At 41.8% G+C, this 46265-nt stretch carries 34 protein-coding genes and 1 pseudogene; 26 read left to right on the forward strand and 9 right to left on the reverse strand.

Features of this window, described 5'->3' with window-relative positions; all coding sequences use genetic code 11:
* Nucleotides 1–552: 552 nt before the first annotated feature.
* The 9 genes from RMX69_RS25430 (at nucleotide 553) to RMX69_RS25470 (ending at nucleotide 10112) form a co-directional block, all read left to right on the forward strand.
* Complete coding sequence (locus RMX69_RS25430; RefSeq protein WP_322639097.1) at nucleotides 553–1566, forward strand: PstS family phosphate ABC transporter substrate-binding protein; 1014 nt, start codon at nucleotides 553–555, stop codon at nucleotides 1564–1566.
* Nucleotides 1567–1677: 111 nt separating this feature from the next.
* The gene (gene pstC / locus RMX69_RS25435; protein WP_322639118.1) at nucleotides 1678–2592 is read left to right on the forward strand and encodes a phosphate ABC transporter permease subunit PstC; all 915 of its coding nucleotides are present in this window, start codon (nucleotides 1678–1680) and stop codon (nucleotides 2590–2592) included.
* 1 nt (nucleotide 2593) lies between these two features.
* Entirely contained in the window at nucleotides 2594–3517 is a 924-nt protein-coding gene (gene pstA / locus RMX69_RS25440) for a phosphate ABC transporter permease PstA (RefSeq protein WP_322639098.1), read from the forward strand.
* Entirely contained in the window at nucleotides 3511–4305 is a 795-nt protein-coding gene (pstB, locus tag RMX69_RS25445; protein ID WP_322639099.1) for a phosphate ABC transporter ATP-binding protein PstB, read from the forward strand. The genes pstA and pstB overlap by 7 nt, the downstream gene beginning before the upstream one ends.
* An 820-nt stretch (nucleotides 4306–5125) precedes the next feature.
* Complete coding sequence (locus RMX69_RS25450) at nucleotides 5126–5905, forward strand: phosphate ABC transporter ATP-binding protein (protein WP_289798775.1); 780 nt, start codon at nucleotides 5126–5128, stop codon at nucleotides 5903–5905.
* A 186-nt stretch (nucleotides 5906–6091) separates the two neighbouring features.
* Nucleotides 6092–7366, forward strand: a complete 1275-nt coding sequence (locus RMX69_RS25455) for a transposase-like zinc-binding domain-containing protein (protein WP_322639100.1) — start codon at nucleotides 6092–6094, stop codon at nucleotides 7364–7366.
* Between the two features lie 81 nt (nucleotides 7367–7447).
* The gene (locus RMX69_RS25460; RefSeq protein ID WP_289798777.1) at nucleotides 7448–8152 is read left to right on the forward strand and encodes an SDR family oxidoreductase; all 705 of its coding nucleotides are present in this window, start codon (nucleotides 7448–7450) and stop codon (nucleotides 8150–8152) included.
* A 106-nt stretch (nucleotides 8153–8258) separates the two neighbouring features.
* Entirely contained in the window at nucleotides 8259–9317 is a 1059-nt protein-coding gene (hppD, locus tag RMX69_RS25465; RefSeq protein WP_322639101.1) for a 4-hydroxyphenylpyruvate dioxygenase, read from the forward strand.
* A gap of 102 nt (nucleotides 9318–9419) precedes the next feature.
* Entirely contained in the window at nucleotides 9420–10112 is a 693-nt protein-coding gene (locus RMX69_RS25470; RefSeq protein ID WP_322639102.1) for an HAD family hydrolase, read from the forward strand.
* 296 nt (nucleotides 10113–10408) lie between these two features.
* On the opposite strand, the gene RMX69_RS25475 is transcribed toward RMX69_RS25470, so the two are convergent.
* A complete protein-coding gene (locus RMX69_RS25475; RefSeq protein ID WP_289798780.1) occupies nucleotides 10409–11035 on the reverse strand; it encodes a CPP1-like family protein in 627 nt (208 codons plus the stop codon).
* Nucleotides 11036–11682: 647 nt separating this feature from the next.
* On the opposite strand from RMX69_RS25475, the gene RMX69_RS25480 reads away from it, so the two are divergent.
* The gene (locus RMX69_RS25480; protein WP_094348795.1) at nucleotides 11683–12402 is read left to right on the forward strand and encodes a response regulator transcription factor; all 720 of its coding nucleotides are present in this window, start codon (nucleotides 11683–11685) and stop codon (nucleotides 12400–12402) included.
* Between the two features lie 668 nt (nucleotides 12403–13070).
* Here the strand turns inward: RMX69_RS25480 and RMX69_RS25485 are convergent.
* Nucleotides 13071–13262, reverse strand: a pseudogene (locus RMX69_RS25485) (DUF2811 domain-containing protein); the annotation flags it as partial.
* Between the two features lie 486 nt (nucleotides 13263–13748).
* Between RMX69_RS25485 and RMX69_RS25490 the strand changes: the two are divergent.
* A complete protein-coding gene (locus RMX69_RS25490; protein ID WP_322639103.1) occupies nucleotides 13749–15008 on the forward strand; it encodes an MFS transporter in 1260 nt (419 codons plus the stop codon).
* A 161-nt stretch (nucleotides 15009–15169) separates the two neighbouring features.
* The gene (locus RMX69_RS25495; RefSeq protein WP_322639104.1) at nucleotides 15170–16063 is read left to right on the forward strand and encodes a phosphotransferase family protein; all 894 of its coding nucleotides are present in this window, start codon (nucleotides 15170–15172) and stop codon (nucleotides 16061–16063) included.
* A 116-nt stretch (nucleotides 16064–16179) separates the two neighbouring features.
* Here the strand turns inward: RMX69_RS25495 and hisIE are convergent, their stop codons facing one another.
* Complete coding sequence (hisIE, locus tag RMX69_RS25500; RefSeq protein ID WP_289798783.1) at nucleotides 16180–16830, reverse strand: bifunctional phosphoribosyl-AMP cyclohydrolase/phosphoribosyl-ATP diphosphatase HisIE; 651 nt, start codon at nucleotides 16828–16830, stop codon at nucleotides 16180–16182.
* 230 nt (nucleotides 16831–17060) lie between these two features.
* On the opposite strand from hisIE, the gene hemL reads away from it, so the two are divergent.
* Entirely contained in the window at nucleotides 17061–18359 is a 1299-nt protein-coding gene (gene hemL, locus RMX69_RS25505; RefSeq protein WP_289798784.1) for a glutamate-1-semialdehyde 2,1-aminomutase, read from the forward strand.
* A gap of 582 nt (nucleotides 18360–18941) precedes the next feature.
* Nucleotides 18942–19862 carry a polysaccharide deacetylase family protein gene (locus RMX69_RS25510; RefSeq protein ID WP_289798785.1) on the forward strand — a complete coding sequence of 307 codons (921 nt, stop codon included), beginning with the start codon at nucleotides 18942–18944 and terminating at the stop codon, nucleotides 19860–19862.
* 76 nt (nucleotides 19863–19938) lie between these two features.
* Here RMX69_RS25510 and RMX69_RS25515 read toward each other — a convergent pair whose 3' ends face one another.
* Nucleotides 19939–20763: a fasciclin domain-containing protein gene (locus tag RMX69_RS25515; protein ID WP_322639105.1), complete on the reverse strand. Its 825-nt coding sequence runs from the start codon at nucleotides 20761–20763 to the stop codon at nucleotides 19939–19941.
* A 738-nt stretch (nucleotides 20764–21501) separates the two neighbouring features.
* Here RMX69_RS25515 and RMX69_RS25520 point away from each other — a divergent pair.
* The 5 genes from RMX69_RS25520 to RMX69_RS25540 all read left to right on the forward strand — a co-directional run bounded on the left by RMX69_RS25520 (nucleotide 21502) and on the right by RMX69_RS25540 (nucleotide 27377).
* Nucleotides 21502–22296 (forward strand): glutathione S-transferase family protein, encoded by a 795-nt coding sequence (locus RMX69_RS25520; RefSeq protein ID WP_322639106.1) that lies wholly within the window; start codon nucleotides 21502–21504, stop codon nucleotides 22294–22296.
* Nucleotides 22297–22510: 214 nt separating this feature from the next.
* Nucleotides 22511–24241, forward strand: a complete 1731-nt coding sequence (locus tag RMX69_RS25525) for an ATP-binding protein (RefSeq protein ID WP_322639119.1) — start codon at nucleotides 22511–22513, stop codon at nucleotides 24239–24241.
* Between the two features lie 28 nt (nucleotides 24242–24269).
* Nucleotides 24270–24494, forward strand: a complete 225-nt coding sequence (locus RMX69_RS25530; RefSeq protein ID WP_289798788.1) for a hypothetical protein — start codon at nucleotides 24270–24272, stop codon at nucleotides 24492–24494.
* 553 nt (nucleotides 24495–25047) lie between these two features.
* Complete coding sequence (locus RMX69_RS25535; RefSeq protein WP_322639107.1) at nucleotides 25048–26031, forward strand: RNA polymerase sigma factor, RpoD/SigA family; 984 nt, start codon at nucleotides 25048–25050, stop codon at nucleotides 26029–26031.
* A gap of 599 nt (nucleotides 26032–26630) precedes the next feature.
* A complete protein-coding gene (locus tag RMX69_RS25540; RefSeq protein ID WP_289798789.1) occupies nucleotides 26631–27377 on the forward strand; it encodes a hypothetical protein in 747 nt (248 codons plus the stop codon).
* A gap of 116 nt (nucleotides 27378–27493) precedes the next feature.
* On the opposite strand, the gene RMX69_RS25545 is transcribed toward RMX69_RS25540, so the two are convergent.
* Both RMX69_RS25545 and RMX69_RS25550 read right to left on the reverse strand, forming a co-directional pair.
* Entirely contained in the window at nucleotides 27494–29692 is a 2199-nt protein-coding gene (locus RMX69_RS25545) for a CHASE2 domain-containing serine/threonine-protein kinase (protein ID WP_322639108.1), read from the reverse strand.
* A gap of 191 nt (nucleotides 29693–29883) precedes the next feature.
* Nucleotides 29884–30168 (reverse strand): hypothetical protein, encoded by a 285-nt coding sequence (locus RMX69_RS25550; protein WP_322639109.1) that lies wholly within the window; start codon nucleotides 30166–30168, stop codon nucleotides 29884–29886.
* A 292-nt stretch (nucleotides 30169–30460) separates the two neighbouring features.
* Here RMX69_RS25550 and RMX69_RS25555 point away from each other — a divergent pair, with 292 nt between their 5' ends.
* From RMX69_RS25555 to RMX69_RS25575, 5 genes are all read left to right on the forward strand, one after another.
* Nucleotides 30461–33493 (forward strand): PAS domain S-box protein, encoded by a 3033-nt coding sequence (locus tag RMX69_RS25555; RefSeq protein ID WP_322639110.1) that lies wholly within the window; start codon nucleotides 30461–30463, stop codon nucleotides 33491–33493.
* A gap of 379 nt (nucleotides 33494–33872) precedes the next feature.
* Entirely contained in the window at nucleotides 33873–35189 is a 1317-nt protein-coding gene (locus RMX69_RS25560; RefSeq protein ID WP_322639111.1) for an amino acid permease, read from the forward strand.
* Between the two features lie 68 nt (nucleotides 35190–35257).
* Nucleotides 35258–35803, forward strand: coding sequence for an RNA 2'-phosphotransferase (locus tag RMX69_RS25565; RefSeq protein WP_322639112.1), 546 nt, complete (start codon nucleotides 35258–35260; stop codon nucleotides 35801–35803).
* 632 nt (nucleotides 35804–36435) lie between these two features.
* Nucleotides 36436–37653 carry a lipid-A-disaccharide synthase-related protein gene (locus RMX69_RS25570; protein WP_289798794.1) on the forward strand — a complete coding sequence of 406 codons (1218 nt, stop codon included), beginning with the start codon at nucleotides 36436–36438 and terminating at the stop codon, nucleotides 37651–37653.
* Nucleotides 37654–38028: 375 nt separating this feature from the next.
* Nucleotides 38029–39765 carry an ABC transporter ATP-binding protein gene (locus RMX69_RS25575; RefSeq protein WP_322639113.1) on the forward strand — a complete coding sequence of 579 codons (1737 nt, stop codon included), beginning with the start codon at nucleotides 38029–38031 and terminating at the stop codon, nucleotides 39763–39765.
* A gap of 105 nt (nucleotides 39766–39870) precedes the next feature.
* Here RMX69_RS25575 and RMX69_RS25580 read toward each other — a convergent pair whose 3' ends face one another.
* Nucleotides 39871–41079 (reverse strand): NupC/NupG family nucleoside CNT transporter, encoded by a 1209-nt coding sequence (locus RMX69_RS25580; RefSeq protein WP_289798795.1) that lies wholly within the window; start codon nucleotides 41077–41079, stop codon nucleotides 39871–39873.
* Nucleotides 41080–41383: 304 nt separating this feature from the next.
* A complete protein-coding gene (locus RMX69_RS25585) occupies nucleotides 41384–41518 on the reverse strand; it encodes a hypothetical protein (protein ID WP_289798796.1) in 135 nt (44 codons plus the stop codon).
* 211 nt (nucleotides 41519–41729) lie between these two features.
* Between RMX69_RS25585 and RMX69_RS25590 the strand changes: the two genes are divergently transcribed.
* Complete coding sequence (locus tag RMX69_RS25590) at nucleotides 41730–42509, forward strand: cysteine hydrolase family protein (RefSeq protein ID WP_289798797.1); 780 nt, start codon at nucleotides 41730–41732, stop codon at nucleotides 42507–42509.
* Between the two features lie 232 nt (nucleotides 42510–42741).
* Complete coding sequence (locus RMX69_RS25595) at nucleotides 42742–43197, forward strand: cupin domain-containing protein (protein ID WP_194042486.1); 456 nt, start codon at nucleotides 42742–42744, stop codon at nucleotides 43195–43197.
* Nucleotides 43198–44118: 921 nt separating this feature from the next.
* Here RMX69_RS25595 and RMX69_RS25600 read toward each other — a convergent pair.
* Nucleotides 44119–46265, reverse strand: a 2147-nt coding sequence (locus RMX69_RS25600) for a HEAT repeat domain-containing protein (protein ID WP_322639114.1), incomplete at its 5' end; no start/stop codon positions are given.

The raw sequence follows: 46265 nt of genomic DNA on the forward strand, positions 1-46265 counted from the left end.
ATGAGTAATAAGTAATGAGTAATAAGTAATGAGTAATAAGTAATGAGTAATAAGTAATGAGTAATAAGTAATGAGTAATAAGTAATGAGTAATAAGTAATGAGTAATAAGTAATGAGTAATAAGTAATGAGTAATAAGTAATGAGTAAATACCTATTTCTCATCCACTCATTACTCATGTAAAACACTACACTCAATCCCAACTTGAGTAGTCAACAATGAAATGGCGCTTCTGTAGCTTGCTGACCGCAGGGGTATCCCCGATTCATTGATTCTGACTCCTGAATTCTGAATTCTTCTTCAAATATTTGATCTTACTAATGTACTGGTATTTGCTGCTTACATAGCTCAGTGCGGCTATATTTTTGCTGAAGAATATATCAATTCTGATTAATCTTTAATTAACTAAAATTTAACTCATGCATTAACTACTCATGTCATCTTATTGACTATGGACATTCCGTTTATTCACTAAAGTTTTAACTTGAAAAAGTAGTTATGTCTTGAGGCGAATTAGCGGAAATTCAATGTCCAACAAACTAGGAATTTTGTTATGAAAAAGATGAACTTTAAGCTTAATAGCCTGACAGTATTAGGTATAGTCTCATTAGTGACCGCCACCTTTGGTCTATCAATATCTGCCGTTCATTCCCAAAGCGTCAGCACAGTTACGGTTGATGGTTCTAGTACCGTTTTCCCAATTACGGAAGCAGCAGCAGAAGACTTCCAAAAGGCACAAAGCGGTAGAGTGAGAGTTACAGTAGGCGTTTCTGGTACTGGCGGCGGCTTCAAAAAGTTCTGTCGTGGCGAGACAGACATCTCCGGTGCATCTCGCCCCATCTTACAAAAAGAAATCGATGCTTGCAAAGCTGCGGGTATTCGTTATGTTGAGCTACCAGTAGCTTATGATGCTTTGACAGTGGTAGTTCACCCTCAAAATTCCTGGGCAAAAAATCTCACAGTCGCTGAATTGAAGAAAATTTGGGAGCCTGGGGCACAGGGAAAGGTCAAAAGTTGGAATCAGGTTCGTAATGGATTCCCCAATGCACCTCTGAAGTTGTTTGGCCCTGGTGCAAACTCTGGAACCTTCGACTACTTTACTGAGGCTGTTGTTGGCAAATCGAAGTCTAGTCGGGGTGACTTTACTGCTAGCGAAGATGACAACGTACTTGTACAAGGTGTTAGCCGTGATAAGAACGCCCTTGGTTACTTCGGTTATGCCTATTACGCAGAAAACAAAAATAAACTGAAGGCAGTGCCAATCAACGGTGTATCGCCCTCAGAAACAACAGTTAAAAATGGCACTTACAGTCCGCTATCTCGCCCCATTTTTATCTATGTTAGTTCCAAGTCTATTGACAAGCCAGAAGTAAAGCAGTTTGTGCAATTTTACTTGCAAAATGCAGCTAAGTTTTCTCAAGAAGTAAAATACGTTCCCCTGCCAGTGTCAGCATACACTACCGCCCAGAATCACTTCAATAAGAAGAGATATGGCACGATTTTTGGTGGTCAAGAATCAGTTGGGCTAAAAATTGAAGAATTATTAAGCCGTGAAGCCAGAGAATAAGCCTAATTTTGATTTTTGAATTAGTTCAAAATCTGCAATTTATCAAAGGGAGGTGTAGTACCTCTCTTTGTGTATTTAAATTCATCATCCAAAGAGCGATCGCATTCCAGCATGAGTAGTGTAAAACAAACTCAACTCTCTCGAAAGCTAGTGCGTGATTTGCAAGAACGGGCAATAGAGTCTGTCTTGTTTCTAGCGGCACTTTCTTCTGTGGCAACTACAGTAGCAATTCTTGGTATCTTATTTTACGAGTCAATTCTATTTTTTCAACAAGTATCTTTATGGGAATTCCTTACAGATACTCAATGGACACCATTATTTGATGATAAGCACTACGGTATTTTACCTCTGGTGACAGGAACATTAGTCACTACATTTGTTGCTTTATTAGTGGCAGTACCGCTAGGTACAATTATTGCTATTTACTTGAGTGAATTTGCTTCACCCATCGTTCGGGAAATTGTCAAGCCAGCTTTAGAATTGTTGGCGGGTATTCCTACAGTAGTTTACGGTTATTTTGCGCTCTTATTTCTCACACCATTGTTACAGGTAATTTTGCCAGATTTACCTGGTTTTAGTATGTTAAGTGCGGGACTCGTCATCGGTATTATGATTATTCCTTATGTCAGTTCCCTGAGTGAAGATGCCATGCGTACAGTACCCGCACATATACGCGAGGCTTCTTATGCAATGGGGGCTACCCGTTTCCAGACAGCTTTGCGAGTCGTATTACCGGCTTCTATTTCTGGGATCTCTGCGGCTTACATTTTGGGGATTTCTCGTGCGATCGGTGAAACGATGATAGTGGCTATTGCTGCGGGTGGACAACCCAACTTGACCCTTAACCCGATGGAACCAGCCGCTACCATGACAGCCTACATTGTATCGGTGAGTCTCGGCGACCTACCTCATGGCAGCCTGGAATATCAGACTATCTTTGCAGTTGGACTGACGTTAGTGTTAATGACTTTAGTCTTCAACATCATTGGTCATTTTCTCACCAAGCGCTATCGAGAAATTTATTGATATGACAACTCTTAATATTCAAGAAGTCCGTAAGACTATTAGCCGGAATAAGCGATCGCAATATATTTTCAACATTATTGGCATATTGTCGATGCTGTTTGGTATTGTCACATTACTGGCACTATTATTTGATTTAATCACCGATGGTTTCCCACGTCTTTCATCGCAATTTTTAACTTCGTTTCCTAGTCGCAGGGCGGAAGAAGCAGGTATTCTCTCAGCTTGGGTGGGAACATTATTAGTAATGTTTGTAACGTCTTTAGTAGCCATACCCATCGGCATAGCATCAGGTATTTACTTAGAAGAGTATGCCCGAAAAAATTGGTTGTCTGATGTAATTGAAATTAATGTCACCAACTTAGCTGGTGTTCCGTCGATTATTTACGGACTTTTGGCTTTGGGTGTATTTGTTTATGGGTTCAATTTCGGTCGAAGTATTATTACCGCTGGGTTTACATTGGCGTTATTGGTTTTACCAGTGGTGATAGTTTCTACCCGTGAAGCTCTGCGTGCTATACCAAATAGTATCCGTGAAGCTGCCTATGCAACAGGGGCTTCTAAGTGGCAAATGATTTGGGATCATATTTTGCCTTACTCAACAGGCACAATTCTCACTGGGATTATTGTTGCCTTAGCACGAGCTATTGGTGAAACTGCGCCCCTAATTACCATTGGTGCGCTGACATTTATAGCCTTCTTACCAGAACCACCAATTACTGAGCAGTTTCCCTACATCTCATTCTCTTGGTTACTCGCTCCGTTTACAGTTATGCCCATTCAAATGTTCGATTGGGTATCTCGTCCTCAAGCTGAGTTTCAGGTGAATGCAGCAGCAGCAGGTATTGTTCTAATTGCCATTACTTTGGCTATGAACGCTGTAGCAATTTATATCCGCTATCGTTTACGCAAAAAAATCAAATGGTAGAAATTGCATCATCAACCCCAGAAAAATCCATCAAAGCTTCGGTCAATTATCTGAATTTCTACTACGGTGGAACAGTCCACGCTCTCAAAGACATTAATATGTCAGTGGGTGAAAAACAAGTAACGGCACTGATTGGGCCTTCTGGATGTGGTAAAACCACCCTGTTACGTTGTTTTAATCGAATGCACGACCTTTACCCTGGAAATAGCTATAAGGGGGAAATCACTCTTGAGCCAGATGGGATTAACCTGCTCAGTAATAAAGTTGACCCAATTGAGGTACGGATGCGGATTAGTATGGTGTTTCAAAGACCTAATCCCTTTCCTAAGTCCATTTATGAAAATGTAGCTTACGGTTTGAAGGTGCGGGGTGAATCGAAACGTGCAATCCTTGATGAAAAAGTAGAGAAAGCTTTGCATGAAGCAGCTTTGTGGAATGAAGTCAAGGATCGTCTAAATGATTTAGCTTTTAACCTTTCTGGTGGTCAACAGCAGCGGTTGTGTATCGCCCGCGCTTTGGCGACCGATCCTGAGATTGTTCTATTTGATGAGCCGACATCAGCCTTAGACCCCATAGCTACCGCCAGTATTGAAGAGTTGATCGATCAATTGAAAGAAACGGTGACGATTTTGATTGTCACTCACAATATGCAGCAGGCCGCTCGTGTTTCTGATTACACTGCGTTTATGTATTTAGGTGAGTTGGTGGAATTTGATCGCACAGAAAAGATTTTTAATCACCCCTTGAAGCAACAAACGGCAGACTATGTGAATGGTCGTTTTGGATAAGAATATTTTATAGAAAACTCAAAGCTTGCTATATCTGGTTTCTCGCCCCTTCAAGCGATGCCTAGGTTGGACAGAGCGATCGCACTTTGCGAAAATAGAACCAGTTCAGCTAAGAATGATAATCACTTAAAAATTGCGAAAAAGCGCCTGCGATCGACAGGCGCTTTATTTTTTCCGTAGGAAATTTAATGATGATTAGAGTTTTGGCTCTTCAGTACTTTTTATGGAAAACTAGGTTCAAAATCCTTGAAAGCCTTATTCCGTAGACATTTCTCTCACAATCATGGCATAATTCTTTGTAACCTTTATAAAAAATTTTCAACTAGAACTATAACAACAGAAAAACATAATTTAAAATATCATCATTGTTGAGGCATTTTTTAGCAACTAATCTTTTTAATGAGGATGTACTAATCCAATGATTCAATTAAGTAGAATTACAAAGCGCAAAAATTATAAAAATGAGATACAATTTTAATTTTTAAAATACCCTTTGCTTTTTACTGATAATATTTTTATCAATTTGTCAGAAAGGTTAAGTCATGAAAATATGACGAGTCAGGGCAAGCAATCTTTCTACTTCCCTCCTTAACCAAGAGGTATTAGTCAATGTGGAGAAGGTGCTAGAAAAACGTCTGTAAAAAATAAATTTTGGAACACAGCATTATATAAATATCTACTAACCACTTATCTGCTGCACGACTACTGTATAACTACGTAATTTCTATGAATATCTCATTTTAGCAGTAACATAGTGAAACAGCATTGCTAATTTGTACTGTTTTACTTGATCAAGTTTTATTTCACACGTTTTGGGAATATGAGTAAACTAATTCCAGCCATCAGAGTCAAAAACTTCAGCTTCTCTTACGACACTCAAAAGATAGTTGAAGGCGTGTCAATGGATATTTACCAAAACCAAGTCACGGCAATTATTGGTTCTAGTGGTTGTGGGAAGTCTACTTTTCTTAAATCGTTAAATCGCATGAGTGAATTAGAAGCAGAAATAAAAGTTGAAGGAAGAGTAGAATTTTTTGGGCAGAGTATTTATGAGCGTCGTGTCAACATCAATCGCTTACGTCGCCAAGTTAGTATGGTTTTTCCCAAACCAAATCTTTTTCCCATGAGCGTTTACGATAATGTTGCTTATGGGGTGAAGTTAGTTGGATGGCATCCGAAAGTAGAATTAGATGGAATTGTTGAATCTGCCATCAAAGCTGCCGAACTTTGGGATGAAGTGAAAAATAAGCTGCACAAATCTGCTTTAGAGCTTTCTGGTGGTCAACAGCAAAGATTATGTATTGCTCGTGCTTTAGCAGTCAAGCCGAATGTTCTTTTGATGGATGAGCCTTGTTCAGGTCTCGATCCTATGGGTAGTATGAAAATCGAGAATTTGATCCATAATTTGCGTTCTGAGTTGACAATTGTGATTGTTACTCACAATATGCAGCAAGTTACTCGCCTATCTGATTTTACGGCTTTCTTTTATAGTAATGAAAATCGGATTACTCAAATGGTTGAATTTGGTACTACCAATAAAATCTTTACTAACCCTGTGGATGCTCGCACCCGCGATTATGTTTTTGCTCGCGTCGGTTGAAGTGCTTCTTAAATTCTAGCTATTCAGAGGATTAATACATAGTGCAAGCGGAAATGAAGAATTAAATTGAATTTCCGCTTGTTTTCAGTTGTTATGGTGTTAGGCAATGCAATCTGATATTGACAGTATTTTTTTATACTATATATTTAAAGACAAGTATTTGCTCTAGACCACCTGAATCATAAAATGAAATGTCCCCGGTGCGAATCTACTTCATATCGTAAAAATGGTCGTCGGAATGACAAGCAGAATTACCTCTGCAAAAATTGTGGTAAACAATTCCTAGAACCTGCATTCTCTCGTTCCTTAGAAACTGACTTGCTTGCTAACAGCAACGGACACACTAAAGTATCTAAGGCTGAAACGACGGAACTTTCTTTAGCAAAAAACCTGCCAGAAGAAAAAATCACAGAGAAAAGCCTTGACTCTTTGAGTTTGACATTAGCTGAACAACTGCTGCAAACGATATTATCGCCTGATTGGTTAGAATCTGCTGCTTTCAGCCAATTTATCCAAAAAATTCAACAAAAACCGGAAATAAACTATCAACTAGAAACAGGGATATCACTTCTACTTTTGGATGCAGAAAACTTAAAACTAGATATTAATTCAGAATTGTTTTTAGCTAGTGTCTGCAAATATCCCCTCCAATTTAAAATGGCATTTGCTAACTGGAAAAATCCCAGTATTGGAAAGCAAGACATTGAACTATATAACCGTGGCTATCAACTTGTCCATGTCCCAGAGGGTAAGAATAGTGCTGATGCAAAAATGATCGCTTTCGGTGCTTGTATTGTACGTTCTTATCCAACAGTTAAAGAAATATTAGTCTGTTCTAGCGATGGAATTTTAATTCACCTTTGCAACGAACTCCAAAACCAAGGATTAGTTGTCTATTGGATACGTAGACAAGGGCAAACTTTACATATAGAAAACCGGAATACTGGCAAATTAACTCATTATTCCTTAACAATGTCAACAGAAGTTCCATCCTTGGAAAAGGTGGTTGAGCAAATTCAAGATTTAATTAAAAATGAACAAGATTCAATCAATACTCGATTACACAGGTTAACAACTATTACGAGTTTATTTCAAGAAAGATCCAATATTACTAATAAATCTAATCATAAGCAACCAGAAAGTGAGGAAATTATCCCTATTATAGATAATTTATCTGTACAATTAGTTCAAGAAGATACTGCGGAAATCCCTAATGAAAAAACATTAGATAAATTATTATTAAAAATTATTCAAGATATACAAATAAAGTCTCCCCAAACTAAATTATCTGTGTCCAAACTAGGTTCAGAGTTACAGAAAATAACTGGAGAATCTCCTAATTCAATTATTAAAAAATTAAAGTTAGGTTCCAATTTTACCAAATATTTAAAATCATCTCCCACATTTACATTAAAGGCGAGTGGCAAGGAATATGAAGTAATGCCGCTACTTTCCGAATAGATACTTTCTGGATGTTTACGTACAACCTGAGTCTGTAATTCTGTATTATGTAAAAAGATGTAAATAAATGTAAATAATACAATGCAGGATAAAGTTGTTGTTATCGTCGGTGCTACTGGTGGTATTGGTTCAGCTTTAACACAAAAACTTGCGCCTACCGGAGTTCGGTTGGTACTAGCTGCCAGAGATGCGGTACGTTTAACCACACTGGCTGCTGATTTACCAGGACAAGTTTTGACTGTTCCCACCGATATTACTGACCCCAAACAGGTAGATACTTTGATAGAAAAGACGATCGCTGAGTTTGGTCAAATTGATATTTTAGTGAATGCAGCTGGTGCTGGTATACTCAAGCCCTACAACAGCCTAGAACCCGCTGATTTAGACAAGATGTTAGATGTCAACTTAAAAGGTAGCTTTTACACCACTCAGGCGGCTGCTGAAGAGATGCAAAAGCGCAAGTCTGGTCACATCTGTAATGTAGTAGGAGTTCTGGGCAAGCATTCGATGGGGATGGCGGCGGCTTATTCGGCTTCTAAGTTTGGTGTTGTCGGTTTTAGCAAGTGCATGGCAGAGGAACTCAAGCGTTTTGGTATCAAGTTCACGCTATTCTACTTTGGTGGGGTAGATTCTCCTTTTTGGGATAACGTCAACCTAAAAGTAGACCGAAAAAAAATGCTCAGTCCTGAAACTGCTGCCAATGCGATTTTCTTTGCTCTTTCTGCCGAACCGCAAGCTGTGCCAATGGAAATTAACATTCAACCTGATAGTCATTTGTTCTTTTAAAGGCAGAGTGCGCCTAGATAATTCTTGCTTAGGAAGGACGTGAAAATCTAGCAAAAAAGGCAAAATTTACAGATATATAAACTGTTATGCTGGATTTTCAATATCTATGAAAATTGATCACGTTCATTTCTATGTAGAAGATGCCAAAGTGTGGCGGGATTGGTTTGTACGCCATCTTGGTTTTCAAGCAGTAACCGACGATCGCATCAGTTCATTTCACACTTGTACAGAAGTGGTTAAAAATGGTGATGTCTGCTTTTTTCTGTCTTCACCACTGTTACCTACAAGTCCAGTAGCGGAATTTCTGCGTCAATATCCACCGGGTGTGGCAGATGTCGCTTTTGCTGTCGAAGATGTCGAAGGCGCGATCGCACTAGCTCAAAAACATGGTGCTACAATCCTACAACCCATCCAAGAACGCCAGGTAGGTACGGCGTTCATCAAATGTGGCAAAATTGCCGCCTGGGGTGGATTGACTCATACTTTGATAGAAAGGTCATTGGTTTTTGACAAAGGACAAATGACAAGTGACAACACTTTTACCGCCATAGATCACGTAGTGCTGAACGTGGCGGTTGGTGAATTGGAAAATGCTGTGGCTTGGTACGAAAAAATTCTAGATTTTCAACCCCAACAGGCATTTAAAATTAAAACCAATCGCTCTGCTTTACACAGCCAGGTGATGGTTTCGCGCAACGGTAGCGTCCAATTGCCAATTAATGAACCTGCTTCCAAGAATTCTCAAATTCAGGAATTTCTAGATGTCAATCGGGGGTCAGGAATTCAACATATTGCTTTGCGAACAACTAATCTTGTGAGTGCGATCGCTAAATTTCGTGCCAGTGGTCTATCCTTACTCTCGGTTCCCCAAACCTATTACACCCAGTTAAAACAGCGTCCAGGACTTACACTATCACCCTTAGAACTGGAAGCGATCGCTCAACAAGAAATTCTCGTAGACTGGCAAGAATATACTTCTTTAGAGGGGGGAAATACTGCACCCTTATTACTACAGATTTTCACCCAGCCTATTTTTGAAGAACCGACATTTTTCTTTGAGTTTATTGAACGCCGTTTCCAAGCTCAAGGTTTTGGCGAAGGTAATTTTCGCGCTTTATTTGAAGCTATTGAAAGCGAACAAATCAAACGCGGTACTTTGCAATAATGCCTGAGTGCAAAATATCAATTGAAATTAGCTAAACTTGATAGTTTCCAAAAATAGCCATACATCTGAGATAATTTTAATAAAAATTAACTTTTTCCGCCGATGCTAAGATTGATTACTGACTTCGACGGCCCAATTATTGATGTTTCGGAACGGTACTACCGCGTTTATCAATTTTGCTTAGATAAAACCCGTCGCCCAGATCAAGTAGTGCAAGAACTTCCAAAAGCGGAATTTTGGCAGTTAAAGCGATCGCGTGTTCCTGAAAAACAAATCGCCTTAAATTCCGGGTTAGACGAAACCCAAGCTCAAGAATTCGCCCAATTGCGGCGGCAAACAGTTCATACAGAAGCTTATTTCAACTATGACACCCTCGCGCCTGGTGCTGTGGATGCACTGTTAAAAATTCAACAAGCTGGAATTGATTTAGCAGTTATGACGATGCGCCGAGTTAGAGAACTAGATTATGCCTTTAAAAAATACGATCTAGGTAAATTTTTCCCAGAAAATCGTTGTTATTGCCTGAGTAACGATTACGTTAAAACTCGCGATATTGAAGATAAGCCCTTGTTAATGGCTAGGGCATTAAAAGAACTCCCTCCGGCTGCTGATACCTGGATGGTGGGAGATACGGAAGCCGACATCACCGCTGCGAAAAATTATGGTATTAAGGTGATGGCTGTAGAATCTGGGATTCGCGATCGCACCCAACTAGAACTTTATCACCCCGACTTAATCGTTCAGGATTTCAGCACTGCTGTAGATATAGTTCTAAAACCTAAAGACTTGGTATAAAAAGGCTTTGTAGCTGCAACAGATTCAATGATATCATGTCCGCCAAATTACCCATAATAAAATAACCCCAACCCCCAACCCCTCCCCGCCTGCGGGGAGGGGAGACAAAGCACAGCTTTGGCGGGGTGGGGTTCTTCGGGTTTAATAAGCAATCAAGCGGACATGATATGAATCAGAAATTCAGGTTGCAAATTAAAATAGGAGTCAGAATAGGTATTCTGACTCCTGACTTTTTTATCTTAGAAGAACACACATAAACCATGTCTTCTTTATACAAACCTGCTTACGGCAGTGGTTTAACGTAGAAAACTACTAACTAACCACAACAATATAAACGTCACTACAGTAGAGAACTGATTTGTTTCCAGACTGATAAATGATATTTGTGGTAAGAGCCAGCTAGCAACTAGTCCTCCAGCGATTAGGCCAATTATTAAACTGACCAGGGTGAACAAAACTGCTCGGCCAAATTTGCCTTCCTTGCGATTAAGAAAGTAAATACTAGTGCCTACGCCAACCACCAATGCTAACTGCAAAACCTGATCGCCTCCCTCTGGATAGAACAGGCTAATAGAACTCAAACCGAGAAACCAAGCTCCTGGTAAGAGTATATCCGCAGGAGTTGGCTGATCCAGCATCCGTTGCAGCCATGCGGGTGACTGCTCGCGAGGGGTTGGACTTTCTTTAGGAGGCGATTGTACTCGCAACTCTGGAAACCGTATCCGCTCAGGGACTTTGATTTTACCTTCCTGGCGCATCCGTAAGCGATCCATTAAAATCGCATCGTAAGCAGCCTCAATCACTTCTAAATGCTTGGCATCGCCATTATGTTGCTCGAATAGGCGATTACGAGCATCCTGAATTTCATCGAAGCTAGCCTCTTCTGATACCCCAAGTTTTTCGTAGGGATTTTGATCGCTCATGGGAGTTTGTTACTTCAGCCTCAGTCAGCGGCAGTCTTTTATCGAAAAAAACAGCTTTAGGTTTTATTTTGATCGAAACTAAAGTCTCGATCTATTTATATGCCCTACCAGGATAGTAGCACGGGTTAGTTTGATCGACTTTGTAATTTCAACTATAGTCACTTTAACATATCGCTATAACTCCGTGTATACCCTCATGTCGTTGTCTAATTCTGGCTCTAATCTAGAATTTGAACGGAGAGTACCTAAAAGTGATGGTTTTTATGAAAAAATCAACTTTAATGTTTCAAATCTGGCAACTTACTGTGCCCTAAAAGAGTTTTTTTTAATTATACTGAATAATCGCTTGTGGTATATATCCACATATCGATTTAAAATTGAAACGTTTTAAGTTACCACCTAACGGGGATTGAGAAGGTGTCTTGCTATCAAGAACGGTTGCAGTTAAAGTCAGAGCGCTTATATACTGTTGGCTAACAGAAGTTTCGCCTTCTAATTGCCCACAATCCTGATTAGAGTATTTATTCTTGAGCGATCGGGATTGTTATACCGTAGCCATGTAGATTCTTAGTTAGTCCTAAAGTGGCAACTGCGTTTTTACGCAATTCTCTTGTTAATCTTACGAATTTTTGTGCAAAGTAATGGTCATGGCTCCTGCCAAGATTCTTGTAGTTGACGACGACCCTGCGGTTCGGAATTTAATCCAACGCTTTTTGATTAAACAGAACTATCAGGTGGAGGCTGCCGAAGACGGAAAGACAGCCTTAAATCTATTTGAGCAATTTAACCCTGATTTGGTGATTCTAGATGTGAATTTACCAGATGTCACAGGGTTTAACCTCTGCCAAGAGATGCAAAGTCGTAATGGTGTTTTTGTTTTGATGTTGACTAGCCGTGCTGACGAAGCTGATAAAATTCGCGGCTTTGCTAAAGGTGCTGACGACTATCTCACTAAGCCTTTTGGACTAGGAGAGCTAGAAGTCAGAGTCGGAGCTATTTTGAGGCGTCAGCGAGTGATAACTACGGCCGAGCAGAAACGCTTGGTATTTGAAAAACTTATGATCGATCCAGTGCGACGGGAGGTAGCACTTAATAACCAAGCAGTACCTTTAACTGCTCTGGAATTTGACTTGTTGCATTTTTTAGCTAGTCATCCAGGTCGAGTTTGGCGCCGGGCGGAGCTAATCCAAGAGGTGTGGGATTATGAATATGTCGGCGACCAGCGGGTTGTAGATGTTCATATTGGCCAAATTCGCAAGAAGATTGAAATTGATGCTAGTCAACCAGCATTAATTCAAACTGTACGTGGCGTAGGCTATAAATTTGAATCTCCTGCTCATCCCCAACATTTGGAAGCCAAGTCCTAAGTTTATAGTCTGGAGTTTTTTAACTCTTGACTGTTTACTCTTGGGGTAGTGGTTGATGAATTTTCTTAGTTTTAGTAACAGACAAATTTAGATAATCAAAATAAGTAGATATTCCTCAAATACACGCCAAACAGTGATTTGAGATATTTATTTATCTATCTATTTAAGATAGTGGACAGGGGAGAGAGTCCACTGGAAAATATTTCTTGGTATGTTACCGTTTTGGTAGATATAACGGTGCTGACATTTGGAGTTCATAAGGCAGATAGCTGTGCATTGTTGTCAACTTCAGCTAAAGTCCCCTTAAAACCCCGTTTCTAGCCTCTACCTAGAAACACTGCTCATTGGGCTGCTGTGAGTCAGGGAAGTGGCAGCCTAAAAATAGGTATTCCCACGGAGACTGAGAACAAAGGTAAAGTCCACCCTATTACCAACTACTTTTGGCAATAATTAAGAGAAACTATTAGAACTTTTTTATGGATCGGAATCTACCGATCTTTTTTATTGTAATATTGCCGATCGCTATTAGCTTAAAATCCCGTTAATGGGGCACGGAATGCCGTGCCCCATTCATAAATAGGGAATAACGCCCTTCATACCAGTACCTATGGGGTGTCTAGTAAATTAGCTGTTGCTGGTGAGTCGGTACAGGGCATTTCTACTGTGGAGTGGTGGAACAAAGTTTCCAGATAGACTCGAGCAGCACGGCGATCGCTATCTCCATTTTGGAGTAAAAACAATGATAGTGCCGCCGTCAGTACTCTGTTTTCATCCCAATCGGGATGGGTTTCTAAGTAGTTTTTTAATGATTCGTGGAGTGTTTCAGGAATTTCTGTAAAGATGCTAACCGTTGATTTCATGAGATTTTCCTCCTATGAGGATAATCAAGAGGGACAAGTTGCTTGCGGTAAAGCGGTTTAGGGCTTTACACGCTCTTTCGCTATCCCGACAATCTGCACTTACATCTAATAGTAATATATTTTACACATTTGATAGCAGTGGTTGAACAGGATTATAAAAGCAAGCCGCATCATTGTGCGCCAAGAGGGGGTGGGTTTGTCAATGCTGCGAAATGTTAAAAACGATGGTATAAAAAATAAATGCGAACGAAAGAATAGGTGTTTGAGTCCACTTTTTGTTACTTTACTTTATAAAAACTCAGTCCTTAAACTTCTTTGCTGCTTGTAATCAACAATCCCCAGTAAGACAGTAAGAAGCCTATTAGCTCGTATAGCACCTGTGGAAAACTGCTAAAATCCCTGTGGAAACCCTGTGGAATGAATGAGGAAAATAGTAACCAATGATAAGAATTACAAAAATGTCATCAAACTATGACATTTAAGCTCATGAAATTAGCTTCTCAATCGCAGTTATCATCGTGGTTGCCTTCGATACATCCCCAGGTCTGGATTTTCGCAATTGGGAGATTTCTCTCGGAAGTTGGTACCGGCTTTACCCTGTTTTATGCGCCCATCTTTTTTGTTAATCAACTTGGTTTATCTGCAACCAGTGTTGGGGTAGCCTTGGGTAGCGCCTCGATTTCCGGCATTATAGGGCGGATTGCGGGTGGTTCTTTGGCTGATTCTGAAGATTGGGGACGCCGCCGCACTTTGTTGCTAGCGACGGCGATTTCAGCAATTGCTTCTCTAGTTTTAGCTGCAACCGATAATTTTACTTCTTTGGTAATCGGTAGCTTGATTAGCGGTTTAGGGATAGGTTTCTATTGGCCAGCAGCTGAAGCTGTGGTTGCTGACGCCAGCCAAATTGACAATCGCCGCGAAACTTTTGCGATCGCCAGACTAGCTGATAATCTGGGGTTAGCGATCGGAATTGTGCTAGCAGGGTTTTTGATTGCGATAATTGGGAGTTATCGCTGGCTATTTGTGATTGATGCCATCTCTTTTATGGTATTTTTTGGAGTTGTGTATTTAGGGATTAGTGAAACTGAACACCAGCAGATAGAGAAATCTGAAAAGACAGAACATTTTGCTGCATGGATGGCAGTATTAAGAGATGGGCGTTTCCTAGTCTACATCGCAGTTAATATATTTTTTACGATCTATATTTCTCAAATCCACAGCACCCTGCCGCTTTACTTCAAAAACTTTGTTTTTCTCGAAAGTACCACCAAGGGATTTACTGAAACTACCATTAGCGGACTATTTGCTTGGCATCTAGTGTTCGCAATTATTTGTCAGTTGCCTGTCACCAACATTTTAAAACGCTGCTCTCACACACTTGCGCTCACTGTTTCCGCGATTTTCTGGGCAATTGGTTTCGGACTGATTTGGGTTAGCGGTATAGCCCCATCTCATCATCTGCTTTGGGTAACATTGGCATTGGGAGTATTTGCTGTGGCGATTGTTTCTTATACCCCATCTGCTGCCTCTTTAGTGACTGAGTTAGCCCCAGAAAATCAACGCGGCGTGTATTTTTCTATCAACGCTTTGTGCTGGGCTATTGGCTCTTTTATTGGTCATCCCTTGGGTGGATGGGCATTAGATCGACCACAAATTATTACTAATACTTACTGGCTAGGCTTCATTTTGAGCGTAGCGATCGCTGCGGCAATTTTACAGTACCTGAATCGAATTTTGGCTGATTAATCACCAAAATGGTATTATATCCATGTTTAGCGATTTTTTAGGGAGTTAAATACAGTGGTACGTTGATACAACAAACAGGCAAATCATTATAAGTTGCTGCGATCGGCTAAAAGTCCGATAAACTCTGATTTTTGTTTGTTGTGATTGCGTCAAGATTTACTGTGAATATTCCTTCCTCGTATCTCGAAAAAATTCGTGCTGTCTATCCCAATATCTCTGTTAAGCATCTTGACTTTAATCAAGATGGAATGGTTAACGATGTGGTGATTGTTAATCATGAGCTTGTATGTCGCTTTGCCAAAGATGATTGGGGAAAACAGGTACTTTCCCATGAATCTAAGGTGTTGGAAGTGGTGCAAAAGTATGTTGAACTGCGAGTTCCGCACTTTGAACACCTGGAAGAAGGCTTTGCTAGCTACAGATTTATTAAAGGTGAACCGCTATCTCGTAACACCTTGCTAAAGCTGAGTGAAGCATCGCAAGCGTGTATCATCTCCCAACTAGCCAGATTTCATCAGCAATTACACAGCATCCCCTATGAAGTTTTAGTTAATGCTGAGGTATCTTCATCTGGTGCAGAACGTTCTCATGAAGATTGGTTGCAGCTGTATGAGCAAGTTCAGGAAACTCTCTTTCCTCACTTATGGCGTCATCAGCAAACTTGGATACATGAACTTTTTACGCCCGTAATTACAGGTGAACTTGACCTCAACTACACACCCGTACTGATAGATGGCGACAAGCCAGTGTATCACATTCTATTTGACCCGATTTCAGAAAGCATCAGCGGTCTGATTGATTTTGGTACAGCTGGTTTGGGAGATGCAGCTTGTGATATTGCAGTGCAACTCGGTAATTACGGTGAAAGTATTGTGCGGCGTATGGAAAGCGACTATCCGATGTTACCAGATGTCATCGACCGGGCGCGTTTCTGGATGGGGACACTTGAACTTCAGTGGGCTTTGGTTGGAGTAAAGTTTAACCATATCTCATTGTCATTGGCACATATTGGTTTAGCCAGAGAGGTTCAACCTTTAGGTACACGCTTAAGTTAACCTGCCATAGCCAATAACAAAGGGCACGCTTGTTTAATTTTAGAGACTGACAGAGTTGGGGAAAAAGTTGTTTATCTACACATTCCCCTACTCGCTCATTCATTTGTCTACATTCTTTATTGACGACGTTCTTGGAGTTTGCGATATACCGATTTTAAATCCACTTGATGGTGAGCTAGGGCGACCAAAGTATGATATAGCAAATCAGCCACTTCACCTGCGATCGCATCTTCTTCATTATCCTTAAAAGCCATTACCACCTCAGCAGTTTCCTCACCAATCTTTTTCAAAATTTTGTTATCGCCACCTGCGAATAGTTTACAGGTATAAGAACTTTCAGTAGGATTGTCGCGGCGATCGCATATTATTTGAAACAATTGCGACAATGTATCTCCTGGAGGTGCAGCAATTTTTCCTTCTATTTGGTGAAAGCAACTGCGCTCTCCAGTATGGCAGGCAACATCTCCTAATTGTTCTACGCCAATGAGCAGGGCATCACTATCACAGTCATAACGGATACTTTGTACTTTTTGGATATGCCCAGAAGTCGCTCCCTTGTGCCACAATTCTTGCCGGGAACGACTCCAAAACCAAGTTTCTTCAGTTTCTAAAGTTTTTTGTAACGACTCCTGATTCATCCACGCCATCATCAGGACAGTACCATCTAGATAGTCTTGGACAATTGCAGGCACTAGACCCCGTTCATCGTAGCGAATTTTCTCAACCGGGATAGTGTAATGCAGCGATCGCGAATCGTTAGAAGACATACCAGCTAGTTTGCTCTCATGAGAATAATTTATGGATTCACGATACCATTCAAAATAGGGCAGCTGGTATGTTTTTTTGAATTAAATATCTAAAGTCAAGTCTTCAATTGGACTTGCATAACATAATGTTATTTTTTTGGTTCCGCTAATTTTATAGGATAGAAATTCTAAGCAGTGTTTGACCCTATCCTAAGATAGAGCTTTTTATTGCCCACTGTTAGGAGAGAACTTTGGTAAATACCACAATTAAAACAACAAAATCACAAGAAGTCTTCGCCGCTGCTCAAAATCTCATGCCCGGAGGAGTCAGTTCTCCAGTTCGTGCCTTTAAATCTGTGGGCGGACAACCCATCGTTTTTGATCGTGTCAAAGGCGCTTATATTTGGGATGTAGATGGCAATAAATACATAGACTATGTAGGCACTTGGGGCCCAGCTATTTGTGGTCATGCTCATCCAGAAGTCATTGCAGCGTTGCATGAAGCTTTAGAAAAAGGCACCAGTTTTGGCGCTCCCTCAGTCCTAGAAAATGTTTTGGCAGAAATGGTCATTGATGCCGTTCCTAGTATCGAAATGGTCAGATTTGTTAACTCTGGAACTGAAGCCTGTATGGGAGTTTTGCGACTGATGCGGGCTTTTACCAACCGGGAGAAAATCATCAAGTTTGAAGGTTGCTACCACGGACACGCCGATGCGTTTCTAGTAAAGGCGGGTTCTGGTGTTGCTACACTTGGTTTGCCAGACTCACCGGGAGTACCTAAATTAGCAACTAGCACTACTCTAACTGCACCTTTCAATGACCTAGAAGCAGTCAGAGCTTTATTTGAAGAAAACCGTGACGAGATTGCCGGTGTAATTCTTGAGCCAGTCGTCGGCAATGCTGGATTTATCGCACCTGACGCTGGCTTTCTAGAAGGTTTACGAGAACTAACTCACGAGTATGGAGCGTTGTTGGTATTTGACGAAGTGATGACAGGCTTCCGCATTGCTTACGGTGGCGCTCAAGAAAAATTTGGCGTCACTCCCGATTTAACAACTTTGGGTAAGGTGATTGGTGGTGGTTTGCCAGTAGGGGCTTATGGTGGTCGTCGAGATATTATGTCAATGGTTGCGCCCGCCGGCCCCGTATATCAAGCTGGGACTCTTTCTGGTAATCCTTTAGCGATGACTGCTGGTATTAAGACTTTAGAATTGCTGCAAAAGCCAGGTACTTACGAGTCTCTTGAGCGGATTACTAAAAAGCTAGCAGATGGTTTGCTGCAAATTGCCAAAGAAAGTGGTCATGCAGCTTGCGGTGGTCAAATCAGCGCCATGTTCGGCTTATTCTTTACCGCCGGCCCAGTTCATAACTACGAAGATGCGAAAAAGTCTGATACAGCCAAATTCGGACGCTTCCATCGCGGGATGTTAGAGCGCGGTGTTTACTTAGCACCTTCTCAATTTGAAGCTGGGTTTACGTCTTTTGCTCACACTGAAGAAGACATTGAGCAGACTTTAGCAGTTGCACGGGATGTAATGTCTAGTCTGTAACCTTTTAAGGGTAAGGGATTTCCAAATAAAAATATCCTGTTAACTTCTGTGGGGTGGGTATCTTGCCCCACAAAATGGATGATTTATAGGAAGTCCCTTTTTTGAGACAGAAACAAGGGTGCGGAATTTTCAGACTCACTCTAAAGCATTATTTGCAGAATTTTCAGCAGTTAATGGTGTTCAATCCTCTGACGCTGCTGGGGATCGAAGAAATTTTTTAACAGGTCTGCTCTCTACCGTCATTACTCAATAAAGGTCACATCTTCGTCATCATTTCGCAATGGCTTCGTCAAGAGAATATGCAATATTTAGCCTACATTAAGATTCATAGTTAATGAGGCAGGATTAATAAATTATAGGGGGCTAAGTCCCTGGCAAATAAGAAGTGTCAAGTTTTGTGGCTCTTGTTTGGATTTCCGTTGCAAAACTTATATAAGGTATTTTTTCAGAGTCAGGGTTGGAGCTAACTTAAAAAAAATATACCAGTCATAACTGTAGCTTGTATGGCAAGGCTTACAGAGTAGAAAAAGCTGCCATAAGTATTGTGAAAAAAAGACGGTTCGACATGGAAGGAGCTATGAAGTGGACGACAATAAGTCATTTTTTGGTCTGCAAAAAATATTAGTTACGTTGCTTGTCTTGAGTGGGAGTGTGAGTGTAAGCACGATGATGCTTATTAAGTCAAGCTCCTCTAATGCTCAAAGTACAGAGAATATAAATGTAAACAATCAACCAAGCAAAGTTGGAATTCAGCAGCAGATTGAAGAACTAAAAGCGACGATGCTTAGAAGTTGGCAGCAGCAAGTACAAACAAAAGGTTTTTCATATACTGTGCCACAGCGTTTTCAAGGAGCAATAGTTGATGCGGCAAAATTGACTCCCGAACAGAAAGTAATTGCGCTCACCTTTGATGATGGGCCATGGCCTGAAAGTACCGGGCAAGTACTAGATATTCTCAAAAAAAATCAGATTAAAGGGACATTTTTTCTGATTGGGCAAAACGTGAAGAATTATCCAGGCTTAGTAAAGCGGGAGATTGCTGAGGGTCACGTAATTGGTAATCACACTTGGCATCATTGGTATCAATTCTTAAATCCACAAGCAGCTGCATATGAAATTGACCACACAGCAGACTTGATTTATCAAGTGACAGGGATTAAAACAAATTTATTTCGACCACCAGGGGGAATCATGCACAATGGGGTGGCTAGTTACGCTAGAAATAGCAAATATGCCATCATTCGCTGGTCATCTGACTCTGTAGACTACTCACGTCCTGCTGTACCAAAATTAATTAATAATGTGTTTAGGAGAGCCAAGCCAGGTGGAATTGTGCTAATGCATGATGGTGGTGGTAATCGCTCTAAAACTGTGCAAGCTTTACCAGAAATTATTGCCAACTTTCGGAAACAGGGCTATAAGTTTGTTACTATTCCTGAACTTTTAGAAATGCAAGATAAAGATCAAAAACTAACTGCAAACAAAAAAACCGTCCAAAACTAACATCTGAACGGAATTTTAACGTATTAATACTTTATGCCAATCTAGTTATGTTGCCAGTTGTGCTGAGACCTTACAACTACAAGTCAGGAGGTAAAATCACCTGATCGATTGCGTGGATTACGCCGTTACTACCTGTGATATCTGCCTGTGTCACTTTAGCATCATTAACAGTTACGCCGGTAGCAGGATCGACTTTAACGTTGATTACGCCACCTTCGAGGCTTTTAACTTCGCCAGACTTTAAATCAGTGGACAATACCTTACCAGCCACCACATGGTAAGTTAAAATCTTGAGCAATACTTCTTTATTATCTGGCTTTAACAATTCTTGCAAAGCATCTGCTGGCAACTTAGCAAAAGCTGCATCAGTGGGTGCGAAAATAGTTAAGTTATCTTTGCCTTGTAAAGCTCCGGTTAATCCTGCTGCTTTCAAAGCCTTGGTCAAGGTGGTAAAGGAAGCGTTTGACTCTGCCAAGGCTAACAAGTTTTTGCCTTGATTGCTGGTTGCCCCTGGTGCTGGTGGAGTTATGGTCGGTGTCTCAGTGGGTGGAGTACCTGGGGTGACGGGTGTAGGTTCACTAGGTGTAACACTACCACCACCACGGTTATAGGGAGGCTCGTTGAAAATACTTGGTTTGGGATTTAGGGTTGCACCACTTTTCTGTGCTACTAGTTTGCGTTTGGTATTGCCCTTTTCTATTTGGGAAACGGCTTCAGCAGGTGTGTATTGATTGTTTGCTTGAAGGCGTTGACCTTGGTTATAGGGAGCTTCGTTGAAAATACTGGGGTTAGGATTTAGTACCTCTTTCGCATCAGATGGTAAAGTAATGAGGACGCTGAAACTAGTAAATCCTACTATGCCTGCCAACGTGGTCAGAAATTTGCTGTAATTTGTCTTCATAAATTTTGTTTTTCTTGTTGTCCACACATTACATAAAGATTTATAACATTTTGCTATGCACAAAATCTAACTCAAGAGGGAAGTAAGATTTTTATCTAGAAGACTTTGCGCTAGCGAGGTAAAATATTTTACCTCGATTCACGCTGATCAGGTATGAAATATATCTACCATATATTTAATGTAAATTGAGCAAATTTTCTTGATCACACGCAAATTTAAAAATCCCACTCGTGTAACGTAAATTCTCAGAAAGTGTGAAAATCTCACCTCTACAAGCTAGGAGTGACAATTAGCTCAGGAGCAAAATTATACTTATAAAGACAATTTATATATAAATTTGTACGTAAATTAATAGTTGATTCATAAATCCTGAATTACATAGGGAAAAAAGCTATATTTCCAAATTAACCATTGATTATTCAGCAAAAACACAGAAATGAATTACCGAAATATTTTAACGTAGGCTAACGCTGACAAAAATTGAAGTAACTGTTGAAGACCCACGAATGAGGGGTTGAGTTTATTTATATGCTGAATGAAATTACTTAATTATTTAATATTGTAATCAATCAGAAAACAATATTTTTTTAAATCGATAATTTTGCCAAAAATCAGGCATCGGTTAAACCTTAATGTCAATTAAATAGACAGCTAACCAACTAATACCAATAAAAATTACTTAAACTAAAGATACAATTGTAAAGTTAATAAGTTGACCAGTTACAAGAGATAGAACACATGCTGGAATTATACCAATGGGAACTCTCTCAATACTCAGAGAAAGTGCGCCTAATTCTAGATTTCAAAGGACTAGATTACCGCAAAATAGAGGTTACACCTGGGATTGGACAGGTAGAACTGTTCCGGCTGACTGGTCAAAGACAAGTGCCTGTATTAAAGGATCGTAATAAATATATTGCGGATTCTACGGAAATAGCTAAGTATTTAGACTTAGAGTATCCCGATCGCCCCATAATACCGCAAGATCCTAAACAACGGGGTTTAACTTTATTAATAGAAGAATGGGCGGATGAGTCCATAGGCATCAAAGGTCGCAAAGCACTATTTGCAGCTGTAAGTCAAGACCAAAATTTCCGTAAATCTTTATTACCCACCTCAACACCAGATATATTTAAAAGTCTGGTTCAAGGAGTACCTAGTGACTTACTGTCAGTGTTGGGTTTTGGCGTAGGTTACAGCCCAGATGTGATACAGTCAGCGATCGCATCTTTAAAACAAGACTTGGAAGCCTTAACGTTATTATTGGCAGATAGTCCTTATTTAACAGGAGATGAGCCGACTTTAGCTGACTTAGCGGTGGCTGGCTTATCGATATTGCTCAAGTTCCCCTCTGGTCCCTATCTGGATTTACCAGCTTCTATTAGAGGTAAAGGATTGCCAATCTTTGCCGAGAATATAGATTATGAACCATTCTTCACCTGGCGCGATCGCCTTTATGCCCAATTCCGCAAACCGTTAATTAGTACCACTCCATCAACAGGAAGTGCGCCAACCTCGATTCAGATTGATTAGATAATTGGGCATGGGGAATTGGGCATAGGGCATAGGGGATGGAGAAGAAAAACAAATGACCAATACTTCGACTATGCGGTAGTTGAGCGCAGTCGAAACTCAGTACAAGTAACCAATGACCAATACTTCTCTACGAGAGGCTGCGCCAACGACTACGCTCAGTACAAGTGACCAATGACCAATGACAAATGACAAATGACAAATGACTAATCAGATGAATTCGGCACAGCCATTAGGTTCGGTCATTCAAGGTTCTTTAACTGAAGGTTTAGAAGTACGATTGCATCCTGACATTTCTGTAGAAGATATGCGGGTGGGTAAATTTCTTGTTGTGCAAGGGATGCGATCGCGTTTTTTTTGTATGCTGACAGATGTAGCATTGGGAGCTGCTAATGCCCGAATTATTGCTAATCCCCCCAGTTGGGAAGACACTTTTTTACGAGATGTTTTAGCCGGAAGTGGTACTTACGGTACTATCAACCTCGCGCCGATGTTGATGTTCACTCCCGAAGCGGAAGAATCTTTCTCCCCAACAAATGGCAAATCGGCCAATCCTTTCCTCCCATCGGTGACGGGTTTGGCTTCATTTGTGCCCCAAACCAGCACGACAATAGAATTGTTGCCTGTTAAAACTATTCCTAGTCACTTTAGTCAAGTTTACGAAGCCAGTGTTGACGATTTTCGCCGGGTATTTGGTTGGGAAGATGACCCCCAAAGGCGCAACTTTTCCATCGGCAAACCTTTGGATATGGATGTGCCAGTTTGTATCGATTTGAATCGCTTTGTAGAACGGAGTAATGGGGTTTTTGGGAAATCGGGTACTGGTAAATCTTTTCTAACGCGGTTACTTTTAGCTGGCGTTATCCGTAAAAATGCAGCAGTTAACTTGATTTTTGATATGCACTCCGAGTATGGCTGGGAAGCCGTTGCAGAAGGTAAGAACGTTAATACCGTTAAAGGCTTAAAGCAACTTTTTCCTAGTAAGGTAGAAGTTTACACCCTCGACCCGGAATCGACAAAGCGTCGGGGTGTGCGTGATGCCCAAGAACTTTATTTGAGCTATGAGCAAATAGAAGTTGAAGATATTAAGTTATGTAGCCGAGATTTAGGACTCTCTGACGCAGCCTTAGATAACGCCAATATTCTGTATAGCGAATTTGGCAAGTCTTGGATTGTCCAGTTGTTGAATATGACCAACGAAGAAATCGAGATGTTCTGCGACGAGAAGCGCGGACACAAAGGCTCGATTATGGCATTGCAGCGCAAACTCTTGCGGATGGATAGCTTGAAGTATATGCGAGCAGTTTGCCCCCAGAATTATATTAGTAAAATTGTGCAATGCCTGGAATCTGGGAAGAATGTTGTGATAGAATTTGGTTCCCAGTCTAATATGCTCTCTTATATGTTGGTGACAAACATGATCACCCGACGTATCCACGAGCATTACGTCAAAAAAGCAGACAAATTTCTGCAAAGCAAAAATCCTAGCGATCGCCCGACCCCATTGATGATTACCATTGAAGAGGCGCACCGTTTCCTTGACCCGGCTATCGTCCAAAGTACTATCTTTGGGACTATTGCCCGCGAACTGCGAAAGTATTTTGTCACACTTTTGGTAGTTGATCAACGTCCATCAGGCATAGATAATGAAGTTATGTCCCAAATTGGGACTCGTATTACTGCTTTGTTGAATGATGAAAAAGACATTGACGCGATTTTTACAGGTGTATCTGGTGGTAGCGGACTGCGATCGGTATTGGCAAAGCTAGACTCGAAGCAACAAGCCTTAATTTTGGGTCACGCCGTTCCCATGCCAGTAGTAGTACGTACCCGTCCTTACGACGCAACTTTTTACGCAGAAATTGGTGAGCCAGCCTGGGAAGAAAAACCTGACGCAGAAGTATTCGCCGCTGCGGAACTAGCCAAAGCTGATCTGGGATTTTAGATTGTCAGTTGTCCTTTGTCTTTTGCAAATGACCAATACTTCTCTACGAACGCGAACAGTGTTTCGGAGACAGACATTGCGCCCGAAGCGAAGCTATGCCGCAGGCTTTACGACTTACTTCGGTTCCGGCTCCATCGAGCGAAGTCGAGATGCTCGGCACGAGTCGCTCAGTACAAATGACCAATACTTCTCTACGAGAGGCTACGCCCGAAGCGAAGCTATGCCGCAGGCTTTACGACTACGCGGTAGTTGAATCTCGACTTCGCTCGATTACCGCGCAGTCGAAACTCTGTACAAGTGACCAATGACAAATGACCAATTCGTGACATCCCTCCATTGTCACAGCAAATTAAGTTCGGTTATCTGGCTAGTTTTTGGCAACAGAAGAGGGGTTTTTGGCGTCACTATAGATGTAGTCAGTAATTTCAAGGAAGTTTAAATTTTTTTCTATAACTGCTGCTTTTGATTTATAATGATAGGTTTTATCTAAAGATAGTTTACTATTTGCCTGATTTATCGTATCATAAGTTAAGTGGAACTCATACCGACTTCGGATTTACCGCTCGGTGTTAGTAACTGTCCAAGAGAAGAATTCTCAAAAATAACCAGCGTGCTTATAAAAGATTGAAAATTTAGGGAAGGTAGGGGAACCTATCATTGGGGGCTTACCGTCTTAACAACGGCTGTATCAATTAACTAATTGCTTTTGGTAGCTCCCGACATTTCGTGATAGATGTACTACTTTTTTCCCTCCATTTTAGTAATAAAACATACATTATCTTTACGAAGTAGAGGACATCGCACCAATGCCTACTGTCAATACCCAAACCGAAAATCTCAACACCAAATTCACGGCTGATATGGTGCGAACCTATCTGCGAGAAATTGGTCGTGTACCACTGCTAACCCGCGAACAAGAAATTGTCTTTGGGAAGCAAGTGCAACAAATGATGACGCTGATCGACGCCAAGGAAGCTTTGGCGAAGAAGTTGCAACGCGAACCGGATATTTCAGAGTGGGCCGATCACGTTAAACAATCGGAAACCGATGTGCAACAAACAGTAGCGCAAGGTAAGCGGGCAAAGCAAAAAATGATCGAAGCGAATTTACGCTTGGTTGTTGCTATTGCTAAAAAATATCAAAAGCGAAATATGGAGTTTCTGGATTTAATCCAGGAAGGAACACTGGGATTAGAGCGGGGTGTGGAGAAATTTGACCCAATGAGGGGTTATAAGTTCTCGACTTATGCTTACTGGTGGATTCGCCAAGCAATTACTCGGGCGATCGCTCAACAAGGACGTACCATCCGCTTACCGATTCACATTACCGAGAAGCTGAACAAAATCAAAAAAGTACAGCGCGAGTTGGCTCAAAGTTTGGGGCGATCGCCGACTCCAGCCGAAATTGCCAAAGCACTAGAACTAGAACCTGCTCAGATTCGCGAGTACCTGAATATGGCTCGTCAACCAGTCTCTTTGGATGTGCGAGTTGGTGAAAACCAGGATACTGAGTTGCAAGAAATGCTCGAAGATGATGGTCCATCACCAGAGTATTACACCAACCAGGAATTCTTACGCCAAGACTTGAACAATCTGCTAGCAGAACTAACCCCGCAACAGCGAGAAGTTGTAGCTTTACGCTTTGGTTTAGAAGATGGTAATGAAATGTCATTGGCGAAAGTCGGTGAGAGATTGAATCTCAGCCGCGAACGTGTCCGCCAGTTAGAGCATCAAGCTTTGGCTCATCTGCGTCGCCGTCGTGCCAATGTCAAAGAATACGTTGCTAGTTAAAACAAGAGACGCGGAACTTCGCGTCTCTACACCACCTTGGTGATGCGCTTCCTGAATTCAGGGGGCGATTTTTTTTTGCTGAAAACCAGGAAACGCAGTTAATCAGGTATTCGCTATCGGTTCGATACCTGCGCTATGCGTTTGTTGAGAAACAAAACCCAACATTTTGCAGGGTTTGTCGAATAACGTTTATGCTCCAACCTACGAATATTTTTAACTGAGCAGTTAATCAGAAATTTGGGAACGTATCCGAAAAACTATAGATTCAGAATGTAGACATAAGTGTTAGTTTTTTGCTCATTGTGGTTTAGGTCATTTGGAAAAACCTAACTCCCTTCCGACACAAAAAGGAGGAAAATTCAAAGTCTCTCCTTTGAGGAGAGAGAAATAGAAGAGAGGTTTTCCAGATACCGTGAAAAGTCAACTGTTATCAGTTCTACAATAATTTGAGGTAAATATCTTCAAATATTCCAGAGATAATAACAGGGTCAAAAGCTATGTTATTTTTCGATGTAACTAGCTATTTATTTTTTAAACCTACTTATCAGCAATTACTTTCTATCAAAGAAAAGTTAATTATATTTATCTAACAATGTAGTATGAGTCAGAAAATAGTTGAAAACATTAAAAATTCTTTTCAGCCCAACCTCAGAAACTTAGCTAAAAAATGGGCATTAGCCTCTAGGATGATCGTAAGTATCGTGGTTTTAGGTTACTTAGTGTTTATTCCATTTAAAGGAGTTGATAAAAACAGGAGATTAGAGACAACAGAAGTAGGACTTCTAACAATTATATTATTGTTAAACTCTTCAGTTCTTGAAAGAATAGAAAAATTTCAGTTTGGTAGCAATGGAGTAGAACTTAACCTAGTACATAGTAAAATCAAAGCTAATATAGAGGCTAATCAAAAGGAGTCAAAAGCTTTAGCCTTATTAGGAACTTTAATAGAAAATGATGAAAACCAAAGAAAGTTTTTTGACTCTTTGCTAGACGATGGAGAGCGAACAACTCTGGAAAACTTATTTAATGCTGAAAAAGATCAAAGACAGTTTCCATACAAAAAAGAACAATCCTGTGAGCAACGATTGAGACATTTACGAGTATTAGGCTTTATTGAATCTTTAACAAATTATCAAATTAACGAATTGCCTCCTCAAGGCAATTTAAGAGACTATTTTAAGCTTACTTGTACTGGAAAAATATCTTTGGCTTTAGGTTCTAGCAACATTGCTGCACAAGACATATTAAATCAATGTGGAAGTGACTGTCATTGCCGCAAAATTTTGACTCAGATTATAGAAAAACAAGGTCAATATGGGACAAAAATGAATAGCATTAATAATTGATATAAGTAGAAACCCTTGAGATTACAGATAAAACCCGCAGATGCGGGTTGCAAACCATTAATTTTTTGTATGAGCGGACGAAAGTAATGTGTAGCCACGATTTAGAATCCCCAGAGCTACATTCGTTTCAAATCTTGTAAAACTGCGGTGGCTGATTGATAGCGATCGCTAAAATGATAGCAAACCATTTTATCTAAAATTGCCGCTAATTCTTCGCTCACTTGCACTGTTTGTCGCCACATCACATTCCCCGTTTCTGGATGTGGGTAGAGTTCTTGCGGTGGTATCCCAGTTATGGCTTGAATAGCAATCATTCCTAAAGCATAAATGTCACTGCATAAACGGGGATGACCGGCAAATTGTTCTGGAGGTGCATAACCCCGCGTCCCGATGGCTACTGTGGCTAATTCTGTTTGCTCACTACTCGGCGGTTGCATCAATTTGACAGCACCAAAGTCAATCAATACCAAGCGATTATTCTGAGCGCATCTAATAATATTAGTCGGTTTGAGATCGCGATGAATCACTCGATGCTGATGAACAAATTCTAGGACTTCTAAAACTTGTTTGAGCATTTCCATCACAAATGATTCGTTTTGGACGTTTTGTACGGGTGGTAATTCTTCGCTTAGGGTATGTCCCTCAATATATTGTTGAATTAAATAAAATTCGTGGTTATCTTCAAAATAAGCAAGTAGTTCAGGAATCTGATGATGTTTACCCAAAGTTTCTAAAATTTCAGCTTCACTATGAAACAATCTGCGGGCGACTTGCAAAAATCGTGCATCTTGACGGGCTGGCATTAACTTTTTAACTACACAAGTAGGATTACCCGGTCGTTGAGTATCCTGTGCTAAATAAGTCCGACCAAATCCACCTGCACCGAGAGTTTGAGAGATTCTGTAGCGTCCACTCAAAAGCAAATCACCTGATTTTATTTCTAGCGAATCAACTGGGGGAGGAAAGTCAACAGACGAGTCGGGAATTGCTGTTTTATCTTCTAAGAGTACATTTAATTGGGCGATCGCTTCTTGTTGTTTTTCAACTTGCAGAATAATCACCTGAGTTTGCCGCTGATTTTGGTAGCTAGTATAAGTAATCACACAAATACTACTAATCACCAAAGCAAGAGCAGGAGGGATTAACGGCACCCATCCAGCTTGCAAAAACAAAGCAACGCAGATTACTACTAAGCTAAATAGAGTTATCGTTTCCACCACTAGCAAAAGCAGCGGATTTTGCCACCGCAATGCTAAAACACCACCTAATAACGACCAGCCCCACACCCAAATAAGTTCCACCCAGTTTGGCCAATACCAAATCAAGGGTCGCTTATCCAACACTGTACTGATGAGTTGACTTGCTATTTGTGCATGAATAAACACAGCAGGCATTCTGGCTGGTTGATCTGGCAAAGCGCTGTATGGTGTATAAAAGCCACCTGGAGGGATATTAGCCGCTGTAGTGCCAATAATTACCAAACGGTCTTTGAATAAACTGGGGTTGACTCGATCGCTAAGAACATCTGTGAGGGTTACTTGCTTGGCGAGGCTATTGGGGTGACGGTAATTTAATAATATTTGATAGCCCTGTGCATCCAAATGTTGGTAGCCACCAGAATTAGGTTGTAAACGCCCAAATAAGGTTTTACCTAATATAAAATCTCCTTTTTTAGTGAAATCGTATTCAATACCTTGTTTTTCTAGATAATTAATTGCAATTAATGCACCAAATGCAAATGATGTTGTACATTTCTTGTCTGTAGAGTTAGCAAATAATAAAGTACGGCGGAGAATTTGGTCGTTTTCATTATCAGCAACCACATCGCTAAACCCAACATTATCTATAGGGACATTCGGCGGCGGGGGAATTTCATCTCTATCCAAGCTGCTGAAAAAACACGTAGTGACAATGTTATCTTGATTTTGGAGATTAGCCGCCAAATTATTGTCTTCTGGTCGGAAAAGATATAAACCAACAATTCGCGGTTGATAAGACTCTATTTTCTTTAATAGCTGATTGATTCTCCGATCTGATAGAGGCCATTTCTCGCGTTTGAGATCCTTATCAGTAATTTTAACTAGCACAATCCGCCGATCGGGTGCTTCTGATGGACGCGATCGCAACATTTGGTCATAAACTCTTAACTCCCAAGGCTGTAACCATCTAAGTTCCCGAACTCCCCAGATAAAGGCGGTCACTCCTACACTGGTAACAAAAATAATTTGCAGCCAGCTTTTGCTCTTAGAAGTTTCACGGGAATCCTGAACTTTGACAAAAGGTACACGGAGTTTTTCTAATAGTCCACTAATCACGGCGTTGAGGCGGTAGCCTGAATTGGGTAGATGTTATAGGCGCAGAAGTCAATTTTGGGAATCTAGGTTAAAAGCTAATTAACCTAAAACTCCTATTAATGTAGCAATTTACTTATTAGTTAGAGACTTTGACGTATTCCTACTTTTAAAGCAAGCTTACGCCCAGCGTCAACCATAGAATCAGACAACCACTAACCATCTGTTTGAGATGTTTGAACGTCTTCAACAGGACTGCTAATTGGGAAAGAAATCGGATTAGTAGATGGAGTTAGTGAATCTAACTGAGGTTGTTCAAGTGATGCTTCAATGCTTGAATCTGTAAAATAGGAGCCAAAAATTTTATCATAGTTAGAAGCAACAGCTAAAAAAGCGCCACCCAAAATATAGATAGGTAATGGCAGATTAAATTCTTTCAACCAGTCAAACAGTTCCGCTAAGGCAAACAGCACCAAAAAGCAAGCAAGCCAAACCTTCATATTGTTATCCCCTGAATTTAAACAATTCTATTACTAGCTTAAATAGCTTGCATGATAGTTGATGTAATACATAATCACCAACTTACAAGAATGCAGAGGGGCAGATGGGAAAGACTTACTGCAACTTCTCCCCTGCTCCTCTGCTCCCCTGCCTTTTCTTGACAATCTCTATAACCTTAGATGGGTGCAGTTAGAGCCATAGCATCTGCTATATTGCATGAGAAAAATCAAAATATACTATTACAGCAAATGGGAGAACCTGGCGAGTCGCTTTTAGCCAAATACTTTTAAAATGACTGAGAACCTGAAAGCTCAAGAGGTTACTGATTTGCAGCAATATTTGAGCGAACAGCAAGTCGCGCTGCGCGATAGTGAAGCACGCTACCGTTCACTGGCAGAGGCCAGCGCATCCATTGTCTGGAGAGCAGCACCTTGGGGCAATGTTGTTGATAATATTCCAACTTGGCAGGGGTTCACAGGGCAAAGTCCCGAACAATATAAAGGATGGGGTTGGGTTGAGGCACTGCACCCAGAAGATCGTGCCTCAATGGTGGAAATTTGGCAACAGGCGTTTTCTACACGCAGTGTTGCAGTTGCCGAGTATCGTGTTCTACGGCATGACGGCGAATATCGTTATATGAATATACGCGGTGTGCCTATACTCGACGAAACAGGCGAAATCCGCGAATGGGTGGGAATGTGCGTCGATATTACCGAACGCAAGCAGGCTGAAGCCAAACTGCGCGACAGTGAGGCGTGTTTTCGGCTGCTGGCTGAAAATTCAACTGATATTATTTCCCGCCTTAGAGTAGATGGAATTATTCTGTACGTTTCACCAGCTTGCTACACGGTACTGGGATATCAACCAGAGGAATTAGTCGGTCATCCCAGCCATGAATTAGTTCACCCTGACGATTTGGTACAGATTGCGAAAAATTATCCAGTCAATGCTGATTTACCAGGTATTTATACCATTACTCACCGTGCGCGTCACCAAGAGGGACATTATATCTGGTTGGAAGCAACTGTTCGAGCTATCCGCGATCGCCAAACTCAAGAAATTTTAGAGATGCAAGCGTCTTCGCGAGATATTACTAAGCGCAAACAGGTGGAAGAGGAGCAGCGTTTCTTAGCTGAGGCTAGTGGGATTTTGGCCGCATCATTGGACTACGAGACAACCCTGGCAGGTTTGACGCGTTTAGCAGTACCGGAAATCGCTGATTGGTGCTTAGTTGATATTATTTGTGACAATCAATTAGTTCGCCGGCTTGCAGCAGCCCATGCCAATCCAGAGAAACAAGAATTGGTGGAACAGTTACAAAATTATCCCCCTGATTTGGCACAAACAGCAGGTGTTGCGAAGGTAATACGGACGGGCAAATCACAAATTATTCATTTGATTTCTGATGAACAGATCCAAGGGTTAAGCCACAACGCCAGTCACCGAAAAATCTTGCAAGAATTAAATCCGACATCTGGCATGAGTGTACCGCTGATCGTTCGGGGACGGGTGTTGGGAGCGATGACTTTAGTCTCTTCTTCAGGTCGTCGCTACAATACCAAAAGCCTAATGTTAGCTGAGGAGTTGGCTTGTCGTGCTGCCGTAGCCGTTGATAATGCCCGACTCTACAGAGAAGCCCAGCAATCTCAACAGGCGGCTTTACGCGCAGCATCTCGCACTACCCGTCTGCAAGCAATTACCGCTGCCCTTTCTGAATCTTTAACTCCGACACAAGTTGCTGAAGTAATTGTTGAGCAAAGTATGGCAGCATTGGGAGCTAGTTCTGTTTTTGTGGCACTACTGACTCAAAGCGGCACTGAATTAGAACTTGTCCGAACTAGTGGCGAACAACAAGAAATAATAGATTCCTGGCGTCGATTCTCGATTAATGCATCTGCACCACTGGCAGAAGCAGTAAGAACTAAGCAGCCTATTTGGCAAGAGCCAACCGAAACAAGGATTGCTCGTTACGCAAATCTGGCTCAGGAATACGCTCAGTCCAACTACGGCGCTTGGATTTCGATTCCATTAATCATCGAGGGACGAGCTATTGGTGGAATGTCTCTAGCTTTTACCGAAATTCAGCAGTTTAATCAAGACGATCGAGCCTTTATGCTGGCACTAGCACAGCAGTGCGCTCAAGCGATGGAACGTGCCCGTTTATACGAGGCAGAGCAAACCGCCCGGAAAGCAGCAGAAAACGCCAACCGGATTAAAGACGAGTTTCTGGCAGTACTTTCTCATGAATTGCGATCGCCACTCAACCCAATTTTAGGTTGGTCAAAGCTACTCCAAACCAAAAAACTTGATGAAAAGACAATTCCTCAAGCGTTGAAGACTATTGAGCGAAATGCGAAGTTACAGGCTCAACTGATTGAAGATTTACTGGATATCTCCCGGATTTTACAAGGTAAAATCAGCTTGAATATCTACCCAGTCGATCTGACATCTGTGATTTCGGCAGCAATGGAGACAGTGCGGCTATCGGCAGAAGCTAAGTCAATTGAGATGCACATCAGCCTGGAAGCAAATTTGGGACAAGTTTTGGGAGACTCCAACCGATTGCAGCAAATCGTTTGGAACCTGCTTTCAAATGCGATTAAGTTTACACCTGCGGGGAGACGGGTTGATATTCGACTATTATCATGTCCTAATTTCAACTCAGCACTGATTCAAGTCAGCGACACAGGTAAAGGCATCGACCCCAATTTTCTGCCTTACGTGTTTGAATATTTTCGTCAAGAGAACAGCAGCACCACCAGAAAATTTGGTGGATTGGGGTTAGGATTAGCGATCGTTCGTCACTTAGTCGAACTGCATGGCGGGACAGTCCAGGTAGAAAGTGGGGGCGAAGATCGGGGGGCAACTTTTACTGTGAGACTACCATTAATCCAAAATCAATTAGAGATTAAACAAGACAGTAGCAATTCTGAGCCATCCTCAAATTTGAATGGTGTCAAAATTTTAGTAGTGGATGATGATACAGATACGCGAGAATTTATTGTTTTCTTACTGGAGCAGTATGGGGCAAATGTAACAGCAGTCACATCAGCAAATGAAGCCCTAGCTACTTTAGCCCAATCCTTGCCAGATATACTTTTAAGCGATATTGGAATGCCAGAAGTGGATGGATGTATGTTCATCCGACAGTTGAGAACACTGCCACCAGAGCAGGGAGGAAAAATTCGAGCGATCGCACTTACCGCCTATGCTGGAGAAATGAACGCTCAACAGGTACTAAAAGCCGGATTTAACAAGCATATTCCCAAACCAGTAGAGCCAAGTGAGTTAGTAGATGCGATCGCTAACTTAATAGCTGAATAAACCTGCCTCTAGCTGTTCACCATTACTTGATACAGTTAAAACTAATTGTCAGTTTTAAATCATATCTGTCAGAATATTTGCGATCGCTTCTTCCTTTGAGCAACTGAAAGGATTGCCTTCAGCGTTAATTCAGTATCCTGTACTCTTATATCTAATGGTGATGCTGTCATGCTTCTAAAGTGCAGCATTTACAATCGCACCTGCGGAATGTGGGATAAAGTGCTATAAGTGACATTTATAATCCAAAAATTGTGTTGATAATGAAGTAGCGATCGCTTATTTAGCAAAAAAAATTGCTTGAAAAACCAATAGCATCAGGGCTTTTACGAATAATATTTACATATGTTAATATTGTTTGGTTTAGGTACGGATATTCAGTATGGTTCCCATAAAGACCGTTCTAAAAAATTCAGAGCAAGTCACTCGGTTGTTTTCTCATCTCGAATTTGATGGAAAAAAACTCAATCATCAACCGGGTAGTGTATTTGGAAGTACTGCATTGATTGCAGGAACTACCGTTGGGGCTGGGATTCTCGCTCTACCAGCCGTTACCCTACCATCGGGTATTGTGCCATCCACATCTGGACTAATTGCTGTTTGGCTCTACGCTTTAGTTTCGGGGTTATTGGTTGCAGAAGTTACCTTAAACACGATGCGAACAAAAGGGCTTTCAAGTATAGGTTTTTTGGGAGTTGTTGAGAATATCCTTGGTAAATTAGGAGCGCGAATTGCTGGCAGTGCATATTTATTCATGCACTATGCTCTGTTGGTGGCATACATCACCGAAGGCGGAGAGATTTTAGGAGCGGCGGCGGCAAAAATCTGGGGTATGCAGATATTGCCTACGTGGGTGGGCACAATGGCTTTCACGCTCTTATTTGGTGGCATTATGTATCTTGGGCGAGAAAAGTTTATTGAGAAATTAAACAGCGCCTTTGTTGGAATTGTCATTGTTTCCTTCTTAGGACTATTATTTCTGGGAGGAAGGCATATTCAGAATGCCCAACTATTATTTCAAAACTGGAGTGCCCTTGGTAGTGCCATTTCAGTGATGTCTGTGGCGCTGTTTTTCCAAAACGTTGTGCCATTGGTTGTGACGCAACTCGAAGGGGATGCCCGCAAAATTCGTCAGTCTATCTTTATTGGTTCTGTGATTCCTCTAATTATGTTCTTGGCGTGGAATGCCGTAATTTTAGGAAGCGTCAGTCCCGATATGCTACATAGCACATCTGGCAGTACAAGTGTTTTTGATCCACTACAAATTCTCCGAGGAGGTAGTGCGGGGCAATGGTTAGGAGTGCTAGTATCTATTTTTTCAGAGTTTGCGATCGTCACATCATTTATTGGATTTGTGTACGGATTGCTGGATTTATTCAAAGATATTTTCCTACCTGCACAGTGGCAACTTTCTAGCCGCTTACCCCTCTATTCCCTGGTTCTTTTCCCGCCAATGACTCTCGGAACGCTTAACCCCAGCATCTTTTTTACTGCCCTAGATTACACTGGAACATTTAGTATTTCAGTTTTAGGTGGAATTATTCCGGCGTTAATGAGTTGGAAGCAACGTCAAGAACAAGAAAACTCAGATAGCACAAATCAACCACTCGTTCCTGGCGGCAAGGTTACACTCATTGCGATTGCTGGAGTGGCATTAGCCATGATGGGAAGGCAAATTCTGTCAATTTACACAAAATAAAACCATCAATAACAATTATGTGCTACAAAAAACTATAGGTGTAGTACAAATATGCTAACCACAATCAAATGAGTGATTCTCGACTTGTCAAAATCAGCAAATATCTCAGCAAATATCTGCGACATACACCGGATGCCATTGGAATTAAACTTGCTCCCGGTGGTTGGGTTGCTGTTGATGAATTACTTACCGCTTGTGCTAAAAATCAGTTTCCGATTACCCGTCAGGAATTACAGGTGGTAGTTGAATTCAACGAGAAACAACGCTTTTCTTTTGATTCTACAGGTAATTTGATTCGTGCGAACCAAGGACATAGTGTAAAAGTCGATTTACAATTAGAAGCTGTTGTTCCTCCAGATGAGCTTTATCACGGCACGGGACGCAAATCTGTAGAGTTAATTCTGCAAACAGGACTTTGCAAAATGTTACGACATCATGTGCATTTATCAAAGGATATAGAAACAGCACAAACTGTTGGTGCTAGGCATGGAAAACCAGTAGTTTTTGCTGTAAATACTGCGGCAATGCATCAAGCAGGTTATATCTTCTATTGTTCTGCTAATGGTGTTTGGTTAGTTGATCGCGTGCCACCTGAGTATCTACAAATAATTTGAATTTTAACAAAATAGAATATTTAACCGATATTTGCCAAGAAGTTACATAATGCGGAAGTTGCAACAATTACTGCATATTGGAATTGAACTCAGATCAATAGACCTGCCTTGAAAATAAGGCAGGAGGCAGATCGCTTTTAGCGTCTCCCCTTCTCCCAAAGGGAGAGGCTAGCGCCAAGGGAGAAGGCAGGAGGCAGGAGGAAAAGACATTTTCATTGTTCCTTGTGAGCGCAGCTCATGAAGTCTCTTGCACAAATACAAGATTTGCCCACTCTACGGGATCTTGCTACATCCCCTTCTCCCATTTTTGGAGAAGGGGAGCTAATTTAAAAGTCCCTCTCCCAAAAATGGAAGAGGGATTTAGGGTGAGGGCTTTTAATTCATGCAAGAAGTCTAATGGAACCATAGCGCTTGTACTCCTAATACTGTATTCTCTGATAGATTAGCGTTTGCAAAAACAGGGATTAGCAGTAATTCCATTCCGGTTTACACCAGAAAAAGTAACTTTGTAGATTTGTCTATAAAATTACAAACTCTCTATAGTAAAAATACTATCAATCTCTTAGCCTACTCACCGAATGTAGGTTAAAAATCTCACCAAACAAGCATTTTAGACCTATCCAAACCCCAAGATGCCTTCTAAGCGAATCTTGTTTATCAGTAACGGCCACGGAGAGGACAACCATACCTCTCATGTTATTCAGACCCTGCGCCAATTGTGTCCTTCGATTGAGATGGCGGCAATGCCAATTGTGGGTGAAGGAAAAGCTTACCGCAGCTTGGACATTCCCATTATTGGGCCCACACAAATAATGCCCTCTGGCGGATTCTTTTACATGAAGCGCCTCTATATACTCAAAGATTTTCAATCGGGATTGATTGGGTTAACGTGGCGACAATTACAAGCGGTGTTGCAGTATGCTCCTAACTGCGATTTAATTATGTCTACTGGGGATTTTGTCTCCCAAACATTTGCTTACTTAACAAAACGTCCCTTCGTTTCGTTTATCTCTTGTCTTTCTGCCCTCTATGAAGGGCAATTGCGTATCAATCCACTGCTGTGGCACGACCTTAATTCTTCCCGATGTCTGGCAGTTTTTACTAGAGATTCCTATACAGCTTCCGATCTCCAACGGCAAGGTATAGCAAAGGCTAGGTTTGGTGGGATTCCGGCTTTAGATCGCGTTGTCCCCACAGGGAAAGACTTGTACCTGAAACCGGATATTCCTGCGATCGCAATCTTACCAGGATCGCGAATGCCGGAAGCCGCGCGAAATTTCAGTTTGCAGTTGCAACTGGTGATAGAAATCGCCAAGGTGATGCCTGAGTCAGGATTCCAGTTTCGCGCCGCCTTAGTACCAAATTTGATGGAGCAATTAGACGAAATTGCTAAAAGTCAAGGTTGGCAACTGAATCAAGGCATACTCAGCTATTTTCCTCCAGGAACTTCTGCTGAAGAATCACCGCTTGTAGAAGTGAGATGTTACTCAGATGCCTTCAGTGATATCTTGTATTACTCTACCCTCGTCATTGGCATGGCAGGGTTAGCAGTGGATTTAGCTGTAGCAATGGGGAAACCTATCATCCAGATTCCCGGAGAGGGCCCTCAATTTACCTATCAATTTGCAGAAGCGCAAACGCGGCTGTCGGGCATTTCTGCTCAAACCATCGGTACTAAGCCAGCAACCCCTGAGATTCTCAAGCAAGCAGCTAAACGAGTAGTTGAAACTTTAGAAGATTCAGACTACCTCGCTAAGTGCAAAGTAAATGGCCCTGAGCGATTTGGCCCACCCGGCGCATCTGAGAGAATTGCCCGCTTTCTACTAAACTCTCTAGGAGAAACTGAGTAGAAATTGCGTCAGAATTTAGGAGTCGGCACGGTTCGGTAACATGATGTGGTAGGCTAACGCCGTAATGCATCTCAATTCTGAATCCTGACTCCTAACTCCTACCTCTTAAGGGACTTCCAGAAAATAAATTATCCAATTTACTCAGATAATATTTTTCTTTCTCCCCCTGCCCCCTGCCCCCCGGTTACTGAGCTTGTCCTGAGCGTAGCCGAAGGGCGTAGTCGTTGGCGTGGTAACAGAGCGTAGTCGAAGTGCAGCCTCTCGTAGAGAAGTATGCTCCCCTGCCTAGACAGCGATGGGATATTTTTTTAGTTGGAAGTCCCTAACTCCTAACTCCTAACTCCTAACTCCTAACTCCTGAATTCTTACTTACCTATGAAAGTCCGCTCTAGTTACTGGCAACTGTTGCCTTATCTTTGGCCCCAATGGCCGCTGTTAATTCGGGGATTGGCTTGTATCTTAGGATTTGTGTTATTCACCCTAGCAGTGCCCTATTTAGCAGGTCAGGTCGCTTTTTATCTTGGCCAGGGAAATGTAAACCGGATTGCCTACTGGCTCGGACTAGCCACTTTAGTATTTTTGGTTCGAGGGCTTTGTCAATACGGGCAGAATGTCTTTATGATCGCTGCTGCCCTGAACATGGTTTTAAACTTGCGTAAGCGGGTTTATGCTCACCTGCACAAACTTGGATTAGATTACTTTGAAACCACACAGACGGGAGACTTGACTTATCGCCTGACTGAAGATATTGATCGCGTCGGCGAAATTGTGGACAAGTTATCCCATCAGTTTCTTTCCAATTTGTTGCAGTTAATTGCAATTCCCATTTACATGCTCTACCTGAATTGGCCGCTTACTCTTGCGGGTTTGATTTTAGCTCCTTTAATGGCTTGGTTAATCGGGGAATTTGGTCAACGATTACTCGTGCTATCTCGCCAAAGCCAAAATCAGGTTTCCAATTTGTCAGCGATGCTAACTGAAGTATTTAGCGGGATTCGCGTTGTTCAGGCTTTTGCAGCCCAAGAATATGAAGTGAAGCGATTCAATAAAGAAGCAGAAATCAATCGCCAAGCTAAGTATCGCGCTCTACAACTCAAATCCATTCAGTTTCCCGTTGTCGGTTTTTTGGAAGCAGTTAGTATTATACTGCTGTTTTTATTAGGAGGATGGCAGATTTCTCAGAATCAGCTGACAGCTCAAGGGTTTATCAGTTTCTTAGCTGCTGTGGCTATACTGATTCAGCCAATCGATATGCTGATTAGCAATTACAACGAGTACAAACAGACCGAAGCTTCTGTTGAACGCATCTTTGAACTGATGGCAAAGGAACCTAGTATCAGCGAAAAATCGAATGCTCAGGCAATGCCACGAGTTATGGGCAAGGTAGAGTATCGTCATGTCGATTTCGCTTACAATCCCGATCAGCCAGTGCTAAAGGATCTCTGCCTGAACGCTTCTCCTGGTGGTGTTATTGCCTTGGTTGGTTCTTCTGGAGCTGGTAAATCGACTTTAATCAACCTTTTACTTCGTTTTTATGACCCTCAGAGAGGTCAAATTCTGGTTGACGATCTTGATATCCGTGATGTCACACTCACTAGCTTGCGCCATCAAATTGGCATTGTTCCCCAAGACGTTACTCTTTTTTCGGGAACGATCGCAGAAAATATCGGTTACGGTCAAGAAGAATTAAATTTAGCAGCGATTCAGGAAGCGGCAAAGATTGCCAACGCTCACTCCTTTATCACCCAGTTTTCTCAGGGTTATCATACCTGGGTGGGAGAGCGTGGAGTTAACCTATCGGGAGGACAACGCCAAAGATTAGCTATTGCCAGAGCAGTTGCCAACGATCCGCGAATTCTCATCTTGGATGAGGCCACCTCTGCCCTCGATTCGGAATCAGAAGCACTAGTTCAAGAAGCACTAGAACGAGTGATGCAAAATCGTACCGTGTTTATTATCGCCCATCGCTTGAGCAGTGTTCGTCGGGCTGACTGCATTCTCGTCATCGAACAAGGAGAGGTGGTTGAAGCTGGTACTCACACTTCCCTCCTCTCTCAAGAAGGACGGTATGCCCGTTTTTACGCTCAACAGTTCTACTCTACAGATGAGTAATGAGTAATGAGTAATGAGTAATAAGTAATGGGTATTACTCATTACTCATTACTTCAAAATTAAAGACAGTTGGTGTCGGCGATTTATCGCGTCTCTCTAACTTTTTCAAATCAACACCCCAGCAATACAAGCGGTGATAAAACCCGCTAACAATCCGCCAATCATTGACCTTACACCCATACGAGCTAAGTCATGCTGGCGATTAGGTGCTATCCCCGCAATGCCGCCAATGGTAATGCCAATTGAACCGATATTTGCAAAATTACATAATGCGTAAGTTGTAATAATTACTGCCCGTTGAGAAATTTTTCCACTTTCAATTAGTGCCTTCAAATCCAAAAAAGCAATAAACTCATTCAAAATTGTTTTTGTACCCAATAAAGCCCCAACTTGCCGACAATCAGCCCAAGGTATGCCCATTAGCCACGCCACGGGAGCCATGAGAAAAGACAAAATCCACTGTAGTGAGAGTTGTTGTAAGCCCACAAATGCCCCCAACCATCCCAGCAATGCATTCAGGGCAGCTAATAATCCCAAAAAGGCGATAATCATCACCCCAACATTAACTGCTAGCTTCACGCCGTCAATTGCTCCGGTGGTAGCAGCATCAATTACATTTACATAATTGGTTTCTACATACGCTTTTGCTTTGCCAGCCGTCTCTGATACTTCTGTTTCTGGGTAAAGTAATTTTGATACCACCAACGATGTGGGAGCAGTCATAAAGAAAGCAGCAATCAGGTGTTCTGCTGGGATGCCAAAGGAAAGATATGCTCCTAGTACTCCCGCTGCAATTGTGGCAAAACCACCCGTCATCACGGCATGGAGTTCCGATTGCGTCATATTCGCTATATAAGGTTTAACCATCAGCGCCGATTCTGTTGGCCCCAAAAAGATGTTACCTGCACAGGATAAAGATTCAGAACCCGATGTTTTCATCGTCTTCATCATTACCCACGCCATCACGTTTACAACTCGCTGTAAAATGCCGTAGTAATACAACACACTGATGAAGGCAGAGAAAAAGATAATTGTCGGCAGCACTTGGAAAGCAAAGAAATGATCCTTAAAATTTTCTCCAAAGACAAATTTTGCACCAACATCAGAAAATGCTAAAAATTGACCGACAATATCTCCCAGAGATTTAAACAGATTTAAACCCCAAGCAGTTTTAAGAATCACTAATGCAAACACAAACTCCAATCCCAAACCCCATGCCACTATTCGCCAACGCACCGCACGACGATTAACAGAAAAGGCGTAGGATATACCGATAAAAACTAAGATTCCCAATGCAGAGATGGCGCGTTCCATGATTACTCCTGAAAAGGTATTGTTAAGGCACTTAGTCACAGAGCATACACAAAATCTGCCTTTTTTTGGGGTTTTGTAGTCAATTACTAGAGTTTTGATGCTGTAAATAAGAATTTAGCGATGTCTACGACGGGTGGTTCCTGAGCGCAGCCGAAGGGCTACGCCTACGCACATTCATATCTTGTTACAAAATTGCCTGCCCAAACCTTAAGCACATTTATATTAATAGGAACAATCAATGTAAACAGGAAAAAATTAACCTTGGAGGGAAAAGAGAACTATTGATTAATTTGCCAACAAAGTGTCAGTGTTCAAAACCAGACAGTGGATGCTGGCGCACCCAAGCAGCAAGGCGTTCAGCATCAGACAAAGTAAAAGTGGCACTATCGGTGGATGTGGGCGTTGAAAAAGCCAGGTAGTAATAGCTTACTTTTGCCATCTATCACAGTGCCAATTACTTGTAGATTGGGGAAAATGACTACGGTTGCACCATTGACGATCTATATATCTACCTTTGGATAATCATCACTGACGGCAATCAAAACATTCTAGATAGTGAAATTTACCATATTTAACCTTAATTAAGTAATTGTATTTTGACTTGAATTTCAAGTTACAAAATAGAAAATGGTGTTGGGTACTGGAATTTTATGAATCTACCATTACGGACATTGGGAGTTGCGCCAAATGCCTGGACAGTGAATGATGCGATCGCAGATATCACTCGCCCATCAAAGACCCCACAACCCGTTATCTTATCAACAGAAACTAAAACCCTGCGCCTAGACTTGGCAAAGACTGCTATCCTCGTCATTGATATGCAAAACGACTTCTGTCACCCTGATGGCTGGTTAGCGCATATCGGTGTGGACGTAACTCCGGCGCGTCAGCCTATTAAACCTTTGAACAACTTACTTCCCGAACTGCGTGAGGTTGGTGTTCCAGTCATTTGGGTAAATTGGGGAAATCGTCCCGACTTGCTCAATATTAGTGCTAGTTCGCGCCACGTCTATAATCCCACAGGGGAAGGTGTGGGTTTGGGCGATCCACTACCAAGCAATGGTGCTAGAGTACTCATGGCAGGTAGTTGGGCCGCGGCAGTAGTAGATGAGCTAGAACAGATACCCGAAGATATTCGTGTGGATAAATACCGCATGAGTGGGTTTTGGGATACACCATTAGATAGTATCTTGCGGAATTTGGGAAGGACAACATTATTTTTTGCTGGTGTTAATGCCGATCAATGTGTGCTAACTACCTTATGTGATGCCAACTTCTTAGGATATGACTGCGTGTTGGTTAAAGATTGCACCGCCACAACTTCTCCTGAATATTGTTGGCTGGCGACATTGTATAATGTCAAACAATGCTTCGGTTTTGTCACTGACTCGCAAGAGATTTTAACAGCGCTGCAAAATGGTGAGGAGTGAATCAATTTTGGATTTTAGATTTTAGATTGATCCCATGCATGAATGCTCTTTCTTTGAGCAAAAATTTTAGATTTTAGATTTGTTCTCGCGTTTCAATTCGCTTTCTCTGGGATAATTTTAAATTTTGAATTATTCAATCCAAAATTTACAATCTAAAATCTAAAATTATGTGATTTAAGACTCAAATTTTAAGAATTTTCATGCCCATCGATAACTCAGAGGGGATAAATAAATGTACGCTACTCGTTGTGTAATTCCGGTTATCAAATCTAGCAAAGATTACCAAGTATATCGCATCAGTCCCGACGCCTCTAATCGATTAGCAATTATCTTCGATTCGACGAATGCTAATACTTCTTTGACTTGCTGCATAGAAATTTTTGATGTTGGTGGGCAAACACCCCCAAATCGCCATCAGTGGGCGGTGGAAATGTTTTTTGTTCTCAAAGGAGAAGCGATCGCTATATGTGATGGCAAGAGTGCCACGATCAAAGCTGGAGATAGTTTATTAGTGCCTCCCACTGGTACTCATTTGATTAAAAATACTGGTTCTACTCGCTTGTACACGTTGACTGTGATGATTCCCAATGAAGACTTTTCGGAATTGATTCGCAGTGGGATTCCGGCGGAGTTAGATGAAGAAGATATGGCAGTAATAGGGAGATTTGATGCTTTGATGCCTTGTTAAAGATATTTAAAACCTCTGTTCTATTTCTCTCTCTTACAAAGCTACGGTGTACGCACAAGTTTTGCCGTAGCTGTATCTTTATTAATAAATGAAATCTCACATTGCGCTTCTATCTTGCCTCGCCTCTGCCTTTCCTGCTCAAGAATAGCCTGCCTTAACGTGAGTTCGATGAACCTCTCCCGGACAACCTCCCTCTCCCACGGGGAAAGGGAGGAGCAACGAGAAATTAGGGTTTTCTCCCCTCTCCGTGTCGGCTACAGTGTACACACATCTCTAAAAATCCTACCCACCCAATATTTCTGTTCAAGTGAAAGTCCTACACTGAGGAAATATCCCGCCCGGAACTTTAGTTCCGGGCTGATAAGCTAAAGTCCTCTAAAAGAGGACTAAACAAGAAATTTAGTTTATCGCTCTTCCATCAGTCTTGGGAAAAGTACTCGCTGCAAGGCTTACGAGACTTCGGTTTTCAGGTTTTAGCTAGATTTTTGAATTTCTATTAAAAAATAAAGCCTCAAACCTTGATTGGGTGATAGTTTTAGTTTTCTGCTTCGATTATTGTTTGATGAGAGTGATGGAAGAGCGTTATATCATGTCCGCTTAATTACTTACTAAACCCCAAGAACCCCACCCCGCCAAAGCTGCGCTTTGTCTCCCCTCCCCGCTTGCGGGGAGGGGCTGGGGGTGGGGTGCAATGACTGTGGTTAGCATAACTAATTATGCGGACATGATATTAGTCCTCTTTTAGAGGACTTTCGTTATGAGACTTGGAATTTATTCCGAGGCGGGATAGATACACTGCACCAACACTTGTGTGTACACCGTAGCTCCGTGTGCAACAGGGGTTGGGGGAGAGGTCAAAAAAGGGCTTGTCGAACTGACGTTGCCTTAACAGATAAATTTCTTTAACCCAATCGTATTGCACTATCTAGTCCGCAATAACTGCACAAAGGTATTACTCACCGTATTGTCTTTGGTGTCGGCGGCGTATTGAATCAATTCTTCTCGCAGTTTTTTGGCTGCATCTATCTCAAGTAAGGTTGCTAGCAAGAAATAAACGCCACGAAAACGCGGATCGCCCATTCTATCAACTAATAGTCCTTCGGCGGCATCAGTTTCGCCGAGAAAGTTTTGCACTAAGAAGAAATCCATGATTTTATCGTGGCGGAAGTACCATTCTTTCTTGGCTTCGCCTTTTTCATCTTGCCACTGACGGCTGACTACCATTTTGTATTTCTCGTCTGACAAAGACATGGCGACTTGGTGAAATTCATCGGCGGGTAAGGCTTGTTTGTCATTGAGTCGCATTTCGTAGACGGCGGCGGAGAATTTCTTTAAGGGAAATTCTTGATTCCATTCTTTGAGGTATTCTGCCGCCATTAAATTGTATTGCTGTTGTTGCAGGCGAAATAAGTTTGGGTGTTTGCCTTGTGATAACATCAGCGCTACCACTGTTAGATCCATTGGATTGGAAAGAATTCGGCGGATAGCATCTAACTCTTCTTTGGCTTGTTTCTCTTGGAAGACTTCTATTAAATAATCGGTGCAGGCTTTGGCGTAATCAGCACCTTGAATTTTGGCATCTTGGGGGAGTCGCGGCTGACGGGATATCAAAAACTCTTGAATTTGTTGTTGCTCAAGGGGCTGCAATTTATATATCTTGGCTGTTGAAGGTGGTGTCCACTCTAGGGGCTGGGTTGTCATAATAATGTTGCCCCGGAAATAGCTTTCGACAAACTGGCAGATTTTGGCGCGTGTTTCCGCGGTGACTTCGTTGAGTCCGTCGATGCAGATATCTATTGCACCACTGTAAATCAGGTTTTTTAAGAAGCCGGCATCTTGGGCTTGGCCGTGTAGCTTGTCTTGGATGGCTTCAATTACGCCTTTATGACATTTCTGGGCGGGGAGATAAACGACAATGCGCTCTTGATTTTTCAACAGATGGCGGAGAAACATCGACTTGCCTAAGCCGGAATCTCCTTCTAAAATAATTTGTCCTTGAATACTGGGTAGGGCTGCGGTAATTGGCTGGATGTCTCCTGAAGTGGGAACTTTGACTTTAGATTCTGGGAAGTATGATTGGTCAGAAAAATTATCTAAGCCGGCATCGGCTAATAGGGAAGGTTTGAAGGGTTCAAATAATTTGCGGCGGAAGGGGGGAAACCAGGTGAGGAGAAAGCCGACATAGCCGACGCCTAAGATTCGGCGTACCCAAGGGTTCCAGAAGAAGATGGCTTGGACTTGGGGGAATTTCGGGTAGGCAAAGATCAGGGCTAGCCAAAAGACAGCGTGAATCAGGATGGTCTTTCCAGAACGGACAAACCACTGCCGCACCTCCAGTTTATCTATTGCTGACTGCACTGCATCAGCATTGGTGGAGTTGACTTTTGTGAGGTTGCTGTGGTGAGTTTGCAGTAAACCAATATCCTGTAATTTCCAAGAAACATTTTTCTTGGCGGCTACTTCCGAAATTTGCTTGGCTAAGTCGTTGCGTAAGCGTTCTAGTCCTTGGCTGTTATTCCAAGTTTGCAGAAATAGATTGAGAGTTTTGACACCTTCATCATGTGAGAGTTTGTCAGGAGGTGCTTGATGAGAGCCGAGCCATTTCAATAAAGTTTTCACTTCCTCAGTGCCACCGCCCAGGAAATAGGTTAGAAAACGCCAATATAAGTATTCTGAATTACCAGGCTCATAAATATTATTCAGAATTACAACAACCTCATTTAACTCCAATTTTCTGATATTCGCTAATGCCTCTGCCGCACTGCGACGAACATATGAGTCAACCTTTTCATCTTTGAGGAATTTGAGGATTTCAGGGATGTATTGAGCCGCCGCCTGCCCGAAGTTGCTCAATGCCTCTGCCGCACTGCGACGAACACTTGAGTCAACCTTTTCATCCTTGAGGATTTTGGCGATTTCAGGGATGTATTGAGCCGCCGCCTGCCCGAAGTTGCTCAATGCCTCTGCCGCACTGCGACGAACACTTGAGTCAACCTTTTCATCCTTGAGGATTTTGGCGATTTCAGGGATGTATTGAGCCGCCGCCTGCCCGAAGTTGCTCAATGCCT

Origin of the sequence: Nostoc sp. EspVER01 (assembly GCF_034530635.1) — a bacterium.
In the GTDB taxonomy this organism is placed as follows: domain Bacteria; phylum Cyanobacteriota; class Cyanobacteriia; order Cyanobacteriales; family Nostocaceae; genus Nostoc.

Coding starts and splice junctions, on each gene's coding strand:
- RMX69_RS25430 (WP_322639097.1), top strand. CDS start 553: ATGAAAAAGATGAACTTTAAGCTTAATAGCCTGACAGTATTAGGTATA.
- pstC (WP_322639118.1), top strand. CDS start 1,678: ATGAGTAGTGTAAAACAAACTCAACTCTCTCGAAAGCTAGTGCGTGAT.
- pstA (WP_322639098.1), top strand. CDS start 2,594: ATGACAACTCTTAATATTCAAGAAGTCCGTAAGACTATTAGCCGGAAT.
- pstB (WP_322639099.1), top strand. CDS start 3,511: ATGGTAGAAATTGCATCATCAACCCCAGAAAAATCCATCAAAGCTTCG.
- RMX69_RS25450 (WP_289798775.1), top strand. CDS start 5,126: ATGAGTAAACTAATTCCAGCCATCAGAGTCAAAAACTTCAGCTTCTCT.
- RMX69_RS25455 (WP_322639100.1), top strand. CDS start 6,092: ATGAAATGTCCCCGGTGCGAATCTACTTCATATCGTAAAAATGGTCGT.
- RMX69_RS25460 (WP_289798777.1), top strand. CDS start 7,448: ATGCAGGATAAAGTTGTTGTTATCGTCGGTGCTACTGGTGGTATTGGT.
- hppD (WP_322639101.1), top strand. CDS start 8,259: ATGAAAATTGATCACGTTCATTTCTATGTAGAAGATGCCAAAGTGTGG.
- RMX69_RS25470 (WP_322639102.1), top strand. CDS start 9,420: ATGCTAAGATTGATTACTGACTTCGACGGCCCAATTATTGATGTTTCG.
- RMX69_RS25475 (WP_289798780.1), bottom strand. CDS start 11,035: ATGAGCGATCAAAATCCCTACGAAAAACTTGGGGTATCAGAAGAGGCT.
- RMX69_RS25480 (WP_094348795.1), top strand. CDS start 11,683: ATGGCTCCTGCCAAGATTCTTGTAGTTGACGACGACCCTGCGGTTCGG.
- RMX69_RS25490 (WP_322639103.1), top strand. CDS start 13,749: ATGAAATTAGCTTCTCAATCGCAGTTATCATCGTGGTTGCCTTCGATA.
- hisIE (WP_289798783.1), bottom strand. CDS start 16,830: ATGTCTTCTAACGATTCGCGATCGCTGCATTACACTATCCCGGTTGAG.
- RMX69_RS25515 (WP_322639105.1), bottom strand. CDS start 20,763: ATGAAGACAAATTACAGCAAATTTCTGACCACGTTGGCAGGCATAGTA.
- RMX69_RS25520 (WP_322639106.1), top strand. CDS start 21,502: ATGCTGGAATTATACCAATGGGAACTCTCTCAATACTCAGAGAAAGTG.
- RMX69_RS25525 (WP_322639119.1), top strand. CDS start 22,511: ATGAATTCGGCACAGCCATTAGGTTCGGTCATTCAAGGTTCTTTAACT.
- RMX69_RS25530 (WP_289798788.1), top strand. CDS start 24,270: ATGACCAATACTTCTCTACGAACGCGAACAGTGTTTCGGAGACAGACA.
- RMX69_RS25535 (WP_322639107.1), top strand. CDS start 25,048: ATGCCTACTGTCAATACCCAAACCGAAAATCTCAACACCAAATTCACG.
- RMX69_RS25540 (WP_289798789.1), top strand. CDS start 26,631: ATGAGTCAGAAAATAGTTGAAAACATTAAAAATTCTTTTCAGCCCAAC.
- RMX69_RS25550 (WP_322639109.1), bottom strand. CDS start 30,168: ATGAAGGTTTGGCTTGCTTGCTTTTTGGTGCTGTTTGCCTTAGCGGAA.
- RMX69_RS25555 (WP_322639110.1), top strand. CDS start 30,461: ATGACTGAGAACCTGAAAGCTCAAGAGGTTACTGATTTGCAGCAATAT.
- RMX69_RS25560 (WP_322639111.1), top strand. CDS start 33,873: ATGGTTCCCATAAAGACCGTTCTAAAAAATTCAGAGCAAGTCACTCGG.
- RMX69_RS25565 (WP_322639112.1), top strand. CDS start 35,258: ATGAGTGATTCTCGACTTGTCAAAATCAGCAAATATCTCAGCAAATAT.
- RMX69_RS25570 (WP_289798794.1), top strand. CDS start 36,436: ATGCCTTCTAAGCGAATCTTGTTTATCAGTAACGGCCACGGAGAGGAC.
- RMX69_RS25575 (WP_322639113.1), top strand. CDS start 38,029: ATGAAAGTCCGCTCTAGTTACTGGCAACTGTTGCCTTATCTTTGGCCC.
- RMX69_RS25580 (WP_289798795.1), bottom strand. CDS start 41,079: ATGGAACGCGCCATCTCTGCATTGGGAATCTTAGTTTTTATCGGTATA.
- RMX69_RS25585 (WP_289798796.1), bottom strand. CDS start 41,518: ATGGCAAAAGTAAGCTATTACTACCTGGCTTTTTCAACGCCCACATCC.
- RMX69_RS25590 (WP_289798797.1), top strand. CDS start 41,730: ATGAATCTACCATTACGGACATTGGGAGTTGCGCCAAATGCCTGGACA.
- RMX69_RS25595 (WP_194042486.1), top strand. CDS start 42,742: ATGTACGCTACTCGTTGTGTAATTCCGGTTATCAAATCTAGCAAAGAT.